General features: G+C 69.6%; 54 protein-coding genes (2 of these 54 only partly in view). 28 read left to right on the top strand and 26 right to left on the bottom strand.

The window, feature by feature from the left end:
• The 4 genes from L942_RS23100 to L942_RS23085 all read right to left on the bottom strand — a co-directional run.
• Positions 1–282, bottom strand: partial view of an SDR family oxidoreductase gene (locus L942_RS23100; protein ID WP_037364032.1) — the 5' end (the start) only. 423 nt of this gene lie to the left of the window's left edge; only the first 282 of its 705 coding nucleotides appear in the window; the start codon lies at positions 280–282; its stop codon lies beyond the left edge, outside the window.
• Positions 266–973, bottom strand: coding sequence for an RraA family protein (locus tag L942_RS23095; protein ID WP_037364133.1), 708 nt, complete (start codon positions 971–973; stop codon positions 266–268). The genes L942_RS23100 and L942_RS23095 overlap by 17 nt, the downstream gene beginning before the upstream one ends.
• A gap of 86 nt (positions 974–1059) precedes the next feature.
• Complete coding sequence (locus tag L942_RS23090; protein ID WP_037364031.1) at positions 1060–1950, bottom strand: MmyB family transcriptional regulator; 891 nt, start codon at positions 1948–1950, stop codon at positions 1060–1062.
• 58 nt (positions 1951–2008) lie between these two features.
• Entirely contained in the window at positions 2009–2812 is an 804-nt protein-coding gene (locus tag L942_RS23085) for an SDR family oxidoreductase (RefSeq protein WP_037364029.1), read from the bottom strand.
• A 316-nt stretch (positions 2813–3128) separates the two neighbouring features.
• Between L942_RS23085 and L942_RS23080 the strand changes: the two genes are divergently transcribed.
• From L942_RS23080 to L942_RS23065, 4 genes are all read left to right on the top strand, one after another.
• Positions 3129–4286 (top strand): EfeM/EfeO family lipoprotein, encoded by a 1158-nt coding sequence (locus L942_RS23080; protein WP_037364027.1) that lies wholly within the window; start codon positions 3129–3131, stop codon positions 4284–4286.
• A complete protein-coding gene (locus L942_RS23075) occupies positions 4283–5482 on the top strand; it encodes a Dyp-type peroxidase (RefSeq protein WP_037364024.1) in 1200 nt (399 codons plus the stop codon). Before L942_RS23080 ends, L942_RS23075 begins: the two co-directional genes overlap by 4 nt.
• Before the next feature lie 44 nt (positions 5483–5526).
• A complete protein-coding gene (locus tag L942_RS23070; RefSeq protein ID WP_037364021.1) occupies positions 5527–7152 on the top strand; it encodes a phospholipase C in 1626 nt (541 codons plus the stop codon).
• Between the two features lie 300 nt (positions 7153–7452).
• The gene (locus L942_RS23065; protein WP_037364018.1) at positions 7453–7854 is read left to right on the top strand and encodes a histone-like nucleoid-structuring protein Lsr2; all 402 of its coding nucleotides are present in this window, start codon (positions 7453–7455) and stop codon (positions 7852–7854) included.
• A 283-nt stretch (positions 7855–8137) separates the two neighbouring features.
• On the opposite strand, the gene L942_RS23060 is transcribed toward L942_RS23065, so the two are convergent.
• From L942_RS23060 to L942_RS23035, 6 genes are all read right to left on the bottom strand, one after another.
• The gene (locus tag L942_RS23060; RefSeq protein ID WP_037364016.1) at positions 8138–9082 is read right to left on the bottom strand and encodes an MBL fold metallo-hydrolase; all 945 of its coding nucleotides are present in this window, start codon (positions 9080–9082) and stop codon (positions 8138–8140) included.
• 226 nt (positions 9083–9308) lie between these two features.
• Positions 9309–10226 carry an ROK family protein gene (locus L942_RS23055; protein WP_037364014.1) on the bottom strand — a complete coding sequence of 306 codons (918 nt, stop codon included), beginning with the start codon at positions 10224–10226 and terminating at the stop codon, positions 9309–9311.
• Positions 10223–11848: a dipeptide ABC transporter ATP-binding protein gene (locus tag L942_RS23050; protein ID WP_037364011.1), complete on the bottom strand. Its 1626-nt coding sequence runs from the start codon at positions 11846–11848 to the stop codon at positions 10223–10225. Before L942_RS23050 ends, L942_RS23055 begins: the two co-directional genes overlap by 4 nt.
• Positions 11845–12675, bottom strand: coding sequence for an ABC transporter permease (locus L942_RS23045; RefSeq protein WP_037364008.1), 831 nt, complete (start codon positions 12673–12675; stop codon positions 11845–11847). Before L942_RS23045 ends, L942_RS23050 begins: the two co-directional genes overlap by 4 nt.
• Positions 12672–13631 carry an ABC transporter permease gene (locus tag L942_RS23040; protein WP_037364007.1) on the bottom strand — a complete coding sequence of 320 codons (960 nt, stop codon included), beginning with the start codon at positions 13629–13631 and terminating at the stop codon, positions 12672–12674. The genes L942_RS23045 and L942_RS23040 overlap by 4 nt, the downstream gene beginning before the upstream one ends.
• A 4-nt stretch (positions 13632–13635) precedes the next feature.
• Positions 13636–15432 (bottom strand): peptide ABC transporter substrate-binding protein, encoded by a 1797-nt coding sequence (locus L942_RS23035; RefSeq protein WP_037364004.1) that lies wholly within the window; start codon positions 15430–15432, stop codon positions 13636–13638.
• Between the two features lie 150 nt (positions 15433–15582).
• Here L942_RS23035 and L942_RS23030 point away from each other — a divergent pair, with 150 nt between their 5' ends.
• The 5 genes from L942_RS23030 (at position 15583) to L942_RS23010 (ending at position 20906) form a co-directional block, all read left to right on the top strand.
• Entirely contained in the window at positions 15583–16728 is a 1146-nt protein-coding gene (locus tag L942_RS23030) for an ROK family transcriptional regulator (RefSeq protein WP_037364003.1), read from the top strand.
• A complete protein-coding gene (locus tag L942_RS23025) occupies positions 16725–18179 on the top strand; it encodes a M81 family metallopeptidase (protein ID WP_037364000.1) in 1455 nt (484 codons plus the stop codon). Before L942_RS23030 ends, L942_RS23025 begins: the two co-directional genes overlap by 4 nt.
• Before the next feature lie 107 nt (positions 18180–18286).
• Positions 18287–19051, top strand: coding sequence for an ArsR/SmtB family transcription factor (locus L942_RS23020; protein WP_235079343.1), 765 nt, complete (start codon positions 18287–18289; stop codon positions 19049–19051).
• Between the two features lie 294 nt (positions 19052–19345).
• A complete protein-coding gene (rho, locus tag L942_RS23015) occupies positions 19346–20413 on the top strand; it encodes a transcription termination factor Rho (RefSeq protein WP_037363999.1) in 1068 nt (355 codons plus the stop codon).
• A complete protein-coding gene (locus tag L942_RS23010) occupies positions 20397–20906 on the top strand; it encodes a GNAT family N-acetyltransferase (RefSeq protein WP_037363997.1) in 510 nt (169 codons plus the stop codon). The genes rho and L942_RS23010 overlap by 17 nt, the downstream gene beginning before the upstream one ends.
• A 136-nt stretch (positions 20907–21042) precedes the next feature.
• Here the strand turns inward: L942_RS23010 and L942_RS23005 are convergent, their stop codons facing one another.
• Entirely contained in the window at positions 21043–22413 is a 1371-nt protein-coding gene (locus L942_RS23005; RefSeq protein ID WP_037363996.1) for an APC family permease, read from the bottom strand.
• A 189-nt stretch (positions 22414–22602) separates the two neighbouring features.
• Here L942_RS23005 and L942_RS23000 point away from each other — a divergent pair, with 189 nt between their 5' ends.
• The 3 genes from L942_RS23000 (at position 22603) to L942_RS22990 (ending at position 25119) form a co-directional block, all read left to right on the top strand.
• A complete protein-coding gene (locus L942_RS23000; protein WP_037363994.1) occupies positions 22603–23088 on the top strand; it encodes an Lrp/AsnC family transcriptional regulator in 486 nt (161 codons plus the stop codon).
• Positions 23089–23256: 168 nt separating this feature from the next.
• On the top strand, positions 23257–24645 hold the full coding sequence (locus L942_RS22995) for an aspartate aminotransferase family protein (protein ID WP_037363993.1): 1389 nt from the start codon (positions 23257–23259) through the stop codon (positions 24643–24645).
• 66 nt (positions 24646–24711) lie between these two features.
• Positions 24712–25119, top strand: coding sequence for a hypothetical protein (locus L942_RS22990; protein WP_009082327.1), 408 nt, complete (start codon positions 24712–24714; stop codon positions 25117–25119).
• 62 nt (positions 25120–25181) lie between these two features.
• On the opposite strand, the gene L942_RS22985 is transcribed toward L942_RS22990, so the two are convergent.
• Both L942_RS22985 and L942_RS22980 read right to left on the bottom strand, forming a co-directional pair.
• Positions 25182–26666 carry an alpha/beta hydrolase gene (locus tag L942_RS22985; protein ID WP_037363990.1) on the bottom strand — a complete coding sequence of 495 codons (1485 nt, stop codon included), beginning with the start codon at positions 26664–26666 and terminating at the stop codon, positions 25182–25184.
• A 78-nt stretch (positions 26667–26744) separates the two neighbouring features.
• The gene (locus L942_RS22980; protein ID WP_037363987.1) at positions 26745–27560 is read right to left on the bottom strand and encodes a class I SAM-dependent methyltransferase; all 816 of its coding nucleotides are present in this window, start codon (positions 27558–27560) and stop codon (positions 26745–26747) included.
• Positions 27561–27616: 56 nt separating this feature from the next.
• Between L942_RS22980 and L942_RS22975 the strand changes: the two genes are divergently transcribed.
• From L942_RS22975 to L942_RS22955, 5 genes are all read left to right on the top strand, one after another.
• Positions 27617–28072: a MarR family winged helix-turn-helix transcriptional regulator gene (locus L942_RS22975; protein WP_037363984.1), complete on the top strand. Its 456-nt coding sequence runs from the start codon at positions 27617–27619 to the stop codon at positions 28070–28072.
• Between the two features lie 84 nt (positions 28073–28156).
• Positions 28157–29356 carry an FAD-dependent monooxygenase gene (locus L942_RS22970; RefSeq protein ID WP_037363982.1) on the top strand — a complete coding sequence of 400 codons (1200 nt, stop codon included), beginning with the start codon at positions 28157–28159 and terminating at the stop codon, positions 29354–29356.
• A gap of 29 nt (positions 29357–29385) precedes the next feature.
• On the top strand, positions 29386–29778 hold the full coding sequence (locus L942_RS22965) for a MerR family transcriptional regulator (protein ID WP_037363979.1): 393 nt from the start codon (positions 29386–29388) through the stop codon (positions 29776–29778).
• A complete protein-coding gene (gene trxA, locus L942_RS22960) occupies positions 29775–30083 on the top strand; it encodes a thioredoxin (protein WP_037363976.1) in 309 nt (102 codons plus the stop codon). Before L942_RS22965 ends, trxA begins: the two co-directional genes overlap by 4 nt.
• An 81-nt stretch (positions 30084–30164) precedes the next feature.
• Positions 30165–30815: a hypothetical protein gene (locus L942_RS22955; protein ID WP_037363973.1), complete on the top strand. Its 651-nt coding sequence runs from the start codon at positions 30165–30167 to the stop codon at positions 30813–30815.
• Here the strand turns inward: L942_RS22955 and L942_RS22950 are convergent.
• Positions 30797–31927, bottom strand: coding sequence for an MAB_1171c family putative transporter (locus L942_RS22950; protein ID WP_037363971.1), 1131 nt, complete (start codon positions 31925–31927; stop codon positions 30797–30799). The genes L942_RS22955 and L942_RS22950 overlap by 19 nt on opposite strands.
• Positions 31928–32191: 264 nt before the next feature.
• Between L942_RS22950 and L942_RS22945 the strand changes: the two genes are divergently transcribed.
• From L942_RS22945 to L942_RS22930, 3 genes are all read left to right on the top strand, one after another.
• A complete protein-coding gene (locus L942_RS22945) occupies positions 32192–33133 on the top strand; it encodes an NAD-dependent epimerase/dehydratase family protein (RefSeq protein WP_037363969.1) in 942 nt (313 codons plus the stop codon).
• Positions 33134–33240: 107 nt separating this feature from the next.
• Positions 33241–36639 (top strand): aminotransferase class I/II-fold pyridoxal phosphate-dependent enzyme, encoded by a 3399-nt coding sequence (locus L942_RS22940; protein WP_081655185.1) that lies wholly within the window; start codon positions 33241–33243, stop codon positions 36637–36639.
• Between the two features lie 130 nt (positions 36640–36769).
• Positions 36770–37935 (top strand): IS3 family transposase gene (locus tag L942_RS22930; protein WP_440201336.1). Its coding sequence is split into 2 segments (ribosomal slippage): positions 36770–37036 and positions 37039–37935, totalling 1164 coding nucleotides; the frame shifts between segments, so codons are not numbered across the junction.
• A 479-nt stretch (positions 37936–38414) separates the two neighbouring features.
• Here the strand turns inward: L942_RS22930 and L942_RS22925 are convergent.
• The 4 genes from L942_RS22925 to L942_RS22910 form a co-directional block, all read right to left on the bottom strand.
• Positions 38415–38957 (bottom strand): toxin, encoded by a 543-nt coding sequence (locus L942_RS22925; RefSeq protein WP_037363964.1) that lies wholly within the window; start codon positions 38955–38957, stop codon positions 38415–38417.
• Complete coding sequence (locus L942_RS22920) at positions 38954–39403, bottom strand: helix-turn-helix domain-containing protein (protein WP_037363963.1); 450 nt, start codon at positions 39401–39403, stop codon at positions 38954–38956. Before L942_RS22920 ends, L942_RS22925 begins: the two co-directional genes overlap by 4 nt.
• A 450-nt stretch (positions 39404–39853) precedes the next feature.
• A complete protein-coding gene (locus L942_RS22915; protein WP_037363962.1) occupies positions 39854–40429 on the bottom strand; it encodes an Rv1733c family protein in 576 nt (191 codons plus the stop codon).
• Positions 40430–40982: 553 nt separating this feature from the next.
• The gene (locus L942_RS22910) at positions 40983–41405 is read right to left on the bottom strand and encodes a hypothetical protein (RefSeq protein WP_037363960.1); all 423 of its coding nucleotides are present in this window, start codon (positions 41403–41405) and stop codon (positions 40983–40985) included.
• A 317-nt stretch (positions 41406–41722) separates the two neighbouring features.
• On the opposite strand from L942_RS22910, the gene L942_RS45520 reads away from it, so the two are divergent.
• Complete coding sequence (locus L942_RS45520) at positions 41723–42316, top strand: GNAT family N-acetyltransferase (protein WP_158684514.1); 594 nt, start codon at positions 41723–41725, stop codon at positions 42314–42316.
• Entirely contained in the window at positions 42249–42764 is a 516-nt protein-coding gene (locus L942_RS22900) for a TetR/AcrR family transcriptional regulator (RefSeq protein WP_235079334.1), read from the top strand. Before L942_RS45520 ends, L942_RS22900 begins: the two co-directional genes overlap by 68 nt.
• On the opposite strand, the gene L942_RS22895 is transcribed toward L942_RS22900, so the two are convergent.
• Positions 42761–43495, bottom strand: coding sequence for an enoyl-CoA hydratase-related protein (locus tag L942_RS22895; protein ID WP_037363955.1), 735 nt, complete (start codon positions 43493–43495; stop codon positions 42761–42763). The genes L942_RS22900 and L942_RS22895 overlap by 4 nt on opposite strands.
• Positions 43496–44692, bottom strand: coding sequence for a cysteine desulfurase-like protein (locus L942_RS22890; RefSeq protein WP_037363953.1), 1197 nt, complete (start codon positions 44690–44692; stop codon positions 43496–43498).
• Between the two features lie 93 nt (positions 44693–44785).
• Between L942_RS22890 and L942_RS22885 the strand changes: the two genes are divergently transcribed.
• Both L942_RS22885 and L942_RS22880 read left to right on the top strand, forming a co-directional pair.
• On the top strand, positions 44786–45418 hold the full coding sequence (locus tag L942_RS22885) for a peptide deformylase (RefSeq protein ID WP_200862891.1): 633 nt from the start codon (positions 44786–44788) through the stop codon (positions 45416–45418).
• Between the two features lie 86 nt (positions 45419–45504).
• Complete coding sequence (locus L942_RS22880) at positions 45505–46329, top strand: isocitrate lyase/PEP mutase family protein (RefSeq protein WP_037363950.1); 825 nt, start codon at positions 45505–45507, stop codon at positions 46327–46329.
• Between the two features lie 1236 nt (positions 46330–47565).
• Here L942_RS22880 and L942_RS22875 read toward each other — a convergent pair.
• From L942_RS22875 to L942_RS22865, 3 genes are read right to left on the bottom strand one after another with little or no spacing between them, the layout of a single operon-like run.
• The gene (locus L942_RS22875; protein WP_037363948.1) at positions 47566–48057 is read right to left on the bottom strand and encodes a methylated-DNA--[protein]-cysteine S-methyltransferase; all 492 of its coding nucleotides are present in this window, start codon (positions 48055–48057) and stop codon (positions 47566–47568) included.
• Entirely contained in the window at positions 48054–49532 is a 1479-nt protein-coding gene (locus L942_RS22870; protein ID WP_037364126.1) for an AlkA N-terminal domain-containing protein, read from the bottom strand. The genes L942_RS22875 and L942_RS22870 overlap by 4 nt, the downstream gene beginning before the upstream one ends.
• Positions 49533–49582: 50 nt before the next feature.
• Positions 49583–50656: a VanZ family protein gene (locus L942_RS22865; RefSeq protein ID WP_037363947.1), complete on the bottom strand. Its 1074-nt coding sequence runs from the start codon at positions 50654–50656 to the stop codon at positions 49583–49585.
• A gap of 71 nt (positions 50657–50727) precedes the next feature.
• On the opposite strand from L942_RS22865, the gene L942_RS22860 reads away from it, so the two are divergent.
• Entirely contained in the window at positions 50728–51147 is a 420-nt protein-coding gene (locus L942_RS22860) for a DUF5709 domain-containing protein (RefSeq protein ID WP_037363944.1), read from the top strand.
• A 34-nt stretch (positions 51148–51181) separates the two neighbouring features.
• Here the strand turns inward: L942_RS22860 and L942_RS22855 are convergent, their stop codons facing one another.
• Entirely contained in the window at positions 51182–52066 is an 885-nt protein-coding gene (locus L942_RS22855; RefSeq protein ID WP_037363942.1) for a DUF3800 domain-containing protein, read from the bottom strand.
• A 128-nt stretch (positions 52067–52194) separates the two neighbouring features.
• Between L942_RS22855 and L942_RS22850 the strand changes: the two genes are divergently transcribed.
• The 3 genes from L942_RS22850 to L942_RS22840 all read left to right on the top strand — a co-directional run bounded on the left by L942_RS22850 (position 52195) and on the right by L942_RS22840 (position 54626).
• Positions 52195–52431 (top strand): hypothetical protein, encoded by a 237-nt coding sequence (locus L942_RS22850; protein ID WP_037363940.1) that lies wholly within the window; start codon positions 52195–52197, stop codon positions 52429–52431.
• A 951-nt stretch (positions 52432–53382) separates the two neighbouring features.
• On the top strand, positions 53383–53922 hold the full coding sequence (locus L942_RS22845; protein ID WP_037363938.1) for a sigma-70 family RNA polymerase sigma factor: 540 nt from the start codon (positions 53383–53385) through the stop codon (positions 53920–53922).
• A complete protein-coding gene (locus L942_RS22840; RefSeq protein ID WP_037363936.1) occupies positions 53919–54626 on the top strand; it encodes an anti-sigma factor family protein in 708 nt (235 codons plus the stop codon). The genes L942_RS22845 and L942_RS22840 overlap by 4 nt, the downstream gene beginning before the upstream one ends.
• Here the strand turns inward: L942_RS22840 and L942_RS22835 are convergent.
• Both L942_RS22835 and L942_RS22830 read right to left on the bottom strand, forming a co-directional pair.
• Positions 54619–55290 (bottom strand): alpha/beta hydrolase family protein, encoded by a 672-nt coding sequence (locus tag L942_RS22835; protein ID WP_235079333.1) that lies wholly within the window; start codon positions 55288–55290, stop codon positions 54619–54621. The two genes, L942_RS22840 and L942_RS22835, sit on opposite strands and share 8 nt — an antisense overlap.
• A gap of 13 nt (positions 55291–55303) precedes the next feature.
• On the bottom strand, positions 55304–56599 hold the 3' portion of the coding sequence (locus L942_RS22830; protein ID WP_037363933.1) for a xylulokinase. Its footprint extends 135 nt past the window's final position; the window shows 1296 of its 1431 coding nt (coding positions 136–1431); its start codon lies beyond the right edge, outside the window — the gene reads right to left on this strand; it ends in the stop codon at positions 55304–55306.

Below are 56599 nucleotides of genomic sequence, written 5' to 3'. Positions count from 1 at the left end.
GAGCAGTCCGGAATCGACGGACTCGCAATGCGCGAGCACGAGTGCCTGGACATCGCCGTCGATCTGGTCGAACAGCCGCGCCGGGGTCTCCGGGTCGGTCAGGTCGGCTTCGATGCCGTGGACGGTTTCGTCCGCGCCCCACGGCATCCGGCGGTCGTAGTCGGACCACTGCGTGGTGACGACGTGCCAGCCGTCTTCCTTCAGCCGGGCGGCGATCGCGGCGCCGATTCCGGCCTGCCTGCCGACCCCGGTGACGAGGGCGGTGTTATTCCTCAATGGCACTGTCTTTCGCGCGGAGATGCTGCCGGAACGTGTACGACGGGTCTTTTTCCCGGAGGGTCAGGAATTCGCCGAACCGGACCTGTTCGCGGAGAGTGACTCCCTCGCGGATCTTCGCCGCTTGCCGGTGTTCGGTGTCGCGAATGGATTCGGCGAGCCGGAACACTTCTCCGGCTTGGGCGGCGGGGACGAAGAGGACGCCGTCGTCGTCGCCGAAGACCAGGTCGTCGGTGGTCACGGTCCATTCGCCGACGGTGGCGGCTTCGAGCGCGTCGGCGGCGCGGTCGTAGAGGTGCAGCGGGCCGGTGGAGAGCGAGCCCAGGCTGTAGACCGGGAGGCCGATTTCGCGCAGTTCGGCGGTGTCTCGGTGCAGGCCCCAGATGACTATGCCGCTGAGTCCGGCCGCCGCGACCTCGGCGGTGACGAGATCGCCGACACAGCTCTCGTCCAGACGGCCGCGGTTGTCGACTACGAGGACGTCGCCTGGTTGTGCGGAGGCGACGGCTTCCAGGAAGACGTCGACACTGCCCGCGTGCCGGGCGGGAAGGACTCTCCCGGCCAGTTTGCTCCCCGGGACAACGCCCCTGGTCCCGGCCGGTGCGCACCGTACGGTCAGGCGGGCTCGCAGGCAGCCGTCGGCCAGGTGGGCGGTGGTCAGGGTGGCGAAACGTTCGGTCAGTTCGGTGTGGTTCATGCATCCCGCCCTTCGTGCGAACTGCTTCACGCTAGCGGGAATCCGCCCGGAGGGCGTCGGGTTTTCCGGCTTGCCCGGCGGGGCGATCAGCTGGGTGCGTGAGTCTCGGTCGCCAGTTCCTCCTGTCCAGCGGCCCACGACGCCAAGAGAGCCAGTCCGTCCGCGGCGGGCGTGCCCGCGGGGGCGGTGTAGACGTTCAGCAGCAGGCCAGGGTCGGCGGGCAGGTCCATCGATTCGACGTCCAGGTCGAGCCGGCCGACGACGGGATGGCGCAGGCGTTTGCGTCCGGACCGGTGGAGCCGGACGTCCTGAGAAGCCCACCGGCGCCGGAACAGCTCGCTGCGGGTGGACAACTCGCCGACCAGCGCGATCAGTTCCTCGTCATGCGGGTTGCGGCCGGCTTCCATGCGCAGCTTGGCGGCCACGTCGCGGGCGACGCGGTCGTAGTCGACGAAGAACGCGCTCGCCGCGTCGGGATCCAGGTACACGAACCGCGCGGTGTTCGCCGGTCGTCGCGCTCCGGCCAGCACCGGCGCGTACAGCGCCCGGGCCAGGCGATTCGCGGCCAGCACGTCGTACCGGCCGGTGCAGATCCACGCCGGGGCGTCGGTCACGGCGGCGAGCACCTGCCGAAGCGCCGGACGCACCGGCCCGGCCGGTCGCCGGCGGCGGGGACCGGCCGGCGTCCCGGACTGCCGCGCGAGGTGGAACAGGTGGTCGCGTTCGGCCTCGTCGAGCTGCAAGGCAGCGGCCACCGCGGCCAGCACCCCGTCGGAGGCCCCGGCGAGGCTGCCGCGCTCCATCCGCACGTAGTAGTCGACCGATACCCCGGCCAGCAGGGCGACCTCTTCGCGGCGCAAGCCCTTCACCCGGCGATTGCCGCCGTAAGCGGGCAGCCCGGCGCGCTCGGGCGTGATCCGCGCACGGCGCGAGGTCAGGAATTCCTTGATCTCGGTGCGCGGATCGATCATGGTCACCTTCTCACCGTAAGCCCTGCCCGCGCCCGGAGGGAGGCCCTGCCAGTACCCCGACGGCCTAGGTGCCGGAGGCGGTCGTGGCGGTGCCGCCGTCGACCGGGACGATGGCACCGGTCAGGTAAGATCCGGCCCGGCTGGCGAGGAACACGGCGACCCCGGCCATGTCGTCGTCGCGGCCGAGGCGGCGCAGCGGGGTCTTCGCCGCGATCGTGTCTCCGATGGCGTCGATCGTGGCCGCCATCATCCGCGACGGGAACACTCCGGGGGCTACCGCGTTCACCGTGATGTGCTGTGGGCCCAGTTCCCGGGCGAGCACCCTGGTGAGTTGGTGGAGGGCCGCTTTGCTGCTGGCGTAGGAATAGTTGGGCGACTCGGCGACGTGGATGGCGCCGATGCTTCCGATGTTGATGATCCGCGCGGGATCCTCGGCGGTGCCCGCTTCGCACAGTGCCGGCAGCAATGCCTGCACCAGCCAGAACGGCGACTTGAGATTGAGGTCGAGCACGGTGTCCCATGCCTGCGCCGGGAAGGTCTCCAGCGGCTCGCGCCACATCGCTCCCGCGTTGTTCACGAGGATGTCCAGGCGTTCCGAATCGGCTTTGACCATCTCGGCGAGACGCTGGCATTCGTCGTGCTCGGACAGATCGGCGGGAAATGCTTGGACGTCGCCGAATTCGGATAGCAGACGCTGGGCTTCCGCGCACGCGTTCGCGTCGCGTGAGCTGACGATGACTCGGGCGCCCGCCTGCAGAAGGCCGCGCGCGATCATCATTCCGATGCCCCTGGTGCCGCCGGTGACGAGGGCGTGCTTTCCGCTCAGGTCGAATCGTGCGGCGTGAGCGGTGAACTGGCGGTGCGCCATGGGTCTTCTTTCCTTTTGCCGGGGAATCGGGTGCCGGTCCAGGTTGACGCGATTCCCGGAGGCCGGGGAGACCCTGGCGATACCGGCACTGGGAGACCCCCTTGCGCCCGTTGAGCGAAGGTGGCATACCCGGCGAACCGGACAGCCCGTTACCGCAGGTTTTGACGGCTATGTCCGGCTTCTTCCGTTCGCTGGTTGAAGTCCTGGTGAATTCCCGGGTAGGCGACGTTCTCGACCAGGGTTTCTTCACTTTCCGCACGCATAATTCCGTCCCGGTAGTCCGAACGTGTGGCTGGAGGAACGAGTGCCGGGGTCTGTGCGCACCCGCTGGATTGGCGGCGGGGTCGCGATTGCGGTCGTGGCGGCGGGCGTCGCGTTCGCGGTATGGCCCGACGGCGCTTCGGCGCAGGATCCGGAGATCGAGATCTCGCGGTCGGCCTGCGGGCAGGGCTGGACGGACCCGCGCCCGGGGGTCCAGACCTTTCGCCTGCACAACACGGGAACGGTGACGTCCGAGGTCGATCTGATCGACCCGGCGACCGGGGTCGTTTACGGCGAGGTCGAAGGGCTGGGCAGCGGGACGACCCGGCCCTTGCAGGTGACGCTCGGCAATGGGACCTACGCATTCCGTTGCCTCCCGGAGGATTCGTCGGCGATCGTCGGGCCGGCGGTCACGGTGAGCGGTGGCGCCGAGCGCGGACCGGGCGTCGCGCCGGTGACGCAGAACGATCTGCTCGGGCCGTTGAAGTCCTATCAAGCTCAGGTGACGCAAGGGCTCGGCCAGCTGGCCGCCGACGTCGGCAAACTCAAAGACGCCATCCGGGCCAACGATCGCGGGGCGAGCCAAGCCGCGTGGCTCGTCGCGCACCTCGACTACGAACGGCTCGGCGCGGCGTACAACGCCTTCGGCGATTCCGACAAGGCCATCAACGGCACCGCCGCCGGCAAGCCCGACGGCGTCCAGAGCCCCGGCTTCACCGGGTTCCACCGGCTCGAATCCGGCCTGTGGCACAACGAAGACCTCGCCGCCCTCGCGCCGGTGGCGGATCAGCTGGACAGCGACGTGCAGAAACTCCGCAAGTCCTTTGCGGACAGCCAGGTCGATCCGAACGACCTCGGCCTGCGCGCGCACGAGATCGTGGAGAACACCCTGCAATTCGAACTGACCGCCCGCACCGATTACGGCAGCGGCACCAACCTCGCGACCGCCCGGGCGAACCTCGACGGGACGCAAGCGGTCCTCGACGTGCTGCGCCCGGTGCTCGCTCCGCGCTATCCGGCACTGTCCAAGGTGGACAAATGGCTGGAGCGCACCAAGGCCGCGCTCGACAGTGCCAAGAAGCCGGACAACTCGTGGACGCCGGTGAGCCAGCTCACCGCGCCGCAGCGGCAGAAAATCAACGCCGACGTCAGCGAATTGACCGAACTGCTCGCCCCGATCGCCGCGATCGCGGAGCCGAGGAGGATCTCGTGACGACGGAATCCTCCCGGCGCTCCTTCCTGCGCCGCACCGTCGTCGGCGCGGGCATCACCGCGGCTGCCGGAATCGGCGTGACCGCCAGCGCGAGCGAAGAGCCGCCAGCCACCGTTCCGTTTCACGGACCCCGCCAAGCCGCGATTCTCCGCCAGCCCCCGGCGCAAAGCGTCATCGCGTCTTTCGACGTGGTCGCCGAGAACCGCGCCGAATTGACTCAGCTGTTCCAGGAAATCACCGACCGCGCGCGGTTCCTCACGAACGGCGGCGCCCCGGCCGCACTCGGCATCACCGCGCCGCCCGCGGACTCCGGAGTGCTCGGCCCGGTGGTGCCGCACAGCGACCTCGGCGTGATCGTCGGCGTCGGATCGTCCCTTTTCGACGGACGCTACGGGCTCGCCGACCGCAAGCCCAAGAAGCTCAAGCCGATGACCACGTTCCCCAACGACGCGCTCGACGCCCCGCAATGCCACGGCGACCTGTCGCTCACGCTGTCCGCGAGCGACACCGACACCGTGCTGCACGCGCTGCGCAACCTGGCCCGGGCGACCCGCGGCGGGATGCAGCTGCGCTGGAAGATCAACGGCTTCAGTTCGCCGTCGCGGCCGTCCGGCACGCCGCGCAACCTGATGGGGTTCAAGGACGGCACGGCGAACCCGGGGCCGTCCGAAATGGACCGGCTGGTGTGGGTGTCCGGAGCGGGCGAGCCGGCTTGGACGACCGGCGGCAGCTACCAGGTGATCCGGCTGATCCGGATGCTGGTCGAGTTCTGGGACCGGGTCTCGATCACCGAGCAGGAGAACATGTTCGGCCGCCGCCGCGACACCGGGGCCCCGCTCGACGGAGCGTCCGAACAGGACGAACCCCGCTACGCCGACGATCCGATCGGCACGGTGATCCCGCTCACCAGCCACATCCGCAAGGCGAACCCGCGCACGCCGCAGACCGACGACAGCCGGATCCTGCGCCGCGCGGTCAACTACGACCGCGGCGTGGACTCCAACGGCAACCTCGACATGGGCCTCGTCTTCACCTGCTACCAGCAGGACCTCGAGCGGCAGTTCGAGGCGGTGCAGAAGCGGCTCGTCGACGAGCCGCTCGTCGACTACATCTCCCCGTTCGGCGGCGGCTACTTCTTCGCGCTGCCCGGCGTCACCGGTCCCAGCGACCACTTCGGCAGGGCGCTCCTCGCCTGAGGCGCGCTCGGATCCCCACCCCGCGAAACCAGGAGGAATCCTCAGTGGACACAGCATTCGGCAGACGGCGCCGTCGCCTGCTCGGTGCGGGCGCGCTCGTCTCGGCGGCCGTGCTCGCGATCGTCACCGGATCCGCGGCGTCGTCCGCGCAGGCCCAGCCGCTGCGGCCGCTGCCGGCGTCGTGGCTGCCCACGCTCACCCCGATCAAGCACGTCGTGGTGATCTTCGGCGAGAACATCTCGTTCGACCACTACTTCGGCACCTACCCGAACGCCACCAACGAGAACGGCACCCCGTTCCAGGCGGCGAAGAACACGCCGAAGGTCAACGGCCTCGACGAGAAGCTGCTGACGCACAACCCGAACGCCTACAACCCGAAGCGGCTCGGGCCGGACCAGGCGCTCACCTGCGACCAGAACCACAGCTACGGCGCCGAGCAGGCCGCGTTCAACGGCGGCAAGATGGACAAGTTCGTCGAGAAGACCGAGACCGACAAGTGCACCGGCCAGCCGGTGCTGTTCGGCGAGCCGGGCCTGGTGATGGACTACTACGACGGCAACACCGTCACCGGCATGTGGAACTACGCGCAGCACTACTCGCTGAGCGACAACTCGTTCAACACCGTGTTCGGCCCGTCCACCCCGGGCGCGATCAACCTGATCTCCGGCCAGACGCACGGGATCCAGGCGGTCGACCCGGTCACGCACGAGCCGAAGAGCGATTCCTACGTCGTCGCGTCGCCCGGCAAGGACGGCGTCGGCACCGTGATCAACGACCCGGACCCGGCGTGGGACGACTGCTCGGACAAGAACCACACCGCCAAGGACAACCTCGGCGCGATGCAGGGCCGCAACATCGGCGACCTGCTGAACGACCGGCACGTCACGTGGGGCTGGTTCCAGGGCGGCTTCAAGCCGACCGGCGCCCAGAACGGCTACGCGGTCTGCGGGCAGAAGCACGCGAACATCGGCAATCAGTCCTCCGTGGACTACAGCCCGCACCACCAGCCTTTCCAGTACTACAAGTCCACTTCGAACCCGCACCACCTGCCGCCGTCCTCGGTGCAGGCGATCGGGCAGACCGACCAGGCCAACCACCAGTACGACCTGAGCGACTTCAACGATTCGCTCAAGGCCGGTTCGATGCCCGCGGTGAGCTTCCTGAAGGCCCCGGAGTACCAGGACGGGCACGCGGGCTATTCCGACCCGCTCGACGAGCAGCATTTCGTCGTGGACGAGATCAACAAGATCCAGCAGTCGCCGGAGTGGCGTTCGACCGCGGTCGTGCTCGCCTACGACGACTCCGACGGCTGGTACGACCACGAGAACTCGAAGATCGTCAACGGTTCGCAGGACGCGTCGCAGGACCAGGCCGTCTGCACCGGCAAGCCGGCCGGCCTCGGCGGGTACGCCGACCGTTGCGGCTACGGCCCGCGGCTGCCGCTGCTGGTCATCTCGCCCTACAGCAAGGTGAACTACGTCGACCACACCCGGACCGACCAGACCTCGGTGCTGAAGTTCATCGAGGACAACTGGTTCTCCGGCCGGGTCGGGGACGGCTCGTTCGACACTCGCGCGGGCGGACTGTGGAACATGTTCAACTTCTGGTGGCCGCAGGCGGGCAAGCTCCCGCTCGACCCGAAGACGGGGGCGCCGGTCGGGCGGAACTAGCTCGCGGTTCGCGTCGCACACCGAAGGCCATCGGGTTTCGCCCCGGTGGCCTTCGGCCGTTTCCGGGCCCTTCTCGCGTCCGCTCAGCGGGAAACGACGTGCGATTACCGCGCGGCTGGAAATTTTTTCCAGTGCGCCGCAACTGTGCGCGCAGTCGCGGATTGGGTACCGAAGGTGTTCGGGAACCGGCGGGGAAAGCGCGTGCCGCCGCGCCGGAATGGAGTCGCCCTGCGCGGTCCGTCACTCGACACGATAGGGTAATCGCAGGCACATCCTGTAGAAGGTGAAGGAACGCGAATCATGGCGCAAAAAGTCCATGTCGAGATGGTGGACGACATCGACGGCAGCATCGCCGACCAGACCGTCCCGTTCAGTCTCGACGGCGTGAGCTACGAGATCGATCTGTCCGAAGAGAACGCCGCCGCGCTGCGGGAAGAGCTGGCCCGTTACGTCGCCGCCTCGCGCCGGGTCGGCGGCCGCAAGGTCCGGATGGCCGCCGGGCAGTCCCCTCGGCCGGCTTCGACCGCCGCGGACCGCGAGCGCAACAAGGCGATGCGCGAGTGGGCCGAGGCCAACGGTTTCACCGTCTCCGACCGCGGCCGGCTCCCGGCGGAGATCGTGAAGGCCTACGAAGAGCGCGACACCGAGGCTCCGGCCAAGCCGGCTCGCAAGCGCGCGACGCGCAAGAAGGCCAGCGCCTGAGCGTTCTTTTTCGGCAGCTGTGCCGCGGGGGGCGGCTAGTGTTCAGCTGAGGGGCGTCGCCGGGATTCCCGGCGGCGCCCTTCTGGCTGTCCGGGGGAAAAAGCGCTTTCCCGGCCGCGCTACCCGGCCGGAAGCGGGTGCCGCCGGGGCCGAGTGGAGGTCCGTGAAGGGCTCCTTGCGGGAATCTAATTCCCGCAAGGAGCCCTTCACGGACCTCTTCGGGAGCGGAGCCGGTGTCAGCAAAGAGGCACTTCGATCGCGCCGGGGAATCGATTTCCCGGGATTAAGACTTGCCGAGTCCGAGCAGCGCGTCCAGGTCGATCTTGCCGCCGGCGGCCTCGCGGATCGCGCGCATCGCTTCGGCGGGCGGGAGTCGTTCCCCGTGCTGGTCGGCGTGCGCGCGCAGCAGATTCCCGATGTGCCGTTCCGGAACTGTCCACGTGGGCCAGCGGCGGCGCGCGATGGCGGCGAGTTCGGAAAAGTCCGGGGTGCCCGCGCCCGCGGTCGCGTCGAGCAGCCAGTGCAGATAAGTGCGCAGCACCGCGACCGGGAAACTGCCCGGATGGCTGAGCCCGCCGTGCCCGGGAACGAAGGTGCGGACGTCCGGGAACATTTTGTCCAGCCAGTCCAATGCGGTCAGCCAGCCCGGGATCGAGCCGTGCACGGCGAACGGCGTGGACCCGACCGACAGCAGGTCGCCGGTGAAGAGCGTCCCGGTGCGCGGTTCGAACAGCACGAGGTCGCCGTCGGTGTGCGCGGTCCCGGGAAACGGGACGACCTCCACGACCACGCCGCCGAGATCCACCTCGACCGGTTCGATCACCGCGTGCACCGCCTCGGCCCGCGGCGCTTCGAGCTTGCCCCAGTTCGCGCAGGAGAAGATCTCCTCGTGGCACTGCGGACCGGACCGGATGACCGGCACCGCGGTGGGCGCGGCGAGGATCCGGCCGCCGTTGCGCAGCGCGACCCCGGCCCCGTTGTGGTGGGTGCCGTGCGCGTGGGTCAGCACGAGCGTGAGCGGCATCTCGACGGTCGAGTACTTGCGGACGTCGCTGACCAGGTCGAGCGTGTCGCGTTCGGTGCCGCAGGTGTCGACGAGCAGAACCCCTTCCCGGCCCCGGATCCAGCCGCAGTTGGACACCATCCAGTCGCTCGGGCTGCGCACGTAGGCCACGACGCTCGGGTCGGAATACCGGAGCGGGACGATGTTGCGCCTGATGACGGGCATGGGATCCCCTCGTTGGCCACCGGACGGGAAATGATCACCGGAATGGTATAGACCAAGTCACCTGCTGTCAGCGGGGTGGAGACCACGCTCACGCACGTGGTCCGCCGCGGTTCTCGCCTGTCCCGTTCCGTCCAGCTTCGCGCGCATCGTTGCCCCCGGCTCCGTCGGTGCCAGACAGCGTATACCCGGAGGCCACGGATTTCTCGATGGTCCACAGAGGACTGGTTCAGGGGTTGCTCACGTCCGGTGATCGCCGGATACCGCCCGTGAGAGCGGCCGCGCCCAGCGCCACCGATTTCGCCCCGTGCCGGGAGAGCCGGATCGACACCGGTTTCCCGGACAGCAGCGGCCGTTCCTCCAGCGCTTCCCGCACCGGTTTCTCCAGCAAAGCCCAGGACTTGAGCACGGAACCGCCGAGTACGCAGGTCGCGAGGCCGAGCAGCCCGGCCGCGTGCGCGACCGCCTGGCCCAGGAACCGGCCGGCGTCGGTGAACACCGCTTGCGCGGCCTCGTCTCCGGCGAGCGCTTCCGCGGCGACGCCCTCCGCGTCGCGGGTCCGGCCGGTCGCCTCGGCATAACGGCGGGACAAAGCCCGTCCGGCCGCGTAGGCCTCAAGGTGTCCGATCTGCCCGCAAGTGCAGCGTTCCTCCCCATAGCGGCCGACGTGCCCGATCTCCCCGGCCCCGGTCGCGCCGCCGTGCAACAGCCGTCCGTCCACGAACAGCGCGCCGCCGACCCCGGTGCCGACCGCGACGCCGAGCACGTTCCGCTCGCCCGGCAGCAGCTCGCCGAGCAGGAAGCCGTCGACGTCGTTGACCGTGCGCACCGGCACGCCGCCGAGCCGGGCGGACAGCTCGGCGTTGACCGGCGTGCCCGCCCATCCGGTGAACGAATCCCCGGTGACCAGCACTGTCCCGGTCACCGGGTCGACGACGCCCGCCGCCCCGACGCCGACCCCGGCGAGCGCCGCGTGGTCCGGCACCAGTGAGCTGACCAGCTCGGCGGCGCGGTCGAGGATCGCCGCGCCGCCGCGGTGCGCTTCGGACGGCGCGGACGCCGACCCGAGTTCCCTTCCTTCCTCGTCGCACACCACCACCAGGGTTTTCGTCCCGCCGATGTCGACTCCGGCCCGCAACCCCGTCACGCCGCGGGGTCCGCGCCGGCCAGCGCCTCGCGCCGGCTCCGCTGCAGCCGCGGATCCGGCACCGGCGAGGACAGGAGCAAGGCTTGCGTGTACGGGTGTTCCGGAGTGCGCAGCACTGTTTCCGCCGGTCCTTCCTCCACCAGTTCGCCCGCGCGCAGCACCGCCACCCGGTCGCACAGGCTGTCGACCACCGCGAGGTCGTGGCTCACGAACAGGCAGCCGAAACCGAACTCGCGGTGCAGCCGGCGGAACACCTCCAGCACCGCTGCCTGCACGGACACGTCGAGCGCGCTCGTCGGTTCGTCGGCGATCAGCAGCTTCGGGCCGAGCACCAGGGCGCGGGCGAGGCTCACGCGCTGCCGCTGCCCGCCGGACAGCTCGTGCCCGTACCGCTCGAGCACGCTTTCCGGCAGTTCCACCGCGTCGAGGAGTTCCCGCACCCGCCGCCGGCGCTCGCCGCGGCCGGCCGAGGTGTGGACCACCAGCGGTTCGGCTACGGTCTGCGCGACCGTCATCCGCGGGTCGAGCGACGACGCCGGGTCCTGGAACACCGCGCCGATCTGCCGCCGGACGGCCCGCGCGGAACGGCCGGTGCCTTTGGGCAGCGGCCCGCCGAGCACTTCGACGGTTCCGGATTTCGGCGTGACCAGGCCCAGCGCGCAGTTCCCGAGCGTCGTTTTCCCGGAACCGGATTCGCCGACCAGCCCGACGATCTCACCGGATGAGACGGTCAAGGAAACGTCGGTCACCACCCGCCGTCCGCCGTACTCGACCGCCACCTTCGACAGGGCGAGCACCGGTTTCCGGGTTTCTTCGGCAGCCGCGTCGTGTGCGAACGAACCCAGTTGCGGAACCGCGGCCAGCAGTTCCCGGGTGTATTCCGCCTTCGGCGACTCGAACAGTTCCGCCGCCGGAGCTTCTTCGACGAGCCTGCCGTTCCGCAGCACCGCGACGCGGTCCGCGACGTCGGCGACCACGCCCATGTTGTGCGTGATCAGCAGCGTCGCGGTGCCTTCTCGTTCGCGGATGTCGCGCAGCAGGTCGAGAATCTGCTGCTGCACCGTGACGTCGAGCGCGGTCGTCGGCTCGTCCGCGATGATCAGCTTGGGACCGGCCGCGAGCGCGATCGCGATCATCACGCGCTGGCGCAGACCGCCGGACAGCTCGTGCGGGTACTGCTTGAGCCGGGCGGCCGGTTCCGGGACGCCGACGCGGTCGAGCAGTTCCGCGCACCGGTCGAAGTAGCGGCGGTGCCGCAGCTTCTTCGGGTCGTGGTTGCGGATCGCCTCGGCGAGCTGGAACCCGATGGTCCGCAAGGGATTCAGTGCGGTCATCGGCTCCTGGAACACCATCCCGGCCGCCGGGCCGCGCAGTTTCCGCAGGTCTTCGCCGCGCAGACCGAGCACGCTGTGCCCGGCCAGCTCGATCGACCCGGCGACCCGAGCGGAGCCCGGCAGCAGCCCGAGCACCGCGAGGGCCGCCGTGCTCTTGCCGGAGCCGGACTCGCCGACCACCGCCACGATCTCGCCGGGCGCGACCGACAGGCTCAGCCCGTCGACCGCCGCCGCTCCGTCCGCATAGGACACCCGCAGGTCACGGATGTCCAGCACTGCTTCGCTCATCGTCGCCCCTTCACCGCGAACGCGTCGCGCAGCCCGTCGCCGAGGAAGTTGATCGCGCACACCACCAGGACGATCGCGATGCCCGGCGGCAGGATCAGCCACCACGCGCCGTCGAAGGTGTAGGTGATGCCTTTGGACAGCATCGCGCCCCAGTCGGTGTCGGGGGCGGGCACGCCGAGCCCGAGGAAGCTGACGTACGCCACGAGCAGGATCGCGTCGGCGATCTGGAACGTCGCGTTCACCACCACCGTGCCGATCGCGTTGGGAATGATGTGCCGGAACACCACGCGCGTGCGGCTCGCGCCGATGACCGTGATCGCGCGCAGGTAGTCGCGTTCGCGCAGGCTCACCGTTTCCGCGCGCATCAGCCGCGCGGGCACCAGCCACGACACCGCGCCGATCAGCAACGCCAGCACGCCGACGCTCGGCGTCACCAGCGTCGCCGCCACCAGCAGCAGGAACAGCGCCGGGATCGCGACGCCGGTGTCGACGATCCGCATCAGCACGGTGTCCAGCCAGCCGCCGGTGTACCCGGCGACCGCGCCCCACACCGCGCCGATCGCGGTCGCGATGAGCCCGGCGAGCACCCCGATGATCAGCGACGTCCGGCCAGCCGCCATGAGCCGGCCGAGCACGTCGTAGCCGAGGTCGTCGGTGCCGAGCGGATGCCCCGCGCCCGGTCCGAGGCGGGCCGCGGCGAGGTCGGTGTGCGATTGGTCGGTGCCGTAGAACACCGGCCCGAGGAAGCAGAACGCCACCACGAGCAGCAGCAGGATCGCGCCCGCGACCGCGGTCTTGCGGCGCAGCAGGCGGGAAAGGACAGTCACGACCGCGCTCCCTTCACCCGCACCCGCGGGTCGATCGCCAGCTGGACCAGGTCCGCGAGCAGGGAACCGAGCACGGTCGCCACGGCGATCACGAGCACGACGCCCAGCAGCACCGGGAAATCGGCGGTGCGGGTCGCGGTCCAGAACAGCAGGCCGATGCCGGGGTAGTTGAACATCGATTCGACGACCAGCGAACCGCCGAACACCACCGGCACGTAGTAGCCGAGCATGGAGACCACCGAGGTCAGCGAGTTCGGCCAGACGTGCCGCCAGATGATCGTCCGCTCCGGCGTGCCCTTGGCCCGCGCGGTGCGCACGTAGTCCTCGGACAGGCTGTCCAGAGTGGACGCTCGCATGTACCGGCTGAACGCGGCGAGCGCGGCTCCGGTCCCGGCGAGCACGGGAAGCACCAGCGCACCTGGTTGCGACAGCAGTTCGCCGATCGTTTCGCCCTGCGCGGCCTGCGCCGGGAACCACGGCAGGACCTGCGCGAACAGGATGATCAGCACCAGCGACAGGAAGAACACCGGCGTCGCGTAGAGCACGAAGGTGATCGCGGTGGTGAGCACGTCCGCGGTACGGCCGCGACGGACCGCCTGCCACACGCCGAGCGGCAGCGCGACGAGGATCGCGAGCGCGGTGGACACCACGGTGAGCAGCAAGGTTTTCGGCATCCGCTCGGCCAGCAGGGTGCTCACCGGCGAGTTCTGGGTGTACGACTCGCCGAGGTCGCCGTGCAGCAAGCGCAGCAGGTAATCCCAGTACTGCACCGGAAGCGGCTGGTCGAAGCCCTGCGCGTGGTTGAACGCGGCGATCTGCGCCTCGGTGGCCTTCACCCCGAGTACGCCGCGGGCCGGGCCGCCGGGCAGCAAATGCAGCAGCACGAACGTCACCACGGTGACCAGCAGCACGACCACCACGGCCAGCGCGAGCCGGCGGAGGATGTAGCGCGTCATGTCCTCACCTCGTCCAGAACCAGCGCTGCGGAAGCAGGCCGGCCATCGGGTCCTGGGTCACGCCGTGCAGCGCGGTGTCGATCGCCGACACCTGGTACGGCGGATTCGGCAGCCACAGCACCGGAAGCTGCTCGGCCAGGTAGGCGCTGTACTCGAGCATCGCCCGGTCGTCGGAAGCCAGGTTGGTGGCCGCGATCAGCTTGTCCGCCTTCGGATCGCGGTAACCGCCGAAGTTCGTGCCCGCGCCGGTCGCGAACAGGTCCTCGCCGCTCGGGTTCGCCGCGAAATACCAGCTGCCTTGCGTGCCGAAGTAGGACAGCTGCCAGCTGCACGAAGGGTCCTTCGGCTCGCACGTGGTCCCGTTGGCCAGCACGGTGTTCAGCGGCTGCGCGTTGATCTTCATCTCGATGCCGATCTTCGACAGCTCCGAGCGCAGTTCCTGCATGGTGCCGTCGGTCTCGTCGGAACCGGATTCGGTCAGCATGGTCAGCGACAGGCGGGTGCCTCGGGCGATGCCCTCGCCGCATTTCGCCGGATCCGCGCAGAGGAGGACGCCGTCCGGGCCGGGTTTCCAGCCGTGGTCGGCCAGCAGCTGCCTCGACTTGTTCAGGTCGAACGGATACGGATTGGTCTTTTGCCTGGGCGACAGGTACTTGGTGTCGTTGTCCTGCGGCACCGGGCCGTAGCCGACGCGCGCGGCGCCGCGCCAGATCACCGAGGTGATGGCGTCCTGGTCGACCGCGTGCTGGAGCGCCTGCCGGACGTACAGCTGGGAGAACACCTTGCCCAGCTTGGGATTGTTGAAGTTGTACGGTGAATACGTGATGGACCAGCCGTTCCACGGTTCGATCCGGTAGCCCTGCGCCTCCAGCTTCGGGCGCTGGCCGAGGTTCGACGTCGGCAGGTAGCCGTAGTCGACCCCGCCGGCGCGCAGCACGTTGTACTCCGCCGAAGAACTGGTGAAGGTCAGGAACCGGACGGTGTCGAGCTTCGCCGGGTCGGGTCCGGTGTACTTCGGGTTCTTCCGCAGCGTCACCTCGCCGGACGTGGTGAACCCGGCCAGCGTGAACGGTCCGTTGCCGACCTTCCACAGTGGATTGGTCGCGTAGGTGCCGAGCTGTTTCGCTTGGCCGACCAGGAAATCGAAGACCTGCTTCGCGCCGTCCGGCGTGCGGTCGTGGTCGCCGACCGGGCCCGCGGCGCTGGTGCGGTCCCACGCGTGCGGCATCGGGACGATCAGGCTGAGCTGGTTGGCGGTGAACCAGTCGGGGTTGTACGCCTTGTCCAGGGTGAACGTGAACGTGCGGTCGTCCACGGCGTGGAACCCGGTGACGCTGTCCGGGATCAGGCCCTTCGAGTACTTGCCCCAGTCGTCCTTGCCCGCGCGGGCCAGGTTGAGCCAGAACTCGACGTCCCGGCTGGTCAGCGGCTCGCCGGTGGACCAGGTCAGCGGCTTGAGCGTGATGGTCACGGTCTTGCCGTCCGGGGAGTAGCGCGGCACGTTGGCGGCGCTCGCGGCGTCATCCAGCGTGACCGAGCCGGAGCTGCCGTCGTAGCTGTACAGCGGCACGTACATGGCCGACCGGATCATGCCGTTGTACGACCCGCCGTAGCCGGGGATCGAGAACGGCATGATCCAGTTCGGCGTCGCCGACGGGGGCATCGCGAACCGCACGGTCCCGCCGGGTTTCGGGATTCCGGAACCGCCGCCGTGCGGTTCCCGGCTCGCCGCGCAGCCGGACAGCGCCAGCGCGGCGGCGAGCGTGACCCCGAGCGCGGCGCGCCACGGGCGTCGAGCCATTCGCATCACTTCCAACAATTCTGATGAAAGACTACTGCCAGGTGCTATGCCGCGTCCTGGCTGTCGGGTAATCTCGCACGAGAGACGGGAATTGCCAAGAGGCTCGTTAAACGGTTTAGTTACATCAATTCTGATGAAAGAGGTGACGCGGTGGATCCGGCCGGACCGCTGCGGCTCGTGTGGCTGGTCGCGCACGGCCACGCGACGTCGCGCATGGACCTGGCGCGCACGCTCGGGCTGCCGCAATCGACGGTGTCGGTGCGCACCCAGGCGCTGATGTCCGCCGGGGTGCTGACCGAGTCCGGCGAGGGCCGGTCCGCGGGCGGACGGCGGCCTAAGCTGCTGTCGGTGAACGCGGAGTTCGGCCACGTCTGGGCCGCCGACGTCGGCTCCCGGCACGTGCGGATCGGCGCGCTCGACATCGCGGGCCACCTGCTCGAGGTGCACGAGCGGCCGCTGGACATCAGCCAGGAGCCGCGGGAACTGGTCCCCGGGCTCGCGGCGGCGGTGCACGACGTGATGGCGAGCGCGGATTGCCCGGGCCGCGCGCTCGGTCTCGGCGTCGCGTTCCCCGGTCCGGTGGACGTCGACGCGGGCACCATCACGTTGCCGTCGCGGATGCCCGGCTGGCGCGGTTTCGCGGTGCGGGAAGCGCTGGCGGAGCATTTCGAGCTGCCGGTGGTCGTGGACAACGACGCGAACATGCTGGCGCTGGGCGAATCTGTCGCGGGTGCGCCCGGCCGGACGTTGCTGGTGGTCAAAGCCGGTACCGGCATCGGGTCCGGGATCGTGCTGGGCGGCGAGCTTTACCGCGGCCGGGCCGGGGTCGCGGGCGACATCAGCCACGTGCGCGTGCCCGCGGCCGAGGACCAGCCGTGCACCTGCGGGAATCGCGGCTGCCTGGAAGTGGTGGCCAGCGGGGCCGCGCTCGTCGAACAGTTGCGGGCGCAGGGATTGAAAGTGGAAACCACCGCGCAGGTGGTGGCCACCGCCGAGGACGGCCATCCCGAGGCGACCACGGCCGTGCGGCGCGCCGGGCTGCGGCTCGGCGAGGTGCTGGCCACGGTGGTCAACTTCAGCAACCCGGACGAAGTGCTGCTCGGCGGCGCACTGTCCGGTTCGGAAGCGTTCGTCGCGGCGGTGCGCGGGGCGCTGTACGAACGGTGTCTTCCCTTGGCTACCAGGGAACTGCGGATCGACCGGGTGCGCTTCGGGGCGGACGCGGGACTTTACGGCGCGGGCGCGCTCGCGCTGGACGCGGTGTTCGAGCAAGCGATCAAACGGAGTGGACGATGAAGAAGCTGCGGGTCGGGATCACCGGAATCGCCATCGAATCGAGTACCTTCTCGCCGCATCGGTCCACAGTGGACGACTTCCGGGTGCTCCGCGGCGACGAGGTGCTGTCCCGCTACGGCTTTCTCGACGCGGACTGGGCCGGGGAGGTGGAATGGGTGCCGCTGGTCGACGCCCGGTCGCTGCCCGGCGGCGCGGTCACCGAGGCGGCTTACGCAGAGCTGTCCGGGGAAATCCTGGACCGGCTGCGGTCGGCGGGCGAGCTGGACGGGCTGTTCTTCGACATACACGGTGCGATGAGCGTCGTCGGACAGTCCGATGTGGAGGCTTCGCTCGCGCGGGAGATCCGCTCCATTGTCGGTCCGGACGTCCTGGTGTCGGCGTCGATGGACTTGCACGGCAACGTTTCGCGGGAACTGGTCGCCGCACTGGACCTGATCACCTGCTATCGGATGGCTCCGCACGAGGACGCGTGGGAGACGCGGGAGCGGGCCGCGCGGAACCTGGTTGCGCGGCTGCGGTCCGGCGGCCGGCCGAAGAAGGCTTGGGTGCAGGTTCCGGTCCTGTTGCCGGGGGAGAAGACCAGCACCCGGCTCGAACCGGCGAAAAGCGTTTACGCGGCGGTGGATTCCGTGGAAGCACTGGACGGAGTGCTGGACGCGGCGATCTGGGTGGGCTACGCGTGGGCCGATGAACCGCGCTGCCAGGCCGCGGTGGTGGTGATGGGGGACGACGTTCCGCTGATCACCAAGGAAGCGCAGCGGCTCGCCCAGTCCTATTGGGACGCAAGGCACGACTTCGCGTTCGTCGCTCCGACTGGCACCCTGCCGGAATGCCTCGAGCAGGCCGTCGCTTCCCCGGCGCGACCGTTCTTCATCAGCGATTCCGGCGACAACCCGACCGCCGGCGGGGCCGGGGACACGTCGTGGAGCCTGGATGTCCTGCTGAACACTCCGGCCATTGTGGACTCTTCGCTGACCACTTTGTACGCGGCCATTGTGGACCCCGAAGCCGTCGCGGCAGCGGTGGAAGCCGGCGTCGGCGCGACGATTTCCGTGGATTTGGGCGGGAAAGTCGACTCCGGCCCGCACGGTCCGGTCGCCCTCGCCGCTCGGGTGGAGGCGATCGACGCCGAGGACCCGATCGCCGGAACCGCGGTGGTGCTGGCCGTCGGCGGCCTGCGGGTGATCGTGACCGCGCGCCGCAAGCCCTACCACCTCGAATCCGACTTCCACGCGCTCGGCCTGCGCCCGCGCGAGGCGGACGTGGTGATCGTGAAGATCGGCTACCTCGAACCGGAGCTCTACGACATGGCCGCGGACTGGCTGCTCGCCCTCACGCCCGGCGGCGTCGACCAGGACCTGCTCCGGCTGGGCCACTCCGGGATCGTCCGGCCGATGTTCCCGTTCGACCCCGACATGGCGGCCCCGTCGCTCACCCCCGAGGTCGTCTGAACACTCTTCGCAGTCAGCGCCGAGGCGGTCGGTAACCCGTCTCGGCGCTGACCTGGGTTTGTGCTCGCCGGGTTGACAGGCAGGTATTTGCCTGCCTTACTGTATGTGTGCAACCTGACCTGGACAAAGTGTTCAAGGCGCTGGCGGATCCGACCCGCCGGTACCTGCTCGACCAGCTGCGCGAGGACAACGGGCAGACGCTGGGCGAACTGTGCCGCCGGCTGGAGATGACGCGGCAGTCCGCGACGCAGCACCTCGCCGTGCTGGAGGCGGCGAATCTGGTGAGCAGCGTGCGCCGCGGCCGGGAAAAGCTGCACTACCTCAATCCGGTGCCGCTGCACGAAATGCAGGAGCGGTGGGTGAACCGGTTCGAGCAGCCGCGATTGCGGATGCTCAGTGCCGTCAAACGTCGAGCAGAGGAAGCCATGAAGCCGAGTTTTGTGTATGTGACCTACATCCAAGCCACGCCGGAGCAGGTGTGGCACGCGCTCACCGACCCCGAGCTGACCGGGCAGTACTGGGGCCATCGCAACGAATCCGACTGGCAGAAGGGTTCGCGGTGGGCGCACGTGCGCACCGACGGGTCCGGGGTGGCCGACGTCGAAGGCGAAGTGCTCGAATCGGTCCCGCCGAAGCGCCTGGTCACCTCCTGGTACGACCCGAACGGCCCGAAAGACCAGGAGCCGTCCCGCGCGACGTTCGACATCGAGCAGCACGAGGGCATCGTGCGGCTCACGGTGACGCACGAGGACCTGCCGGACGAAAAGGCGCACCAGGACGTGTCCGGCGGCTGGGCGGCGGTGCTGTCGAACCTCAAGTCGCTGCTGGAGACCGGGCACGTGCTGCCGCAGGCGCCGTGGGAGATGCCGTGACCGCCGCGGAATAACGCAGCGGCAGGGCGCGTTGGGGTCTGGTGAGTGCCGGTTTTCGCCGGGCAGCTGCTCGCCAGGCCCCTTTCGCTTGTGCGGCCGGAACCGATGCGCTACTCTCACCGCATACCCCAGGAAGCCGGCCCCGCCGCCCCGGGGTTTCCGCCCCCTCCGCCAGCGTGAGTTCACGCGACGAGGATCGGCGTCTTTCCCGAAGCCCGTCGCCTGACCCGCTTCGCCTCTCCGGCGGTCCGCCTCTTCGCGTCTACCGCCCTGCCGCTCAAGGAGCCTCAAACCATGACACAGCAAGGAATTCTCGATATCCATGGCAAGACCGCCACGTTGGGCTACGGCCCCGGCGGCCCGTCCGTGCCGCCGCAGCTGATCCGCACCCACGGGCTGCGCCGCGGCGACGAACTCGTCCTCGACGACGGCGAACTCGTCTCGGTCAACGGCCGCCCGCCCGGCGAACCGCGTCCCGATTTCGCCGAGCTCACCCCCATTCACCCCAACCAGCGGCTGGTCCTCGAAACCAGCCGGCACCAGCTCACCACGCGCGTCCTCGATCTGGTCGCCCCGCTCGGCAAAGGCCAGCGCGCACTGATCGTCGCCCCGCCGCGCACCGGCAAAACCACTGTGCTGCAAGCGATCGCGCAAGCGGTGGCGGTCAATCACCCCGAAGCGCACCTCATGGTGCTGCTCGCCGACGAGCGCCCGGAAGAAGTCACGGACATGAGCCGCTCGGTGCGCGGCGAAGTCGTCGCGTCCACCTTCGACCGCAAACCGGCCGAGCACACCGCCGTCGCCGAACTGGCCTTGGAACGCGCGAAACGCTTGGTCGAAACCGGCCGCGATGTGGTGCTGCTGCTGGATTCCCTGACCCGGCTGGGCCGCGCGTACAACCTCGCCGCCCGCACCTCCGGCCGCATCCTTTCCGGCGGCGTCGACGCCAGCGCGCTGCACCCGATGAAGAAAATCCTCGGCGCGGCAAGGAACATCGAGGACGGCGGCTCGCTCACCATCATCGCCACCGCACTGGTGGGAACCGGTTCGCTGGCGGACACGGTGTTCTTCGAGGAACTGAAAAGCACCGGCAACTCGGAACTCCGCCTCGACCGAATGCTCGCCGACCACCGCGTCTTCCCCGCGGTGGATTTCTTCGGCTCCGGCACCCGCCGCGACGAACTGATCGTCCCGCCGCGGGAACTGGCCGTGATGAACGAGGTCCGCCGCGCGTTGGCCGCCCAGGACCCGAAACGAGCCGCGGAACAATTCCTGGAACAGGTCCGCACCACGAAATCCAACGCGGAATTCATCGCCCGAGTAAGCGCCTCACTGGCGGTCCCGGATGCCGCGGCCGCGTGAGGTGGAGACCGAACGCCTCCGGCTGACCCCGATCGGCCCGCACCTCGCCGACGAGCTGTACCACCTGCACCAGGATCCTGGCATCGCCCGCTGGTACGACGCATGGACCCGCGCCGACGCGGAAGCTCGCGCCGCGGAGATCGGCCGAAGCTGGCAAGATGACCGCGTCGGCAAATGGCTGGCCTATCACCGGAAATCCGGAGAACTCCTCGGTCGGGGCGGGCTGTCCTATCAGGACGTGGAGGGTGCCCGACGGCTCGAGATCGGCTGGGCAGTGCGCGAGGTGCACTGGGGAAATGGCTACGCCACCGAAATCGGTCTCGCTGGCTTGGCCCGGGCCCGAGAACTCGGCACCGCGGAAGTCGTCGCTTTCACCGAAGCGCACAACGTCCGTTCCCGTGCGGTGATGGAACGGCTCGGCTTCACCTACCGCCACGATTTCCCGCACCGAGGCGAACCGTTCGCCCTCTACGCAGTAGACCTCGACGCTTGAGGCAAACTCTTCGCTGGCCCGCTCGCGAAACGGCAGCTACTCCGGTGGCCCCTGGGGCACCTTCCTCAGCACCGAGCAGATGGCCGCGCCCCGGCGAGACCACCTGCTCGAGCCAAACGATCACCTCCGGTGCGCGTCAGGGAATCGTCACCAGCCACCGATCCGATCGCCGCCGCAGGTAGCCCCACCAATACCCGGCCGAAGCCACCAGCACTCCGGCCGTGATCGCCAGATCCAGCAGGCTCTGCGAGACCAGCACGTACCCGAGCGCCAGCACCACGGCCACGGGCACCACCGGCCATCCCGGCATTCGCCACACGTGCGGGTGCCGATGCGCCGGCCGCCGCGCCCACAGCACGCTCACCGAAATCGCCAGGTACAACGCCACCACGGCCACCCCGGTCACGCCGCTCAGCGTTTCCACCGGCACGAAACACAGCACCGCTTCCGAAATGCCGACCACGAGCGTCGCCACCCACGGCGCACCGAATCGCGGGCTCACCACGCTCAGCGCGCGATTCACCGGCTCCGGCCAAGCGTGATCGCGGCCCGACGCGTACAGCACGCGCGAATTCTGGATCACCATCACGATCACCGCGTTCACGATCGCCGCCGCGATGCACAGGCTCACGATCGTGCCGAACGTCGAACTGCTCCAGCTCACCACGAGCGCGGTCAGGTCGAGATTCCCGAGCGTCGCGAGATCCGGCACGCCCAGCGTGATCGCGATGACCGGCACCAGGATCACGACCGCGCTCACGCCGAGCGTCCAGAACACCGTCCGCGAGACCGTTTTGTGCGGCTCCCGCATTTCTTCGGCCAGGTACACCGCGGTCGAGAACCCCTGCACGACGAACAGGGCCACCGCGAGTCCGGCGATCACCGAGACCAGCGCGATCGGATGCACGCCGTCCATGCTGGGCCGCACGAGCACGGCTGCCGGCCGGTCGCTGTGCGCGAAGCCGAGCACGGACACCACGACGATCGCGACGATCTCGATCACCAGGAAAATCCCGGTCAGCCACGCGTTCGACCGCAGGTTCACCAGGCCCATCCCGGTGGACGCCAGCATCACCAGCGCACCCGCGACCGACGGATCGATGTGCACCGCGACCGCCAGGTAGTCGGCCACCCCGATCGCGATGATCGGCGGCACCACCAGAATCACGATGAACGACAGCATGAAAGTGATCCACCCGGCGAACCGGCTGACCACCGTCGACACCATGGCGTACTCGCCGCCCGAGCTCGGCACCAGCGTGCCGAGCTCGGAGTAGCAGAACGCGATCCCGACGCACAGCAGCACGGCGAGCCCGATGGCCAGCGCGGTGCCGGTGCCGAGCGAGCCGAACAACGGCGGGACGAGAACGAACAACGACGACGCCGGCGTCACGCAGCTCAGCGTCAGCAGGGTCCCGCCGCCGACTCCGATGGATCTGGTCAGCGAGCGGGGCGCGGGCGACCCGGCGGCGGTGTCGGTCTGGACGGGGACCGGATGAGGCGGCATGGGGGATCCCTCCGTCGGCGGCGCTTGAGTTCGACGGATGGAACAGGACGGATTTGGCGTTGTCAACGCCGGAAAGACGACGAAATCCGTTGTCGAGCACGCCGGCGCGCGGTCCATCCGGACACTCAGGGCGACGATCCGCCACGCTCCCGGTTGCCTGTGCGCGGGGTGACCCGAGATGATCCCCGGATGCAGAGCCAGGACCCGAACCGGCCCGCGCCGCCGGTCGTCGACGACATCTCGAAGCAGATCATCGCCCAGTTGCAAGAGGACGGACGGCGGCCGTACGCCACGATCGGCAAGGCGGTCGGGCTGTCCGAGGCGGCCGTCCGCCAGCGGGTGCAGCGACTGTCCGACTCGGGCGTCATCCAGATCGTCGCGGTGTCGGATCCCTTGCAGGTCGGGCTTTTCCGTCAGGCGATGGTCGCGATCACGGTCGACGGCCCGCTCGATCCGATCGCCGACGCACTGGCCGAAATGGACGAGATCGACTACGTCGTGCTCTGCGCCGGCCGCTTCGACGTGCTGTGCGAGGTGCTCTGCGCCGACGACGAGGCGCTGCTCGACGTGATCTCCAACCGCATCCGGACCCTGCCCGGGGTGCGCACCGCGGAGACCCTCGTGTACCTCAAGCTGCGAAAACAGTCGTACCAGTGGGGTACGCACCGTCGGTGACGACGAAATCCGAAGATCAGTCCGGATTGGACCGCTGAAATTAGTCGTTGCGGGTGGTAGTGACGACTGATCCGCTTGCCAACCGGCGTCGGCTCGTGCGATAACCGAGAGGTCCGGCCGGTACGCCACGGTGCGTGCCGGCAGCTTCGAGGCCCGTTTCGAGGAGCCATGACCACGATCGCCGAACCCGCCGGGAGCACCACCGGCTCGGGCATTGCCGCACGCGACAACCTTTGGCTGCACTTCACGCGCCACAGCCGCGCCGACACCGCCGACCTCCCGGTGATCGTGCGCGGCGAGGGCGCCTACATCTGGGACGACACCGGCAAGCGCTACCTCGACGGCCTCGCCGGGCTGTTCGCGGTGCAGGTCGGCCATGGCCGCGAGGAACTGGCCGAAGCCGCCGCGCGGCAAACGAAACAGCTCGCGTACTTCCCGCTCTGGGGCCACGCGCATCCGCCCGCGCTCGAATTGGCCGAACGCCTGGCCGCCGCGTCGCCGGGCGACCTCAACCGCGTGTTCTTCACCGTCAGCGGCGGCGAATCCGTGGAAACCGCGTGGAAACTCGCCAAGCAGTACTTCAAACTGACCGGAAAACCCACTAAGCACAAGGTGATCAGCCGCGCGCTGGCGTATCACGGCACGTCGCAGGGCGCGCTGTCCATCACCGGCATCCCCGGGGCGAAGGCCGATTTCGAGCCGCTCGTGCCGAGTACGCTGCGCGTCCCGAACACGAACTTCTACCGCGCTCCAGAGCACGCCGACGATTACGAGGCCTACGGCCGATGGGCCGCGGACCAAATCGAGCAGGCGATCGAATTCGAGGGCGCGGACACTGTCGCCGCGGTGTTCCTCGAACCCGTGCAGAACACTGGTGGCTGCTTCGTCCCGCCGCCGGGCTATTTCGAGCGGGTCCGCGAGATCTGCGACAAACACGACGTGCTGCTGGTGTCCGACGAGGTGATCTGCGCGTTCGGCCGGGTCGGATACGACTTCGCCGCCAAGCGCTACGGCTACCAACCGGACATCATCACCATCGCCAAGGGCCTGACCTCGGGTTACGCCCCGCTCGGCGCGGTGCTCGCGAGCGAGAAGCTGATGGTGCCGTTCGCCGGCGGCGAGGCGACCTTCATGCACGGCTCGACCTACGGCGGCCACCCGGTTTCGTGCGCGGTCGCGCTGGCCAACCTCGACCTCATCGAGCGCGAGAACCTTTACGGCCATGTGCTGGCAACGGAAACCGCCTTCCGGGCGACCCTCGACCGGCTGATGGACCTGCCGATCGTCGGCGACGTGCGCGGCACCGGTTTCTTCTACGGCATCGAACTCGTCAAGGACAAAGCGACCAAGGAGACCTTCACCGCCGAGGAATCGGAACGCATTTTGCGCGGTTATCTCTCGAACGCGCTGTTCGAGGGCGGTCTCTACTGCCGGGCCGACGACCGCGCCGAACCGGTCGTCCAGTTGTCGCCGCCGCTGATCTGCGATCAGCCGCAGTTCGACGAGATGGAGCAGATTCTGCGCGAGGCGCTCACCGGAGCGTGGAAGTTGCTCTGACGCCCGCTGCGGCGAGGGTTGTCCCGCTACGCTGATCTTCGTTGCCTACCAGCGGGAGGAAAGCGCGTGGCGCAGTGGAATGACCTGGTCGCCTACATCCGGCAGACCTACCGGGTGATCCGGGACGACCCGGGCGAAATCCGGATCCGGGTCCTGTTCGGCGACGACGCGGAGACGACCGGGCGCGCGCAGGTCGTGGTGATCGCCCGGGAGATTTTCGACCAGCGGGAGGACTGGGTGCAGATCGCGACCCCGTTCGCCCGGGTGGACGAGGTCGATCTGCTCACCGTGCTGACCGAGGTGGGCCAGACGCTGGTGGTCGGCGGGCTCGTGGTGATGGGCGAGCACCTCGTGCTGCGGCATTCGCTGCCGCTGCTGAACCTCGACCTCAACGAGTTCACCGATCCGCTCGAACTCGTCGCCGGTTCGGCCGAGCTGCTGGAGCAGCAGTTCACCGGGCGGGACGACTACTGAGCGGACACGGAAAAGCGGGGCCCCTGATCCGGGCCCCGCTTTTCCGTTGTGTCAATACTGTCTCAGTACCGCTGGACGGCGGGCGGCCGCAGACCGTCCATCCTGGACTGAACCCCCGGCTCGACCGCCGGGCAATGCTTGCCGCGCCCCGGGCTCGTGCCGTCGATGAGGAAGGCGTCCGCGGCGTCGGTGACGCACTGGCTCTTCTTGAAGTACGCGCCGTGGCCCCAGCCCTCGTAGGTGAGCAGCGGCGCGCCGGACTGCTGGGACGCGCGCACCGCCCAGCTGTACGGGGTGGCCGGGTCGTACCGGCTGTTCAGCATCAGCATCGGCACGCCCGGCCGGATCGACAGCGGGTGCTGCGGATTGCGCACCGGACTCGGCCAGCCGGCGCATCCGGTCGCCGCGCTCCAGCCCAGCGGCGAGAAGTGCAGGTCCGGCGACACGTCCGACAGCGCGCGCCGGTAGCTGTCGAGCTGCGGGAAGCTGGTGACCGGCAGCCGCCAGTCGGAGCAGAAAATGCTGTTGAACGGGTTCGGGATGGGGATCTCGGCGTTGCCGAACGACGCCCCGGCCGGTTTCCCGTCGCGAAGGTCGATCAGGCTTTTCGCGAGCTTGTCCCAGGTGGGGCCGTAGAAGTTCTGCGAAACGAGGCCGACGAACGCCATCGGGTCGAGCCGGTCGTCCGGGGTGCCGAGTTCGCCGCGTTCGGCGCGGGCGTAGAGGTCCGCCACCACCGCGCGGACGTCCTGGCCGTGCAGCGCGCACGACGTCGTCCGGTCGCACCATTCGGCGAACTGCTCGAACAACTCTTGCGTGGCCTGTGTTTCCGTCCGCAGGAACTCCCACGTGCTGCGGACCGAGTGGTCCATGTTGCTGTCGAGCACCAGCGCGCGCACCCGGTCCGGGTACGCCTCGGCGTACTGCTGGCCCATCAGCGTGCCGTAGGAAACGCCGTAGTAGGTGAGCGTCCGGTCGCCGAGCGCGGCGCGGATCGCGTCCATGTCGCGCACGACGCTGCGCGTGTCGGAGTGGCTGGCGAGCGGCCCGGTGATCCGGTCGCAGCTGCGGCCGAGTGCGCGGTTGTACGCGAGCAGCTGCTGGAACTCGCCGGAATCCTTCGGCAGCACCGGGTTTTTCGCGGTGAGCTCGTCGAGCCCGCAGTTGATCGCGGTGCTTTCCCCGACCCCGCGCGGATCGAACCCGACCGTGTCGAACCGTGCGGCGACCTTCGGCGACAGCGTCCAGCCGCTTTGCACCTCGCCCGCTCCCGCGCCGCCCGGCCCGCCGGGATCCATGAGCACCGACCCGATCCGATGCGCGGGATCGGTGGCCTTGCGCCGAGCGAGCGCGAGCTGGATCGTGCCGTCGCCGGGGTGGTCCCAGTCGAGCGGCACGGCGAGCTTGCCGCATTCGGCTCCCTGCCCGGTGGGGCACGGTTTCCAGTCGATGGCCGCGGGCGCGGCGTCGGCCGGCGCCGCGGTCATCAGCGCGGTCGCCGCGGTGACCGCGGTGGTGGCGGCGGCCAGTTTCCTGCCCAGACCCAATGCTTGCCCCTTCGGCGTGAACTGGAGACGTCGGAGTCCCCGATCTTGCCAGAAGGTGACCAGTGCCACTAGGCGGGGCTATTGTCCTTTGTGGACAGTGTGGGTGCTGGCGAGAGCTACTTGGAACACAAACGGAATCGACCCGTCGGTCCGGGCCAGCGCTGGTGCCTCCGCGAAAAACGCGGTCTTCAGCGCGGTGGCGGCGGCTTCGCTCATGGGGAAGAGGTTGTAGGTGACCGAGAAGAACTTCCAGACCTGATCGAGCGAACCGCTGAAGTCGATCGCTTCGGTGCGCCACTCGACGGGAGCGAATCCGGCGGGAGCGAGGATTTCGTCCAGCCCGGCTCGCGTCCGGGTGCGCTTGTCGCCGAGCGGAGACAGCCGCTCCTCCTCCGGGACACCGGCGAGGGTTTCCCGCAACAGCTTGCCGAACAGCCTGCGCGCCTCGTCGCCGTCCGCGCTGCCGCTGAGCACGAGCGAGAGCCGCCCGCCCGGCCGCAGCACGCGGGCCAGCTCGGCGGCCACCTGGTCGACGTCAGTCATCAGCATGAACGCCATGTGCGACACGCAGGCGTCGAACGCGTGGTCCGCGAACGGCAGATGCTGCGCGCGGCCCTCCGCCACGGCGGCCGAGCGCTGCTTCGCGAGCGCCAGGTCGGTGCTCGACAGGTCGATCCCGATCGCTTCATGTCCCGCCGCGGCAAGGAGGTCGAGCAGAAATCCGTCGCCGCAAGCCAGGTCGAGCACGCGCCCCGGACCGGCGATTTCGTCCCGGAGAAGGTCGTAGCTCGACCGTCCGTCCGCGCCGCGCGCGTCGGCGAAACAGCGCGAAGTAACCGCCGGATGGCTTGCGTGGAAGGCACGAAAGAAGGTTTCCTGCGCGGACCGAGTCACTCTCCCAAACTTACGCACCGGCGCGAAATCCTGCCCTCTCTTTGTAGAATCACCGGATGGCGGACGTGGCGGCGGATCGGCGCGAGGCCGAGGTCTGGTGTTCCTACCAGCGCGTGCAGCGTGCGCTCGGCAGCGCGCTCGACCGGCAGCTGGAGCGCGACGCGGGGATCTCCGGAGCGGATTACGCCCTCCTCGTCCCGCTCGCGAACGAGCCGGACGGCGTGCTGCGGATGCGGGAACTCGGCGCGACCGTCGAATGGGACCGCAGCCGGTTGTCGCACCACGTGAGCCGGATGTGCAAGCGCGGGCTGGTCACGCGGGAGAACTGCACCGAGGACGCGCGCGGGGCGAACGTCCGGCTCACCGACGCCGGGCGGGCGGCGGTCGCGGCGGCGAAACAGCAGCACGGCGAACTCGTGCGCCGGTACTTCTTCGACCAGGTCAGCGGGCCCGAGCTGGAGCTGCTCGGCCGCGTGTTCTCCCGGATGCTCGCCCGGCTGGCGCAGGACTGACCGCGATCGTCAGCGCTCCGTGCGGGCGCGGTAAGCGGTGCGCCGCAGTCTTGCCGCATCGCCTACCGACCCAGGGGAGCAGAGATGACCAGCAAGACCGTTCTCGTGTCCGGCGCCAGCGTCGCGGGCCCGTCCGCCGCCTACTGGCTGCACCGTTACGGCTATTCGGTGACCGTCGTCGAGGCCGCGCCCCGGCTGCGGCCCGGCGGGCAGGCGGTCGACTTCCGCGGCGAGCAGATGAAGCTCGTCGAAGCCATGGGCCTGCTCGACGACCTGCGGGACCACGAGACCGCGCTGCGCGAGCAGGTGCAGCTCGACCCGGCCGGCCAGCCCGCGTTCACCCTGCCGAGCGGCTTCACCAACGGCGAGCTGGAGGTCCTGCGCGGCGACCTCGCCCGCATCCTCTACGACCACACCAAGGGCTACACCGAATACGTCTTCGGCGACCGGGTCACCTCGCTCACTGAGACCGCCGACGGCGTCGAGGTCACCTTCCGCCACGCCGCCCCGCGCCGGTTCGACCTGGTCGTCGGCGCGGACGGCATCCACTCCGGCGTACGGACGGCCGCGTTCGGTCCGGAGGCGAAGTTCCGCACCGACCTCGGCTACCACGTCGCCGGGTTCACCGCGCCCAACCACCTCCGCCTCGACCACGCGGGCCTGCTCTACAACGAACCCGGCCTCGGCGCGATCGTCACCAGCCACCGCGATCCGGCGACGGTCACCGTCGGGCTCGCCTTCCGCGGCGACCCGGACGGGTACGGCCGTCCGGACCTGACGCGGCAGAAGGACATCGTCACCGAGGTCTTCGGCAACGCCGGATGGGAACTCCCGCAGCTGCTCACCGCGGTCGCCGACGCGCCTGACCTGTACTTCGACACGGTCGGCCAGATCAAGCTCGACAGCTGGTCGCGCGGCCGGGTCGTGTTGCTCGGCGACGCGGCCTGGTGCGCCGGTCCGGGCGGATCGGGTACCGGCCTCGCGATGATGGGCGCGCAGGTGCTCGCCGGGGAACTCGCCGCGGCCGGCGGCGACCACGCGACCGCGTTCGCCCGCTACGAGCAGCGGCTGCGCAAACCCGCCCGCGTCGGCCAGCGCAACGGAGCCGGTTCGGGCGACTTCCTGGTCCCGGCCACCGAGGAGAAGCTGCGCAAGCGCAACCGGATGTACCGCTCGCTGACCGGCCCGATCGGCCGCCGCGTCTTCGAGTACATGGGCAACCGGGCGGCGAACGCGGTCAAGTTCCGCGCATATCCGGAACCGCGCGCGCACGCCTTGCCTTGACGCCAGCGTGAAGGTTTAGCGTCGACGACATGCGGATCGGCGAACTGGCTCAGCGGACCGGGACCACCACGCGGGCCCTGCGCTTCTACGAGGCACAGGGCCTGCTCCCGGCGGCGCGCGCGGCGAACGGCTATCGCGAGTACGACGAGGACCACCTGCGGCTGGTCAAGGAAATCCAGACCCTGCGCACAGTCGGGTTCAGCCTCGACGACACCCGCCCGTTCGTCGACTGCCTTCGCACCGGCCACGACGCGGGCGACGCGTGCCCGGCGTCGGTCGAGGTGTACCGGCGGAAGCTGGCGGAGGTCGAGGCCTGCATGCGCGACCTCGCCGCGGTCCGCTCCGCCCTGCTCGACAAGCTCGCCGCCGCCACCGCGCGCCCGGCCGACCCATGCACTGCTGAATCCGAGGAGTCCCGATGACCACCGACGCCACCTTCGCCGCCGACGTCCTGGAACACGGTCAGCCCGTCCTGGTCGATTTCACCGCCGACTGGTGCCCGCCCTGCCGGATGATCGCACCGGTGCTCGCCGAGATCTCCGCCGAACGGCCCGGCCTCACCGTGCGCGAACTCAATACGGACGAAAACCCCGAAACAATGCGCGCCTATCAGGTAATGGCGTTGCCGACGCTGATGCTGTTTCGTGACGGCGTCCCGGTGGCGTCGTTCGTCGGCGCCCGGCCGAAGGCGAAATTGCTCGCCGACCTGGACGCGCTGCTGGGCTGAACCGGTGGCGTTCCGGGTCTGCGCGGTATCCAGGTGACGGAGCAGGTACAAAGAGTGCACGACTTTCGGGGAGGCCGTGCCATGACCGCTTTCGTGCGCTCGTACCTGTTCCTTCGCCGCGCCATCGGGGTGCTCGGGATCCTGCTGCCGATCGTCGTGATCGTCGGCAAGGAACTGCTCGAGGGCGGCGGTCTGCTCGGTTCGCTGAGCGGCTATTACTACAGCGACATGCGGAACGTCTTCGTCGGCACGCTGTGCGCGATCGGCGTCTTCTTGATCGCCTATCGCGGTTACGGCCGGGTCGACGACATCGCGGCCAACGTGGCGGCGATCGCCGGCATCGGGGTCGCGTTGTTCCCGACCCAGCCGGTCTCGCCGACGCCCACCGAGCACGTGATCGGCATCGCGCATCTGGTGTTCGCCGCGATCTTCTTCCTCACCCTCGCGTTCTTCTGTCTCTTCTTGTTCACCAAGGACGACGGCGCGCCGACCCAGCGCAAACGTTCGCGCAACGTCGTCTATCGGGTGTGCGGCATCGTGATGCTCGCGTGCCTGGTGCTGATCGTGGTCAACGGCCTGTTCTTCAGCGCCGCCACCGCGGCCCTGCATCCGACGCTCTGGCTGGAATCGCTCGCGGTGTTCGCGTTCGGTTTCGCGTGGCTGACGAAGGGCCAGACGCTCCTGCCGGACGTGCCGCAGCCCGAATCCCAGCCTCAGGCGAGCCTGCCGTAAGCCTCCGAGACCTGGGTCAGCCAGGCGACCTCGGCGGCGAACGTCTTCGCGTCGTGGTCGTCGAACGCGCCGTTGTCCTGGCTTTCCGCCGGAGTCACCCCGGAGGTCTTCGCCTTCAGGGCCTGGCGGATCTTGCGGGCCTCGGCCATCGCCTGGTCGCCGTCCGGGGCGTCGGCGCGGTCCATGTACGGCCGCAGGGCGCGCCAGCCGTCTCGGATCTCGATCACCCGCCGATGCAGCCGGTAATGCAGGTCCGACCAGCGCCGATCGGTGTCTCCCTCGGTCGGCGGTTCCAGCGCGATGCCCGGCGAGGATTGGTACAGCGAATGCCACAGCGGGTAGAGCGCGCGATAAGAACGGTAATTGCGCTGCCACCGCGCGATCGCCGACACGTGCTCGCCCCACGACGGCATGGTCAGCCCGAACGACACGATCACGATGCCCAGTGCGCTGAACACCGACGGCGCGATCGCCCACGCACCGAGGTGCCAGCCCAGCGCCGGGCTGACGATGTTCACCGCGCGCGTGGCGCAGTAGCAGAACAGCACGACCGCGCCGACCGCGAGCGTCCGCAGCGTCCGGCGCAGCCACACCCTCGACGTGCTTCGCGCGTACGGCCGGCACTGCAGGTAGATCGTCACGCACGGCACGGCCTGCGAAACGATGAACAGCAGCAGGTAGGTCAGGATCACCGGGTCGCTGCTGCCCACCGCGAAGGCGGTGCCCGGCGTGCCCGGCTTGTTGCCGATGAAGAACAGCGCGGTCAGCACGACGAACAGCACCGCGCCGGAAACGATCCACGCGCGGATGCGGGAGCGGATTTCCGGCAGCGGATTCGCCCACAGCATCAGCAGCAGCTGCGCGCTGATGCAGTACGCGACCGCGGCCAGGTGCAGGATCAAGATCGCCAGGTTGGGTATCCCGAACAGCGAGCCGATGCTGAGCGACAGCGCGCCGAGGGTGAAGGTGACGCACTGCAGGATCAGCGTCGTCATCAGCACGAGGTAGGCCGGGTCGCGCCACGAGCGGCGCATCGAGAAAAGCTTGTACAGCAAGGCCGCGTACGAAGAGACCGCCGACAGCGAGAACAGGATGATCTTCAGAGTGTTCACTCGCGCCCCCGGAACGGCCTCAGTGCCCGGCGGGCGGAACGGTGTGCGGGGCAACCTTGGCGGAATGGTTCACGATCGGCGACCATACACCACGGCAAGTGCCGGAACTAGAGCCGGAAAACGGGTTCTGGCCTGGGCGAATTCCGAATGGATCTCGGGTGCCGGCGGCCTGCTCGAGAGCGGTCGGCGCGACTTTCCGGTGAACGGCGGGCGACCGGGTCGTGAACGGCCGCAACGGGATGCGCCGGTGGCTAGGGTGTCGCCATGAGTCTTCAGGTGGTGCTCGGATACGGACCGGCGGGCGCGGCCACCGCCGCCTTGCTGGCCGGGCAAGAAGAGCGAGTCCGGGTGATCGGCCGCTCGCCCCGGGAAAGCGAACCGGGCATCGAGCACGTCAGCCTCGATGCCGCCGACCAGGCCGCGCTCATCGAAGCGACCAAGGGCGCGACAGCGGTCTACAGCTGCGCGAGCCCTCCTTACCACCGGTGGGCGACAGATTGGCCGCCGCTGCAGGCCTCGATCTGCGCTGCCGCCGAAGCGAACGACGCGCTGCTGGTGTCGCTGGGCAATTTGTACGGATACGGTCCCGTGGATGGTCCACTCACCGAGAATCTGCCGTTCGCGGCCACCGGAACCAAGGGCCGCGTCCGGGCTTTGCTCTCCGAACAACTGCTCGCAATGCACGACGAGGGCCGGATCCGCGCGGTCGAGGTGCGTGCTTCCGATTTCTTCGGCCCCGGAGTGACCGAAGGCGGACATCTCGCCGCCCGGGTGGTGCCGAACGTGCTGCGGGGCAGAAAAGTCCAGGTGCTCGGCGATCCGGACGCTCCGCACAGTTGGACGTACATTTCCGATGTCGCGCGCACGCTGGTCGCGGCCGCGCGCGAAGAAAAGGCGTGGGGGAAGGCGTGGCATGTGCCGACTGGTCCGCCGCGGTCCGCTCGGGTGATGGTGGCGCTGTTGTGCGAGGCGGCCGGAGTGCCTCCGGTGGCTGTGCAACGCCTTTCCCCGACGTTACTCCGGGCGGCCGGCCTGGTTTCGCCGATGGTGCGCGAGCTGCGGGAGGTGCGCTACCAGTTCGACCGTCCCTTCGTGCTCGATTCCCGTGCGGCACAGGAATTCTTCGGCATCGAGCCGACCCGGGAGAAAGATCAATTCGCGGCGACGGTGGCCTGGTGGCGTGATCGGCTGGCTACCGTGAGTTGAGTTGCCTGTGCATTTCTCCGGATAGTGTCCAATACCCTTGAAAAACTGGGTATGAACGGGCAATCTCGGTGTCGACTGGGTGGGAATCGGCACGAGGAAGTCATGCCATGGGGTCTGCTGCAGCTGGGCGGGAAGAATCCGAAAATAGCCAGGACATCGCCGTTGTCGGAATGGGATGCCGTTTTCCGGGGGCGCGCAACGTCAACGAGTACTGGGATCTGCTGAGCGAGCCCAAACCGCAGTTTCGGCGGGTGCCGGATTCGCGGTGGCGGCGCGAGGCGTTCTACCACGACGATTTCCGGGACAGCGGCGCGGTCTACTCCGACCGCATGGCGCTGCTGGAGGACGTCGGCGACTTCGACGCCGGGCACTACAAGATCCCGCCGCGGCGGGCCAAATCGCTCGACCCGCAGCACCGGCTGCTGGTCGACCTGACCCGCGAGGCACTGCAGGACGCGGGGTGGGAAGCCGAGGGCTTCGACCGCGACGACACGTCGGTGATCATGTCGCTCAGCGACAGCGGCTACCGGGACATGAGCACGCTGCACCTGCGGCTGAAGCAGCTGATCGGCGGCGAGTTCGGCCGCGCGGGCGATCCGGCGATGGCCGAGGCGGCGTCCGCGGTCAGCGGGCTGCACGCCACCGCGATGGCCGGGCTGCTGCTCAACATGGGGCCGAGCTCGATCAGCAACGTCTTCGACCTGCACGGCGAGAGCTACGCGCTCGATTCGGCCTGCTCCGGCGGCCTGACCGCGGTGGCGAACGCGGTGTTCGCGCTGCGCGCGGGCCGCTGCCGGATCGCCGTCGCCGGCGGCGCGCAGCTGATCCTGGCCCCGGACCTGTTCGTCGGCCTGTGCCGGATCGGCGCGATCTCGCGCACCGGCGAATGCCGTCCGTTCGACCGCCGGGCCGACGGATTCGTGCTCGGCGAGGGGGCCGGCGTCCTGGTGCTGCGGCCGCTCGCGGACGCCCGGGCCGCGGGCGACCGGGTGTACGCGGTGATCCGCGGCGTCGGGCTGTCCAACGACGGCACGGTCAAGGGCGGCATGATGCCGCAGGAGCCCGGTCAGCTGCTGGCGTTGCGGCGGGCTTACCGGGACGCGCGCGTCGACCCGGCGTCGGTCGGCTTCCTGGAGGCGCACGGCACCGCGACCGCGGTCGGCGACGACGTCGAGATCAGCGCGCTGACCGAGCTGCGCCGCGGCGCGGAGAAGCCGGCCTATCTCGGCGCGGCGAAGTCGGTGGTCGGGCATTCCCTTGGCACCGCCGGAATCGCCGGGCTGATCAAGTCCATTTTGTCCGTCCACAAGGGACAGATTCTGCCGCAGCCGGAGTTCGAACCGGCCGAGCATCTGCCGCTGCGGGAAGCCGGGCTGCGGGTGGCCGGCCAGGTCACACCATGGGACAGCGACGGCCCGCGCCGGGCCGGGGTGAGCGCGTTCGGCTTCGGCGGCTCGAACGTGCACGTGGTCGTCGAGGAGGCGGCGCAGGAAACGCCGCCCGCCGAAACGCCGCGGCTGCTGCTGCTCACCGCGCGGGACCGGGCCGGGCTGGCCCGGCACGCCCGGGAGGTGGCCGAGACCCTCGGCCGCGAGAACCCGTCGCTGGCCGCCGTCGCGGGCGCCCTCGCCCGCCGGACGCTCTTCCCGGAGCGGCTCGCGGTGGCGGCGGACGATGTCGCCGACGCGGTTTCCAAGCTGGTCGCCGCGTCGGTCGCGCTCGAATCCGGGTCGGGCGGCGAGCTGGTTCCGGGCGTGTTCGCCGGCGTGGTGTCGTCGGGGGAGGAGCCGGTCGAGGACGGCCTGCCCGCCGAGCTCGCGCCGCGCGCGGTGACCGGGGCCGGGTTGCGGCCGGTCGCGGACGGCCTGCCTCGCTGCACGCTGCCGCCGAGTCCGCTCAGCCCGAGGCGGCACTGGGTAGTCGACGACGCGAAGCTCGCCAAGGCGCAGACGCTGGAGCCGCTCGGGGCGACCGCCGTACCGGTCGAAGAGCGGGAGGAAACGACTTCGGCGCGGGATGTGCTGGCGGTCGTGCTCGAAGAGGTCGCGCGGACGACGGCGTTTCCGGTCAGCGAGTTGTACGCCGGGCAAGTGCTCGTGGACGACCTCGGGTTCGATTCGCTGATGCTCACCGAGCTGGAGGGGCGGCTGCGGAAGCGGTTCCCGGGGCTGCCGCTGGAGATCGAGCAGTCCGGTGCGCTGACGGTGGGCGCGGTAGCCGGGATGCTCGCTCCGGCAACGGCTTTGGCGCCTTCCGCCGCTCCGGCTCCGGCCGCTCCGGTGCCGTCGTGGGATCCGGGCAGCGCGGCGATCGAGGAGTTCCCGGAGGCGGCGGCGATCGAGGCGCGGCTGAAGGAATTCGACGACCTCGGGGTGCCGAATCCGTATTTCCGCAAGCATCAAGGGCGGATGGACGCGACGACGTCGGTTTCCGGGCGGGAGTATTTGTCCTTTTCCAGCTACAACTATCTCGGGCTGGCCGGGCATCCGGCGGTGACCGCGGCGGTGCACGAGGCGGTGGACCGGTACGGGACTTCCGTGTCCGGCAGCCGGCTGCTCGCGGGGGACCGGGAGCTGTCCCGGGAGCTGGAGACGGAGCTCGCCGCGTTCCTGGGGGTCGAGGACTGTCTCGTGCTGGTGAGCGGGCACGCGACGAACGTCGGCGCGATCGGTCATGTGGTGGGGCCCGGGGACCTGATCGTGCACGATTCGCTGGCGCACGACAGCATCCTGCAGGGCTGCGCGCTTTCCGGCGCCACCCGGCAACCGTTCCCGCACAACGACATGGCGCGGCTGGAAGACGTGCTGCGCCGGTCGCGGTCACGGTTCCGTCGGGTGCTGATCGTCGTTGAAGGCGTGTACAGCATGGACGGCGATCTCGCCGATTTGCCCGCGCTGATCGAACTCAAGCGGCGCTACGGGGCGTTGCTGATGGTGGACGAGGCGCACAGCATCGGCACGATGGGGCCGCGCGGGGCGGGGGTCGGCGATCATTTCGGGGTCGATCGCTCTGGGGTCGATTTGTGGATGGGCACGTTGTCCAAGTCTCTGGCCGGGTGCGGGGGGTATCTGGCCGGGTCGGCTCGAACGGTTCGGTGGCTGCGGTATTCCTTGCCCGGGTTTGTTTACAGCGTAGGGATTACCCCGGCCAATGCGGCGGCTTCTCTTGCGGCTCTGCGGGTTTTGCGGGAGGAGCCGGAGAGGTTGGTGCGGTTGCGGGGGAATTCTCGGCTGTTCCTGGAGTTGGCTGGTTCGGCTGGGTTGCCGACCGGGTCGGCTGGGGGGACGCCGATCGTGCCCTGTGTGGTCGGGGGGTCGGAGGTCGCGTTGCGGCTGGCTTCTTCGTTGTACGAGCGTGGGGTTGTGGTGGATCCGATTCTTTATCCGGCGGTGGAGGAGTCGCTGGCTCGGTTGCGGTTTTTCGTTACCAGTGAGCATCGGGAGGAGCAGCTGCGGTATGCGGTGGGGGTGGTGAGGGAGGAGCTTGCTCTGCTGAGGGAGGGGTGATCGGCTCGTCGCCTGGCGGCGACATTGCTGTGGTGAGTTGCGTGGGGCACCCCGAAGCTTGATTGTGTGAGGTTCCCCCGGCGGGTCGGACACTTTGATCCTTGGCTTTGGCCTGGGGAAGGATGTGTTTGTGTCTGGTTCGTCGAAGTATCCGCAGGAGTTTCGGCGGGACGCGGTCGCGTTGGCGCGGTCGTCGGCTCGTCCGTTGGCGCAGGTGGCTCGTGAGCTGGGGGTGAATCACGAGACCCTGCGCACGTGGGTGCGGGCCGCCGACCGCGCCGACGAAGCGGCCGCGTCCGGCGGGGACGCGGCCGAGCGGGAGCTGCGCGCGTTGCGCAAACGGGTCGCCGAGCTGGAGAAGGAGAAGGAGATCCTGCGCAAAGCGGCCGCCTATTTCGCGCAGGAGATGGATCGTTGACCCGCAGCTACCGGTTCATCTCCGCCCACCGCGCCGCCTACGGCGTCGCCCGGCTGTGCCGAGTCCTCGGGGTCCGCCGCCCGGGGTTCTACGAATGGCTCGCCGCCGCCCCGGCCCGCGCACACCGCGCGCGGGCCGAGGACCGGCTCGCCCAGGAAATCGCCGGGATCCACGCCGCCCACCACGGCGCCTACGGCAGCCCCCGCGTCACCGCCGAACTGCGCCGCCGCGGCGAAACGGTCAACCACAAGAAGGTCGAGCGGATCATGCGCGACCGCGGCATCGCCGGGAACACCCGCCGCCGGCCCCGGTCATTGACCAGGCCGGACAAAGCCGCTGCCGCACCGGACCTGATCGGCCGCGAGTTCACCGCCGACGCCCCCGGCCAGCGGCTGACCGGGGACATCACCTACCTGCCCACCGAAGAGGGCTGGCTCTATCTCGCGACCGTGCTCGACCTGCACACCCGCGAAATCGTCGGCCACGCCCTCGCCCCGCACATGCGCGCCGGCTTGGTCTGCGACGCCATCACCCTCGCCGCGGACCGCGGCCTGACCGGCCCGGGCACGGTGTTCCACTCCGACCGCGGCACCCAATACCAATCAACAGAATTCCGCCGCACCCTCGCCGCCCTCGGGATCCGGGCCTCGATGGGCCGGACCGGGTCCTGCTACGACAACGCCGCCGCCGAATCCTTCTTCGCCACCCTCAAAACCGAAATCGGCACCCGCACCTGGACCACCCGCCGGCAAGCCAGGCAAGCGGTTTTCGCCTACCTCGCCTACTACAACCACCACCGACTGCACTCCACACTCGGCTACCGCACACCCCACGAAACCCGACTCAGCTACCCTCACCACCACGCCCACGCAGCATGAAACCCGGTGTCCGATCCCCGGGGGAAACCTCAGTGCTGACGGGCGGTGGGTCCTTGTCAAGGCGGGAAAGCGTGCCTTGACAAGCACCCACCGCCCGCAGGGAGGCTTCGTATCGGGGTGCAGGGCGGGGGCTGGGTGCCTCGGTGGGTGGGTGCGGTGGCTGCGGTTTATGGGGTGGGTGCCTCGATCGTTGGGTGTGGCGGCTGCGGTTTCGTGGTGGGGCTTGCGTCCCAATGGCGCGTTGGGCGAGTGGGGACCGAATGCCGCACTGGGTGGGCAGGGTGCGCCGAACGCCGCGTCGGGACTGCGGTGTCGCCCTAGCGGCGGAGTTGGGTCGTGAAGGGCACCTTGAGGGAATCTACGTCTGTGAAGGGGCCCCTCACAGCCGGGAGCGGAAGCGAGGCGGCGGCGGGTCGTGAGGGGAACCCTGAGGGAATCAGATTCCGTGAAGGCGGCCCTCACGACAGCGGAGCGTGGAACTACAGCAGCGAGCGCTCGATCCGGTCCATCGGCTTCTCTCCCGGCTTGGGAGTTTCCTCGATGGGTTTCGCCGGAGTGCCCATGCGTTCCGAGAGCAGGAAGGCGATGATCTCGGCCTCCTGCTCCTGTGCGTCGTCGTAGGTGGCGCGCATCAGCATGTCCCGGACGATGTCCGGGTCCAGGTTGGGGAACAGCGAGCGGGCGCTCTCGTCGTCCAGGAGACCCGAGCCGCGATGACAGCAGATGATGTGACCCAGCTCGTGCAAGATGATGTGCTCCTGGTGCGCCCCGGTGGTGTTGGCGTCGAAGAAGATCAGGTCCTCGCCTCGCGCGGCGACCCACATGCCGCACGGGTGCGACGCGGGCATCGGCAGCGGCACGAGGGTGATCGGCCGTTCGCGGATCTCGCCCAGGCGGGCGCAGAGGGTGGCCAGGTCGTACTTCGGCGGAAGGCCGAGTTCGGCGATCCGGCGGGCGCCTTCGTCGCGCATCCGCCGCAGTTGCTCGCGCCGCTGCGGGGCTTCGGACGGGGTGCCGGTCACTGCGCCGCTTCGTCCGTGACCGGGGGCAGCCCCTGCATCTTGCGGTATTGGTCCATGATCGTGGTGATCGCCTGCAAGTTTTCCTCGCGCATGCCCGCCGCGCGCATCGCGACCGCGCGGACGCCTGCCTGGCGCATCGCCTCCACCGCCGCCAGTTCGGACAGCACCGACCCGGCGACGTCGTCGTCGAAGAAGTACGCGACCGAGACTCCGAAGAACTTCGCCAGCGCGGCCAGCAGCTCCTGAGACGGATTGGTCCGTTTGCCCGTGCGCAGCTGAGACAAGTACACCGCGCCGACCTTCAGCTCCGGCGTGGCCCGCTTCAGTTCGGCTGCCACCTCGGCGTTCGTCCAGTGCCTCCCCTGCGGGCGCACCGTGCGGAAGAGGTCGTCGAGTCTGGAGGCCAGGGTGGGCCGGTCATCCGCCGGCTGAGTGTCTTCGGACATGCTGCTACGCCCCTCCAGTTGCAGCTGATTGCTCTCAGCTAAGGCGACTATCTCAGATTAGCTCACAGTTGACAATCGCCGGAGGGCTCCACAAGACTGTGCCTCGACGAGATAGCTGGTGGCTAACTCGCCGCATTCCGGGCAGAGCGGCAGGCGTAGTACCGGCCCGGGGCGACGCTGGGGGTGTCGCCCCGCTCGGTCCGCCGAGGCCGGGTCCGGAGGCAGCAGACGCGTCAGCGAACTGCCTCCGGACCCGGCGCACTACGCGCTGGTGACTCCTCGTTGAGAGCGGAAAGCTCGACGGCTGGGCGCGCCTGCGGGTACGGAACTTTGGGGGTGCAGCGGTCGGCTGCCGGACTGGCGGATCGCGCCTGCCCGGCAGCCGACCGCGCTAGTGCCGGAGGGGTCCCGGTGTGGAACTTCCGGCTAGCACCGTGGCCGGCGAAGCTGTCAGCGAACCGCTTCCGGTCCGGCGAACTGCGCCCATTCGGCCGCCCACTGCGCCGCGCGCCGGTGGTCGAGCACTCGCCGCGCCACCCAGAACGCACCGCCCAGCACGCCGACCGCGCACAGCCAGCAGAAGGCCGCGACGAGCACGCCGTTGGTGACCGCGTCCGCGTGCGTCAGCGGGGCGGTGGTCTGCTTGCCGGAGTCGTCGAGCCAGATCTCGGTGGTCGAGCCCTCGGTCGCGGAAGCGGCGGGCACCGTGATGACGCCGGTGCGCTGCGCGCTGTTCGGCGGTTTCCAGACCGCGTTGACGCGCGCGGTGTTCGCGATCGGCGCGCTGTCGCCCACGGAAGCGGCCGGCTGCGCGGCCGTCGTGAGCACCGTGGCGGTGACCTGGTGTCGCGACTGCAGCTGCGCGTCCGACGCGGCGGTTTCCGCAGCGATGTCCTCGCTGCCGATCATCATCGCGAAGGGAATCGCGATGAGCGCCAGCAGCGCGACAATCCCGGCGAGTAGGCCTTCGATCCGGTCCGACCGCCGCACGAGCGGGTTGCGCGCCGCGCCGAGCCGTCGGAGCAATCGTTTGCCAGGGTGTGGTGGTCTGCCTGCCCGAGTCCTGTTCCGCATGCCTCTCATGGTCCTCTTTCGCGCGCGCGAGCGCTGTGTCCCGCACAACGTTTTTCACGTTTTTCCTGGGGATCCGGTGTGTTTTCGCTTACCCCTGCGCCTGGGGTTTACCCATGTGGGTGACGGCGAGCGGGCCGACGGGCGGTTGCGGGCTGGCTCGAGTGGTCCAGGCCAATGGCGCGCGGGTGCGTACGCGTTGACTGGATTGATCTTTCGCCGAACCCGGACGCAGATGGGTTGCGGGGGCGAAGGTTCGGTGGCGCGGTCGCCCGGCGGATCGTCTGATTCGCACGGTTCGCCTTGGCGGGCAAGCGATCTTGTGGTCTGGCGCACCGGACGGCGGGCACGACTGTGCGCCGGAAGTTCGCATGGAGGCAACCGCGGGTTTCCGGCACGGACAGCCCGGGCGGGGCGCGTCTGCCCGGGTCGCGGCGAAAAGGCGCACTGCCGTCCGGCCCGGAATCGGGAACAAACCGCGGGGGCGGTCCCGATCTCCGGGAACCATTCAGTCGACCAGTCGAATCGTCGTGGTTTCGCTGTACGAACGGCGCCGGGTGATCCCGTGTTCGGCGACGATTCCCAACTGGATGCTGCGATCTGCCGGCGCCCAGTAGCCCGTGCGCACGAAATAGCCGTCCATTGTGCAGAGCCGGTTCGCGCTCTTGCGGGAACTGATCGGTTCCCAGCCCCATTGCCGTCCGCTCTCCTCGACGCCGTTGCGCCGCACGTGCAGCCTCGGGTTGCCGATCTCCCGGCAGTACGCGCTGCCGTCCGCGATGTACAGCACGCCGTCGACCTTGTAGAACCGCTTGCCGTCCAACAGGCTCACCTGGCCGGACAGGGTGAAGTGCACCCGGCCGCCATTGTCCCCGTCCATCGTCCAGTCGAGGCAGAATTCCTTCGTCGGAACCTCGAGCGACTGGGTCATGGCCGTTTCTCCTTTGCTCGCTGCCGGAGCGTCCAGGAAAATATAGGGAAGAAACGCGTTCCCGGGAGGTGTCGGGAACCGTTTTCACCCAAAGAGGCCTCGCGGCCACGCATCGTGGTCAAGGCCCGATTAATCGATGGAATTACCGCCGTTGGGGTATCGCGGATACGATAAGTGAATTCTCCTTGCCCGAAACCGGTGGCCGCTCGCCGCTCGCGGGTCCGGCGAGCCGCACGTCCCGTGTCGGCAGCGTGACAACCTTCATGACGCTTGTCATAGGCGCGGCGGTGTGCGATCCTCGGATTATGACGACTGTCATGACCGCCGTGCGACCGGCCACCGCCGGTTCCGTGGCCGCCCTTGTCCGTGCCTGCTCGCCGGAATCGCTGAGCCGCCGGTTCACCCTCGGCGGCCCGATCGAACCGGACGCGGTGCTGGCCCGGTACCAGCGATTCCTCCTCGCCAGCACCGCGCTGGCCGCCGAGGTTTCCGGCGTGCCCGCCGGTCTGCTCAACGCGGTCCCGGAGGACGACGGCCGGGTAGAACTGGGGCTGCTCGTCGCCGACCGGTGGCAGCGGCGGGGCATCGGCCGCGGCCTGGTCGGGCTGGCCGCTGAGCGGTGGCGAGGCCGGACGCTGCACGCCACCGTGCAGGAGGGCAACGTCGCTGCGGAAGGATTGCTGCGGGCGTGCGGGTTCCGCTTCGTCCCGGGGTACGGCGGCGAGAACGAGTACCAGCTGACGGTCACGGAGGAGACGCTCGATGACGGAACGGCCGGCGCGCGACCGGATGGTCTTCAGCGCTGCGCAGTTGCTGCGTACGCAGGGCTTGAGCGGCACCGGGATGCGCGAGGTGGTAGCGCATGCCGAAGCGCCGCGGGGATCGCTGCAGCACTACTTCCCCGGCGGTAAGGAACAGCTGTTCGGCGAGGCGATCGATTGGACCGGCCGCTACGCCGCGCGCCGCGTGACGCGCGCCATGAAGTCTCTCGCGGATCCGACGCCGTCCGCGCTCTTCGCCGCGGTTGTCGAGTACTGGCGCGCGGAGTTTCTCGAGATCGGCTACGACTACGGCTGTCCGTTAGTAGCGACAGTCGCCGACACAGCGGCGTCTAGCGAACCGCTGCGCGAGCGCGCGAACGACGCCTTCGCGCAGTGGCGGAAGCCCATCGTGTCCGCGCTGCAGCAGATGGGCGTGCCGGCGGCGCGCGCTGCTTCGTTGGCGGTGTTGATGATCAGTGCGCTTGAAGGGGCCATCGTGTTGGCGCGCGTGGAGCGTACGGTGACGGCGCTCGACACCGTGGTCGAAGAGCTGGGTCCAGTTCTCGACGCAGCAGTGGACAAGCGCCGCCGTCGCTAGCGCCGGTTGAGCTTCGCGCGCAAGGTTTCGACCGTGTGCGGGTCGTGCAGCAGTTCCGCGAAGTGCTTGGACTCAGACTCCATTCGCTCCTCGACGCTCAGGTCGGTGCGGTCGTGCAACAGCGCGCGCGTCGTCGTCACCGCGCGTACTGATCGCTCGGCCAGCGTCGCGACGCGTTCCGAGACCCGCGTACGCAGCGCTGTCTCATCAGAGAGCACTTCGTTGACCAACCCGAGTTGCGCCGCTTGAGCCGCAGGCAGCCGTTCGCCGAACAGCAGCAGCTCCGTCGCCCGCTGTGGGCCGACCCGCCGCGGCAGCGCGTAGCTGCTGCCGAACTCCGGCACCAGCCCCAACGGTACGAAGGGGAACTGCAGGTAGCTGCGTTCGGTGGCGTAGACGAGGTCGCAGTGCAGCAGCAGGGTTGCGCCAATACCGACCGCGGGACCGTCGACCGACGCGACCACCACCGCCTGCGTTGCGAGCAGCGCCTCCTGAAAGACCCGCGCGGGCGTCTTCGTGTTGTCGCCGGCTTCGTGCGCGAGGAAGTCCCCGAGGTCGTTGCCCGCGGTGAACGCGCCGCCAGCTCCGGTCAGTACGGCGATCGGTGTGCGGACAGCGTCGAAGGCGTCCGCGAGGGCGAGGTACATCGCCTTCGTGAGTGCGTTCCGCTTCTCCGGGCGGTTGATGGTGACGGTGGTGACCTGTCCGTCGACAGTCGTCTCGATGCTCATTCACAGCTCCGCAACAGCAGCGAGCAGCAGATCGACTTCCGCTGCAGTCGTGTACGGCGCGATGCCCGCGCGTACGGCACCAGTGTCGCCAAGACCGAGATGCCGTGCGCACTCGATGGCGTAGAAGGTCGAAGCAGGCGCGTTGATCCCACGCGCTCCGAGGCGCTCGTACACCGCCTGCGGGGTCAAGTCGGTGACTGTGAACAGCACGGTCGGCGTACGGCGTCGCGTCGGCGAGCCGTAGCGCACGACGCGCGGCAAGGCCGCGAGTCCGTTCTCCAATCGCTGCAGCAGCGCGTCTTCGTGCTCTTCGAGCGCACTCAGCGACGTACGCAAACGCTCGCGGCGACTGCCTTCGCTCGGCACGAGGTCGGCCAGGAAGTCGATAGCCGCGGTGGTGCCCGCGAGAAGTTCGTACGGCAACGTACCCAGCTCGAAACGCTCCGGGACCGCGTTGCTCGACGGAAGCAGCTTGTCCGGCTGCAGCGTCTCCAGGAGGTCCGGCGCGGCCACGAGGAGACCGAGGTGCGGGCCGAGGAACTTGTACGGCGAGCAGGCGTAGAAGTCTGCCCCCAGGGCGGCGATGTCGACCGGCGCGTGCGGCGTCAGGTGCACGCCGTCCACATAGCTCAGCGCGCCTGCCTCACGGACCGCCCGGGTAATCGCCGGGAGGTCGGGCCGCGTGCCCAGGAGGTTCGACGCCGCGGTGACCGCGACCAGCCGCGTCCGGTCACTGAGCAGGTCCGTAATCGAGGACGTCGGCAACTCGCCTGTCTCAGGATCGAAGTCCGCCCAGCGGACAGTCGCCCCGCGTGCTTCGGCGGCTTGTACCCAGGGCCGGACGTTGGCGTCGTGGTCCAAGCGGGTGACGACGACCTCGTCTCCTGGGCCCCAGTTCTTCGCGAGCGTGCGGGAGAAGTCGTAGGTCACCTGGGTCATGCTGCGCCCGAACACGACGCCCTCTGGACGTGCGCCGAGCAGGTCAGCGACGGCTTGCCTGGCTTCGCGCACGACTCCGTCCGCGCGGCGCTCGGCCGCGGTGACGGTGCCGCGGTTCGCGATGGCGGCGCAGAGGGTCGAGGACACTGCTTCGCCGACCACGTCCGGGACCTGGGAGCCACCAGGTCCGTCGAAGTGGGCAGCGCCGTTCTCGAGTGCGGGGAAGTGCTTGCGGATCGCGTTCACGTCGTAGGCCACGGCTGCCAGCTTGCCTGATGCCCGGGCGAGTGTCGTGCTCCGCGCGGGTGCGATCATGCCGCTGTCCCGTTGCCCTTGGAAAGGGGTTCGCTGGTGCTTGCCGAACAGGTGGAAAAACTGCTCGCCCAGCCGTTGCCGTGGCCGATCGTGCAGGCAGGCGACCCCGTGCTGCGCGCCGCTGCCCGGCCGTACGAGGGCGAACTGAGCGGCGACATGCTGTCCGCGCTGATCGCGGGCATGAAGGAGACCATGCACGCCGCGCCCGGGGTCGGTCTCGCGGCGCCCCAGATCGGCTTGTCGGTGCGGATCGCGGTCGTCGAGGACGGTGCCCGCGAACGCCCCGGCGTCGCCGAATCCACCCTCGCCACCCGCGGGATCGTCCCGTTGCCGTTCCGCGTGCTGGTGAACCCGACATACACCCGAGTCGGCGACGAAACCGCCGCGTTCTTCGAAGGCTGCCTGAGCGTGCACGGCTGGCAGGCGGTCGTCGCGCGAGCCCTGCGGATCCGGCTGCGCGGCGCGGACGAAACCGGCGCGGCCCTGGACGAGGAATTGTCCGGCTGGCCAGCGAGAATCGTGCAGCACGAGACCGACCATCTGCACGGCATCCTGTACCTCGACCGAGCCGAACTGCGCTCGCTGTCCACGCACGAGGCCGTCGCCCGCCGCTGGACCCAGCCGACCCCCGCCGACGCCGCCCGCGAACTGGGTTTCGACCTCCCCTGACTCTTTCCGCGCCGTTTTTGTCGGTGGCCGCTGATACGTTCCTCCGCAGTCGCCCCGCCCGGGGCCCGCCACTGGGGAGGAACCTCATGAACTCGTTGCCAGACAAGGCAAAACTCTTCCGCGACCTGCACTCGGCGGACGTTCTCGTGCTGCCGAACGCCTGGGACGCGGGCAGCGCCGTCGCCATCGAACGCGCTGGCGCACCCGCGATCGCGACCACCAGCGGAGGCGTCTCCTGGGCACTGGCCCGCGGTGACGGACAGCATCTCTCGCGCGAGGAAATGCTGTCGGTGATCGCGCACATCGCCGCGGCAGTAGAGGTCCCCGTCACCGCCGACATCGAAGGCGGCTACGGCCTGGCACCCTCGGCCGTAGCCGAAACCGTGACCGGCGTCGTCGAAGCCGGTGCGGTAGGCGTGAACCTGGAAGACTCCCGCGCCGGCACCGCCACCCTCTTCACCCCGGACGAACAGGCAGAACGCTTCACCGCAGCCCGCGCCGCCGCCGCGACGGCCGGTCTTTCCGAGCTGTGGATCAACGCCCGCACGGACGTCTATCTCTTCGGAATCGGCGAACCCTCCGGCCGCTTCGCCGAGGTGCTGACCCGAGCCCGCGTCTACGCCGACGCCGGAGCGGACAGCATCTTCGTCCCCGGCCTGGTGGACGTCGAGGTCCTGGCGGAACTGGCAAAGTCCTCACCAATCCCGGTGAGCGCCATGGCTGGCCCCGGCGCACCCCCGGTGGCAGACCTAGCCGCGGCTGGCGTGCGTCGCGTGAGCGTGGGCACGGCCATCGCCCAAGCCGCCTACTCCCTGGCCCACCACGCGGCCGCGGAGATGCTGAAGCAGGGGACCTACGGGGAGGTGACCGGCGCACTGGACTTCGGCACGGTGAATGGCTGGTTCAACTGAACCCGCGCGCGGGCCTGGCTCCGATCAGTTGCCGGGGTGAGCTGGTCGCGGGGTGAGCGGCGATCTGGTGGATCGGGCTTGGCCGGCGGAGGCGGGGATCCGGTTTGGCCTGGCCTGGCGAGGCGAGCCACGTTGTCCCGCGCTTTGCCGGGCCAGCTGCAGCGCGTCCGATCCGCGGGTGAGAGCCGAGCTGCGCTTTCGAGCCGCGCTTTGCGGAATCGAGACGACCGGACGAGGTTTGGATCGTCCTCGCTGGCGTGCGAGCCGGGTGTGCAGGGCCAGGTGGCGAGCGATCGGAGCCAGATGTGCAGGCGGAGTCAGTCGCGCAGGTAGAGCGGCCTATGCAGGCGAGGCGCGCAGGCCGAGCGAGGGGCGCGGGCGGAGGGAGTCGTGCACGCGAGTGCCGGGCGGAGTGAGCCGTGTGGGCGAGTCGTGGTTGGAGTGAGCTGTGTGGGTGGGGTGTGCAGGCCCGGACGAGGCGTACAGGCGGAGGGAGTCGCGCAGGGCGGAGTGAGCCAGGTAAGTGAGGCGTACAAGGTCGGGTGAGGCGTGCGGACGTGCAGGCGGAGGGAGTCGCGTGGGCGGAAGGGCCAGACGTGCGGGCGGAGGGAGTCGCGCAGGTAGAGCGGTCTATACAGGCGAGGCGCGCAGGCCGAGCGAGTGCGGGCGAAGGGAGCCACGCAGGGCGGGCTGGTGGGCGGAGCGAGCCGTGTAGGCGAGGCGTGCAGACGGGTTGAGACCTCGACTGGGCCCAATTCACCCGGCCCAGCCCGACATCGCTTGTGGTCGGCGCGGAGGGCGAGGTTTCGGCTCGGCCGAAACCCCAGTCACCCGGCCCTGGTCGGTGCGGCACAGTCCGATTCGGACCTGTGCGCTTCGCTCGTCGCGGGCCGAATCACGTGAACCCGCGTTAGTGAGCCCTTCCCGCACCGCCCGGCCGGAGGCAATCCCCTCACCTTGAGGCGGGACAGGTATCGCTCGCTTGGCTCAAGCCCGGAGCCCTGTCCAGTCCTGGGCGATCTGGTCTTGGCGGCTTGGCCGAGTTCGGGCCGTCCTGCCGGGGCCAGCCCTGCTAACTTCGCCCGTGCCTGAGCGCGCTCGGCCCAAGAAGCTAGCTGGTCTCGTGCCCTTGGCCAGGAGCCGAGCTGCTCAGCCTGAGCAAGCCGGTCACGTGGCCCGGAGAGCCCGCCCAGCTGACCCCGGGCCAGCCCGCTGAAAGTGCACCCCGTCCCCTGCTCACCCCGCGACCAGCCGCCGACCCCGTTCCAGTTCCAGCAATCTCCGTTTGCATTCCACCCCAGCCGCGTAGCCGGTCAGTGATCCGTCGCTGCCCAGCACCCGGTGGCATGGCACCACGATGCCGATGGGGTTCCGGCCGTTCGCCAGGCCGACCGCGCGGGACGCCGTCGGGCGGCCGATCGATTCGGCCAGCTCTCGGTAGGTCGTCGTTTCGCCGTAGGGGATGCGCAGGAGCGCCCGCCACACCGTCTCTTGGAAAGGAGTGCCACGGAAAGCTAACGGAAGATCGAACTCGGCTCGGGTACCGGCGAAATATTCGTTCAGCTGACGGGTCGCCGCGATGAACGGGCGGTCGTCTCGGTCGCCGAAGGCGGCGCGGGGCGGGCGGTACTGCTCGTCGCCGATGTACAGGCCGGCCAGGCTGCCGTCGCGGGCCAGGAGGGTGAGCGGGCCTTCGGGGCTGTCGATGACGGTGTGCACCACGGTCATGCCGATTCCTCCGCGGGAATCCGGTTGATCGGGTGGTCGCCGGTCGCCCACAGGTGTTGGACCGCGTACGCGCGCCACGGCTGCCACCGGCTGGCGTGGGCGATCAGTGCGGCTGGACTCGTTGGCAGGCCTAGGGTTTCGGCGGCGATCTTCACGCCCAGGTCGGTCGCGACGAAGGCGTCCGGATCGCCGAGGGCGCGCATGGCGATGCTTTCGACCGTCCACGGGCCGAAACCCGGCAGGGCGGCCAGTTGCGCGCGGGCGCGGACCCAGTCGCCGGCGGTCAGGTCGAGGTCGCCGCAGGCCAGGGCCGATACGAGACCCAGGAGGGTCGCGCGGCGGGACTTCGGCATGGCCAGCGTTTCCGGGTCCAGGTTCGCCAATGCCTCGGGCGACGGGAACAGGTGGGTCAGGCCGCCTTCCCGGTCCTCGATCGGGGTGCCGTGCGCCAAGACCAGGCGGGCCGCGTGGGTGCGGGCGGCTGCGGTCGAGACCTGCTGGCCGAGGACCGCTCGCACGGCGAACTCGGCCGCGTCGGTCGTGCGCGGGACGCGCCTGCCGGGAGCGGCGGCGACCAGGGGAGCGAGGGTCGGGTCCGCGGCGAGTTGCTCGTCGACGGCCACCGGGTCGGCGTCCAGGTCCAGCAGCCAGCGGCAGCGGCTGATCGCGGCGGACAGATCGCGCAGGTCGGTCAGGCTGAGGCGGCACGCGACGTGGTCCGGTTCCGGGCGGAGGGAGACCACGCCGTGGCCGTGCGGCAGTCGCAGCGTGCGGCGGTAAGCGCCGTCTCGCCATTCCTCGACGCCCGGGACCGCGGTGGCGATCAGGTGTCCGAACAGGTTGTCCGGACACAGCGGCCGACGGAACGGGAGCCGCAGCGACAGCACGCCGGGCGACTTGGTTCGCTTGCCGCCGCGGACGCGTGCGCGCAATTCGCTCGGCGTCAGGGCGTAGACGGCCCGCACGGTTTCGTTGAATGTCCGGATGCTGGAGAACCCGGCGGCGTGCGCGATGTCGCTCATCGGCATCGTCGTGGTTTCGATCAGCAACCGGGCGGTCTCGGCACGCTGGGCCCGGGCGAGGGCGAGCGGGCCAGCGCCCAGTTCGGCCTGCACCTGGCGCTCCACCTGCCGGACGCTGTACCCGAGCCGCGCGGCCAGCCCCTGCACGCCTTCCCGGTCGACGACCCCGTCGCCGATCAGGCGCATCGCGCGCGCCACGACGTCGGCGCGTTCGTTCCACTGCGGCGAACCCGGCGACGCGTCGGGCCGGCAGCGTTTGCAGGCGCGGAACCCGGCGGCCTGCGCGGCGGCCGCGCTCGGGTAGAAGCGCATGTTCTCGACCTTGGGCGGCACCACCGGGCAACTCGGCCGGCAGTAGATCCGCGTGGTCAGCACCGCGGTGAAGAACCACCCGTCGAACCGGTCGTCCTTCGACTGCACCGCGCGGATACAGCGTTCGGTCTCCTCGTACACGTCGACCAGTCTGCCTCGCCGCGCGCACGAAACCTCGCGAAAAAACGACATCACCCTGACCGGGCGACCGGCTCCCGATCCACCGCCCGCGTGTCGACCACGGACAACCCGCACACCAGACCCGTCAGGCCCCGATGCCCTCGGGTGAAGACCATGAACCCCAGATGCGCCAGCAGCCACAGCGACGTCCACCCGGAGTTCAATCCGACCAGGATGAAGTAGCCGCCCGAACCGAGCAGGAACCGGGCGATCGACTGCAGCGCCGACGGCGGCCGTCCGTCCGCGCGCACCATCGTCAGCAGAACCGCGCGCTGACCAGGCGTCGCGCCGTTGCCCGCCAGCGGCACGAGCAGCAGCAGGACCGCGGTGGGCACCCACCGGCCGAGAACGTCGTCGATCAGCGTGTTGTTCTGCAGTGTGCCCTTCGTGACGTACTGCACCGCGAGCGCGATCATGCTCAGCACGACCCCCACCAGGGTGACGGACACCAGGTCGAGCACCATGCCCAGCAGCCGACGCCGGGCGAGGACGGGACGCGGTTCGTCGGCCGGCCGCAACCGTCCGGAGCGGCGCAGCACAGGCGCTAGGAGCGCGCCGACTCCCGCGCCAACCGTGTTGGACAGCAGGTCGCCGGTGTCGAAGAGCCGGTACGGGCAGTCCATCAGAAACCACACGCCCGTCAACTGGGTCGTCTCGATGGCGAGCGACACGAAAAACCCGCTGACGATGGCGAAACCGATGCTGCGCTCGAACAGCCGCCGCAGGAACACGCCCCACGGCACGAAGAACGCGACGTTGAACAACACCTGGCGGAGCGCTGGATTATCCAGCAGTCCGGTGTTGAACTGCTTCATGTCGGCCAGGAATTGGAGCGGATTCCACACCGGGTGACGCAGTGCTTCGTGCGTCGCGCAGTACGTCGCGTCGACGTTCGGCAGCGGCAGCAGCGTGTAGGTGACCAGCGCGAAGCAGTACACGAGAAACGCCGGCGCGGCGATCGCGCGCAGCAGCCCGAGCTCGCCGCGTTTGCGATAGCTGATCGCCACATACGGCACCACCAAAACGAACGCCAGCCCGAATCCGGCGAACACGGCGATCAGCGTGGGGCCACTCCACTGAGGCATCGTTCCTCCACCCGGCGTGCGCGCACAGGCTAGCGGGCGGCAGTAACCTGGGCACGCGGAAAGGAGGCGCAGTGGACGACGACATCGAAGACAACGCCGACACCGGCCTGCTGGACCCCGAGGACACCCTGGAGGACGGCGACCCCTACGACGAGGGTTACTCGCCGCCGGAACGTCCACTCGCGACTCGCGACTGGGGCACCACCGCCTCCGAAGAAGCCGCCGGGGAAAGCTGGGAGGGCAGGCTGGCCCGCGAAGTCCCGGACATCCGCGAGACTGACGGCGACGGCCTGGGCGACACTGACGACACCGACGGCGAACTCGTCGACGACGAGGTCGGCGACTCCCGCGCGGGCCGCTTGGTGGCCACCAACGCGGGCTTCGGCCCGGACACCGAGGCCGAGCTCTACGCCTCGGACATCGGCATCGACGGCGGCGCGGCGTCGGCGGAGGAAGCCGCGGTGCACGTCGTCGACCCGCGGGATTGGTGACCCGGTCAAGCCAGCCGGAGGGATCGCGGGGCAGCTAGGCCGCCGGTTCCCCCATCCAGACCGACGCCGGAAGCACATACGGCCGCAGCAGTTTCACCAGTTCCGCATCCCCGCCGCCGGGCAGCGTCTCCTCGGCCAGCCGCCGGGCGACGCCGGCCAGGAAATCGGCGATCTGGACCCGCGGTTCGGACTTCGAATCGACGAATTCCCACTGGGGCACCGGATCGAGCAGCTGGGCGAGCCGGGCCGGTGTAAGGGACGGCTGCTCGTCGTGAATGACCTTTTCCGGACGCCAGAACGCGATCGTGTCGGCGAGAGCGGGCAGCAACGGGTCGATCGGCGAGGCGAGACCGGGGTCGGCGAGCAACTGCTCGCGCAGAGCGGTCAGATGCGGGCGAGCTGAAACCCATTCGCCGAGAACGTCTGTCTGAGCGAAGAATTCGGCCGGTGTGGTCGCGGGGAGACGACGGTTCGAGGTGCGCAGCAGTCCGGTGAACGACCGCAGGAACTCGGTCCAGGGGCGGCTGCCGTGGACGCGGGGGCCGGCTTCGTACAAGTTGCGAGCGCGTGCGTCCGGACGGCGTCGCAAGCAGTCCGGGTAGGGGGTCTGGTCGGCGAGCAAATCGACGATTTTGCCCGCGAGGAACAGGGCTTTGTCGACGAGCAGCACGCTGGCGGTGTCGGCGAGAGGTTCGGTGAGCAGCCACTCCAGGGCGGCGCGGTTTTTGGCGCGCAGGAGGTGGTTGGCCTTGTACTCGAGCGCGGGCGAGCCGATGAGTTCCCGCAGCCGCGCAACACATTCCGCGGCGGCTGCCGGCTCGAGCCGGACGGCGGCGTGCGCGAAGACCGCGGTGTTCGCGCCGATCAGGTTCGCGCCCTCCGAGCCGGATTCGTCGCACGCGATCGTGGGCGGCCGCACAAGGCCCGATCCTGCCAGGCCGGCGAGGCGAGGGCGACCCCATTTCTCCAGGGAACCCCTGAGGTGGATTCCCGGATGTACCGGCGGCCCGCGAAGTTTCACCATGAAGGGGACGGAGGGAGCCGGTCATGGTGCTCGTCGAGGAGGACGTACACGCACTGGACGACGTCCGGCGCGGGCTGGTGGTGGTCCATAACGGTTTCGCCGGGGAGTGCTACCTGTGGTCGGTCGGCGGACGGGTTCCGCTGTGGGAAACGCAGGCGATGGACCGCCTGCGTCGCCGGGGCCTGGTGAGAATCGCCCGCCGTCGCGGCGCGCCGGCGAGCCCGGTGGTGCTGACTGACCTTGGCGTGGCGGCTGCTTGAGTCCTTGGACTGTCTGGGCCGCCTGGGCTGTCGGGGTCTGGTGAGAGTCGCGGGCCGTCGCGGCGCGCTGGCGAGCCCGGTGGTGCTGACTGACCTTGGCGTGGCGGCTGCTTGAGTCCTTGGACTGTCTGGGCCGCCTGGGCTGTCGGGGTCTGGTGAGAGTCGCTCGCCGTCGCGGCGCGCCGGCGAGCCCCGTGGTGCTGACTGACCTTGGCGCGGCAGCCGCCTGAGTCCTTTGTGGACGGCTGGCGCACCGGCCAGCCCGGCGGGTCGCTTCACCGGCGAGGCGAGAACGTTGCCCGGACCCGGTTGAGGGCTGTGGTTGCTCGCGGGGCTTGCCCTCCTGCTGCCGCTTCGGTAACAGCAGGGTCGGCTTCAGGAGAGCCGCGCTCCCGCAGTCGCCCGTCTTCCCCGCCTCGGCTTCTCGGCCCGCGACTGCCGCTCGTCCTGGGAGGCGCGACGCCCATAGGTGCCCCGGAGCCGCCGGGAGGGCGGTGTGCGCAGCGCTCCCGGCGGCTCCAGGGCGGTCGGGCGGCCGGGGCGGTGATCCCAGTGCACGGCACCGGCGTGCGCCGACCTGGTGAGCAAGCCTTCCGGCTGGATCAGTTGCGAACTTAGCCCAGGTCCGGGGCCCGCAGGCGGTGCGTTCCCCGATCGTGTCGGCGGAACCACGCTGGTGGGCGGGTATCGATCGGGGTGCCGGGAACCGGCGGTGGGCCAGGGCACCGCACCGATCGGGGACGGCGGGTGGGCGCGCTCCGTCGAAGGGGCGGCGGCGGGGAACGAGGGGACCCGGACCCGCGTATTCGGAGCTGCACGGGAAGTGGGAGAGCGCGGTCACAAGGGGTAACCAGCCAGGGAGCAGCAGGCAAGGAACAAACCGGTACCGGGCACACCGCAACACGCCTCCGCCGCGGGACAATCGGTCCCGATCGGGAGGATGATCGGGGCATGGCCGGGTTCAGGGCCCGTCACCGGCGGGCGGTTGCGGACGAGGCGCTGGTCCGTGCGCTGTTCGAGGAGCACGGGCGGGCGATGCTCGCTTACGCCACCCGGCTGCTCGGCGATCGCGCGGCGGCGGAGGACGTGGTGCAGGAGGCGCTCGTCCGCGCGTGGCGGAGTCCGGACAGCCTGGTCAACGGGCGCGGGTCGGTGCGCGGCTGGTTGCTCACCGTGGTGCGGAATCTGGTGATCGACCGGTTCCGGGCGAAGGAGGCGCGGCCGCAGGAGGTGGCCGAGTCATCGTCGAGCGGGCCGGTCGAGCGGGATCATGCCGATCAGGTCGTCGACTCGATGGTGGTGCTCGCCGCGCTCGACGGGCTGTCGCCGGAGCATCGCGAGGTGCTCGAGCAGATGTATCTGCAGGGGCGCAGCGTCGCGGAGGCGGCGGAGCGGCTCGGTATTCCTCCGGGCACGGTCAAATCCCGCTCGTATTACGGGCTGCGGGCGTTGCGGGAAGAGTTCCGTCGAGCGGAAGGGGTGGCCGGATGAACACTGCTGACGAGCACGTCGACTTGGCGGGATACCTGTCCGGTCAGCTCGCCTCGGGCGAGCAGCGCGACGTCGAGACGCATCTGGACGGGTGCGAGCGCTGCCGGGCGGAGGCCGCTTCGTTGCGCGAGGTGCAGAGTTTCCTCGGCGAATTGCCGCCGGAGGCGTTGCTGGACGGGCCGCCGGTGGGCGCGGACCTCGTGCTGCAGCGGACCGTGGGCCAGGTCCGGGCGGAGGCGCGTACGCGGGCCGGGCGGGGGCGGTCGATGGCGATCGTCGCCGCGGCCGTGGTGGTCGCGGCCGCGTTGGGCGTCGGGGTGCTGGTGGGACGCAGTTCGTCCGGGCCCGCCGTCGCGGTGCCGACCACGCCGCCGCCGGCGACGAGCGCGGTTCCGGGCACGAAGGTCGTTTCCGGCGCGGACGCCAGCGGCAAGACCCGGCTGACCGCGAACATCGTGCCGCAAAGCGGGTGGGTGCGCGTGGACGGTTCGGTGACGGGCATCCCGGCCGGGGAGAAATGCCTGCTCGTCGTCCTCGGCAAGAACGGCCAGCGCCAGGTCGCGGGCGGCTGGCTGGTCTCGGAGCGGGCGGCCCGCGACGGCGCGTACCTCTACGGGACGGCGGTCGTCGACCCGGCGCAGGTGACGGCGGTGGTCATCGAGAACACCGCCGGGCACCGGTTCGTCGAGGCGGACGTCAGCTGAACCGCCGGTCGAGCCAGTCGCGGACGGGCTGCCACGGCTCGTCCGCCGGGTCGATCAGGCGGAAGTGGTCGACGCCGGGAAGCTCGACGTAGTCCACGTCGTCGCCCGCCGCCTTGGCCGCGGCCACGTAGTCGCGGCTGTGCTCCACCGGGACGCGGACGTCGGCGTCGCCTTGCACGACCAGGTGCGGGCACCCGATCGGGAGCGTCCGGATGGGCGACGCGGCGGGGTCGTCGCCGGTCAGGAACAGTCCGGCGGCGCCTTCGCCCAGCTCTTCGGCTCGGGCGCGCGGGACGTCGGTGATCGGGGCGAGCGCGACGACCCCGGAAAGTCCGCCGGCCAGCAGGGCCAGGTGGCCGCCCGCGGAGTGTCCGATCGCGACGGCCGGCAGTGCGTCCGGGCGCTCGACCGCGGCGATCGCCGCCCGTACGTCGTCGAGGGTTTGCGGCCAGCCGCCCGAGTCGCCGTCGATGCGCCGGTATTCGACGTTCGCGACGTACCAGCCCGCGGCGACCAGGTCGGCGGCCATCGGGTCGAGCTGGTGCAGGTCGTGCCGGGCGCGCCACCATCCGCCGTGCAGCAGGATCGCGGTGCCCCGCCCGCCCGGGCTCCCGTGGAGTTCGACGAACTGGCTGGGCTCGCTGCCGTAGCGGAGGGTTTCCATGCGGGCCATTAGATCACCGTCGCGCCAGCCGCTCGTGCACTCTCGCGAGCCCTTCGTGTGCCGCGCGATACGCCTCGTACAGGCCGGTCAAGTCTGTTTCGGGGGTGAAGGTTCGCTCCACGGCGACCGTCGAGGCCGCGGCGGTTTCGACGTCCGGGTACCGGCCCGCGCCGACAGCGCCGAGCAGGGCGGCGCCGAGGGCGGCGCTCTCGGGCACCCGAAGGCGTTCGACGGGTCGGCACAGTGTGTCGGCGTGGAGTTGGGTCCAGAGGTCGCTGCGTGCGCCACCGCCGGAGAAGGTCACCGAGGGAAGGGCCTCGCCGCAGGCTTCCTCGACGGTTTCCAGCACGTGCCGCGCGGAAAACGCCACGCCGGTCAGGACGGCCCGCGACAGATCCGCGGTGGTGGTGGACGACCTGAGTCCGAGGAAACTGCCGCGCAGATCCGGATCCCACAGCGGCGCGCGTTCGCCTTGCAGATGCGGCAGGAAGACCACCCCGGGCGTGCCTTCCGCGGCGGAGGCGAACACGTCGGGCACGGACAGTCCGGACGCTCGGCTCCACCAGCGCACCGCGTCGCCCGCGGCTTGGGTCGGTCCGGCGTGCACGACGAGGTCGCCGCGAGGCGGGAAGGCGACCAGGCCGCGGATCGGTTCGTGCCGGTGCGAGGCGGCCGCGACCACCAGCGAGGTCCCGCAGGTGACCATCGCGCGGCCCGGTTCTGTGGTGCGGGTGCCGAAAACGCCGCCGAACGCGTCCATGGTTCCCACGACGACCGGAGCGTCGCCCAGTACGGCGGCGTGGCCGAGGGGTTCCTCGGGCGCGAGCAATTCCGGCAGACGGTCGCCGAGCCCGTCTACGAGCGCGACCGCTTCGGGCAGATAACCGGACGCGCCCGCGATGCGCACGCCGGACAGCAGGTCGGTCGCGACGCGTCCGGTGAGCCGCGCGCCGATGAAGTCCTTGGGGCTCAGCATCCATCGCGCGCGGGCCCATAACTCGGGTTCTTCACGGGCAAACCACGCGGCGCGGGCGCCGGCGAACGACGCATCCAGCGCGATCGGCCCGCCCCAGATGCGTTTTTTGTCGTCGTCGGTGAAGCGGGCGTCGAGTTCCGCGGCGATCTCCGCGCAGCGCTGGTCCTGCCAGATCACCGCCGGGGTGAGCGGCCGCAGGTCGGCGCCGACGAGGAGATGGGTGTTGACCTGGCTGACGATCCCGGCCGCGCGCACCGAACCGGCGGGGAGTCCGGAAAGGACGGTGCGGAGCGCGGTTTCCGTTGCGTGCCACCAGTCTTCCGGGTCCTGCTC

The organism is Amycolatopsis orientalis DSM 43388, from assembly GCF_000411975.1.
Taxonomy (GTDB): domain Bacteria; phylum Actinomycetota; class Actinomycetes; order Mycobacteriales; family Pseudonocardiaceae; genus Amycolatopsis; species Amycolatopsis orientalis_D.
The sequence above is the reverse complement of the archived record's forward strand: the minus strand, read 5'-3'. Positions and strand labels throughout refer to the sequence as shown.

What these genes read in the sequence shown, in the direction of transcription:
- L942_RS23095 (WP_037364133.1), bottom strand. Translation starts at nt 973, where the DNA reads ATGAACCACACCGAACTGACCGAACGTTTCGCCACCCTGACCACCGCC.
- L942_RS23085 (WP_037364029.1), bottom strand. Translation starts at nt 2,812, where the DNA reads ATGGCGCACCGCCAGTTCACCGCTCACGCCGCACGATTCGACCTGAGC.
- L942_RS23065 (WP_037364018.1), top strand. Translation starts at nt 7,453, where the DNA reads ATGGCGCAAAAAGTCCATGTCGAGATGGTGGACGACATCGACGGCAGC.
- L942_RS23060 (WP_037364016.1), bottom strand. Translation starts at nt 9,082, where the DNA reads ATGCCCGTCATCAGGCGCAACATCGTCCCGCTCCGGTATTCCGACCCG.
- L942_RS23050 (WP_037364011.1), bottom strand. Translation starts at nt 11,848, where the DNA reads ATGAGCGAAGCAGTGCTGGACATCCGTGACCTGCGGGTGTCCTATGCG.
- L942_RS23040 (WP_037364007.1), bottom strand. Translation starts at nt 13,631, where the DNA reads ATGACGCGCTACATCCTCCGCCGGCTCGCGCTGGCCGTGGTGGTCGTG.
- L942_RS23035 (WP_037364004.1), bottom strand. Translation starts at nt 15,432, where the DNA reads ATGGCTCGACGCCCGTGGCGCGCCGCGCTCGGGGTCACGCTCGCCGCC.
- L942_RS23025 (WP_037364000.1), top strand. Translation starts at nt 16,725, where the DNA reads ATGAAGAAGCTGCGGGTCGGGATCACCGGAATCGCCATCGAATCGAGT.
- rho (WP_037363999.1), top strand. Translation starts at nt 19,346, where the DNA reads ATGACACAGCAAGGAATTCTCGATATCCATGGCAAGACCGCCACGTTG.
- L942_RS23010 (WP_037363997.1), top strand. Translation starts at nt 20,397, where the DNA reads ATGCCGCGGCCGCGTGAGGTGGAGACCGAACGCCTCCGGCTGACCCCG.
- L942_RS23005 (WP_037363996.1), bottom strand. Translation starts at nt 22,413, where the DNA reads ATGCCGCCTCATCCGGTCCCCGTCCAGACCGACACCGCCGCCGGGTCG.
- L942_RS23000 (WP_037363994.1), top strand. Translation starts at nt 22,603, where the DNA reads ATGCAGAGCCAGGACCCGAACCGGCCCGCGCCGCCGGTCGTCGACGAC.
- L942_RS22995 (WP_037363993.1), top strand. Translation starts at nt 23,257, where the DNA reads ATGACCACGATCGCCGAACCCGCCGGGAGCACCACCGGCTCGGGCATT.
- L942_RS22975 (WP_037363984.1), top strand. Translation starts at nt 27,617, where the DNA reads ATGGCGGACGTGGCGGCGGATCGGCGCGAGGCCGAGGTCTGGTGTTCC.
- L942_RS22970 (WP_037363982.1), top strand. Translation starts at nt 28,157, where the DNA reads ATGACCAGCAAGACCGTTCTCGTGTCCGGCGCCAGCGTCGCGGGCCCG.
- L942_RS22965 (WP_037363979.1), top strand. Translation starts at nt 29,386, where the DNA reads ATGCGGATCGGCGAACTGGCTCAGCGGACCGGGACCACCACGCGGGCC.
- trxA (WP_037363976.1), top strand. Translation starts at nt 29,775, where the DNA reads ATGACCACCGACGCCACCTTCGCCGCCGACGTCCTGGAACACGGTCAG.
- L942_RS22955 (WP_037363973.1), top strand. Translation starts at nt 30,165, where the DNA reads ATGACCGCTTTCGTGCGCTCGTACCTGTTCCTTCGCCGCGCCATCGGG.
- L942_RS22945 (WP_037363969.1), top strand. Translation starts at nt 32,192, where the DNA reads ATGAGTCTTCAGGTGGTGCTCGGATACGGACCGGCGGGCGCGGCCACC.
- L942_RS22940 (WP_081655185.1), top strand. Translation starts at nt 33,241, where the DNA reads ATGGGGTCTGCTGCAGCTGGGCGGGAAGAATCCGAAAATAGCCAGGAC.
- L942_RS22920 (WP_037363963.1), bottom strand. Translation starts at nt 39,403, where the DNA reads ATGTCCGAAGACACTCAGCCGGCGGATGACCGGCCCACCCTGGCCTCC.
- L942_RS22910 (WP_037363960.1), bottom strand. Translation starts at nt 41,405, where the DNA reads ATGACCCAGTCGCTCGAGGTTCCGACGAAGGAATTCTGCCTCGACTGG.
- L942_RS45520 (WP_158684514.1), top strand. Translation starts at nt 41,723, where the DNA reads ATGACCGCCGTGCGACCGGCCACCGCCGGTTCCGTGGCCGCCCTTGTC.
- L942_RS22900 (WP_235079334.1), top strand. Translation starts at nt 42,249, where the DNA reads ATGCGCGAGGTGGTAGCGCATGCCGAAGCGCCGCGGGGATCGCTGCAG.
- L942_RS22895 (WP_037363955.1), bottom strand. Translation starts at nt 43,495, where the DNA reads ATGAGCATCGAGACGACTGTCGACGGACAGGTCACCACCGTCACCATC.
- L942_RS22880 (WP_037363950.1), top strand. Translation starts at nt 45,505, where the DNA reads ATGAACTCGTTGCCAGACAAGGCAAAACTCTTCCGCGACCTGCACTCG.
- L942_RS22875 (WP_037363948.1), bottom strand. Translation starts at nt 48,057, where the DNA reads ATGACCGTGGTGCACACCGTCATCGACAGCCCCGAAGGCCCGCTCACC.
- L942_RS22865 (WP_037363947.1), bottom strand. Translation starts at nt 50,656, where the DNA reads ATGCCTCAGTGGAGTGGCCCCACGCTGATCGCCGTGTTCGCCGGATTC.
- L942_RS22850 (WP_037363940.1), top strand. Translation starts at nt 52,195, where the DNA reads ATGGTGCTCGTCGAGGAGGACGTACACGCACTGGACGACGTCCGGCGC.
- L942_RS22845 (WP_037363938.1), top strand. Translation starts at nt 53,383, where the DNA reads ATGGCCGGGTTCAGGGCCCGTCACCGGCGGGCGGTTGCGGACGAGGCG.
- L942_RS22840 (WP_037363936.1), top strand. Translation starts at nt 53,919, where the DNA reads ATGAACACTGCTGACGAGCACGTCGACTTGGCGGGATACCTGTCCGGT.
- L942_RS22835 (WP_235079333.1), bottom strand. Translation starts at nt 55,290, where the DNA reads ATGGAAACCCTCCGCTACGGCAGCGAGCCCAGCCAGTTCGTCGAACTC.